The sequence below is a fragment of the Streptomyces sp. NPDC020362 genome (assembly GCF_040642095.1).
Lineage (GTDB): Bacteria > Actinomycetota > Actinomycetes > Streptomycetales > Streptomycetaceae > Streptomyces.
Genome location: NZ_JBFAET010000006.1, coordinates 57,672 through 114,907, shown reverse-complemented (window position 1 = coordinate 114,907; position 57,236 = coordinate 57,672). Strand labels below are relative to the sequence as shown.

General features: G+C 71.8%; 48 protein-coding genes (2 of these 48 cut by a window edge). 19 read left to right on the top strand and 29 right to left on the bottom strand.

Annotated features, from left to right (window positions below; genetic code table 11):
* Positions 1–354, top strand: partial view of a hypothetical protein gene (locus tag AB0H32_RS04835; RefSeq protein WP_361114248.1) — the 3' portion only. 807 nt of this gene lie to the left of the window's left edge; 354 of the gene's 1,161 nt are visible here — the last part of the coding sequence; the start codon falls outside the window, past its left edge; it ends in the stop codon at positions 352–354.
* Positions 355–404: 50 nt separating this feature from the next.
* Here AB0H32_RS04835 and AB0H32_RS04830 read toward each other — a convergent pair whose 3' ends face one another.
* Positions 405–3,731 carry a S8 family serine peptidase gene (locus AB0H32_RS04830; RefSeq protein WP_361114245.1) on the bottom strand — a complete coding sequence of 1,109 codons (3,327 nt, stop codon included), beginning with the start codon at positions 3,729–3,731 and terminating at the stop codon, positions 405–407.
* A gap of 165 nt (positions 3,732–3,896) precedes the next feature.
* Positions 3,897–4,439 (bottom strand): CGNR zinc finger domain-containing protein, encoded by a 543-nt coding sequence (locus AB0H32_RS04825; protein WP_361114242.1) that lies wholly within the window; start codon positions 4,437–4,439, stop codon positions 3,897–3,899.
* 122 nt (positions 4,440–4,561) lie between these two features.
* Between AB0H32_RS04825 and AB0H32_RS04820 the strand changes: the two genes are divergently transcribed.
* The 7 genes from AB0H32_RS04820 to AB0H32_RS04790 all read left to right on the top strand — a co-directional run bounded on the left by AB0H32_RS04820 (position 4,562) and on the right by AB0H32_RS04790 (position 11,900).
* Positions 4,562–5,014, top strand: a complete 453-nt coding sequence (locus tag AB0H32_RS04820; RefSeq protein ID WP_361114239.1) for a VOC family protein — start codon at positions 4,562–4,564, stop codon at positions 5,012–5,014.
* A gap of 2 nt (positions 5,015–5,016) precedes the next feature.
* Entirely contained in the window at positions 5,017–5,901 is an 885-nt protein-coding gene (locus tag AB0H32_RS04815; RefSeq protein WP_361114236.1) for a pyridoxamine 5'-phosphate oxidase family protein, read from the top strand.
* 9 nt (positions 5,902–5,910) lie between these two features.
* Positions 5,911–6,399 (top strand): NUDIX hydrolase, encoded by a 489-nt coding sequence (locus AB0H32_RS04810; RefSeq protein WP_361114233.1) that lies wholly within the window; start codon positions 5,911–5,913, stop codon positions 6,397–6,399.
* Between the two features lie 200 nt (positions 6,400–6,599).
* Positions 6,600–8,351 carry a TIGR03767 family metallophosphoesterase gene (locus AB0H32_RS04805; RefSeq protein WP_361114230.1) on the top strand — a complete coding sequence of 584 codons (1,752 nt, stop codon included), beginning with the start codon at positions 6,600–6,602 and terminating at the stop codon, positions 8,349–8,351.
* A 94-nt stretch (positions 8,352–8,445) separates the two neighbouring features.
* Positions 8,446–9,591 (top strand): serine hydrolase domain-containing protein, encoded by a 1,146-nt coding sequence (locus tag AB0H32_RS04800; protein WP_361114227.1) that lies wholly within the window; start codon positions 8,446–8,448, stop codon positions 9,589–9,591.
* Positions 9,592–9,742: 151 nt separating this feature from the next.
* Positions 9,743–10,936 (top strand): glycosyltransferase, encoded by a 1,194-nt coding sequence (locus tag AB0H32_RS04795; RefSeq protein ID WP_361114319.1) that lies wholly within the window; start codon positions 9,743–9,745, stop codon positions 10,934–10,936.
* A gap of 103 nt (positions 10,937–11,039) precedes the next feature.
* Positions 11,040–11,900, top strand: a complete 861-nt coding sequence (locus AB0H32_RS04790) for a hypothetical protein (RefSeq protein ID WP_361114316.1) — start codon at positions 11,040–11,042, stop codon at positions 11,898–11,900.
* Positions 11,901–11,914: 14 nt separating this feature from the next.
* Here the strand turns inward: AB0H32_RS04790 and AB0H32_RS04785 are convergent, their stop codons facing one another.
* The 3 genes from AB0H32_RS04785 to pepN form a co-directional block, all read right to left on the bottom strand.
* Entirely contained in the window at positions 11,915–12,724 is an 810-nt protein-coding gene (locus tag AB0H32_RS04785) for an SGNH/GDSL hydrolase family protein (RefSeq protein WP_361114224.1), read from the bottom strand.
* Between the two features lie 176 nt (positions 12,725–12,900).
* Complete coding sequence (locus tag AB0H32_RS04780) at positions 12,901–13,938, bottom strand: hypothetical protein (RefSeq protein WP_361114221.1); 1,038 nt, start codon at positions 13,936–13,938, stop codon at positions 12,901–12,903.
* 207 nt (positions 13,939–14,145) lie between these two features.
* Positions 14,146–16,725 (bottom strand): aminopeptidase N, encoded by a 2,580-nt coding sequence (gene pepN, locus AB0H32_RS04775; protein ID WP_361114218.1) that lies wholly within the window; start codon positions 16,723–16,725, stop codon positions 14,146–14,148.
* A 138-nt stretch (positions 16,726–16,863) separates the two neighbouring features.
* Here pepN and AB0H32_RS04770 point away from each other — a divergent pair, with 138 nt between their 5' ends.
* Positions 16,864–17,529, top strand: a complete 666-nt coding sequence (locus tag AB0H32_RS04770; protein ID WP_361114215.1) for a DsbA family protein — start codon at positions 16,864–16,866, stop codon at positions 17,527–17,529.
* Positions 17,530–17,567: 38 nt separating this feature from the next.
* On the opposite strand, the gene AB0H32_RS04765 is transcribed toward AB0H32_RS04770, so the two are convergent.
* The 8 genes from AB0H32_RS04765 to AB0H32_RS04730 form a co-directional block, all read right to left on the bottom strand.
* Entirely contained in the window at positions 17,568–18,995 is a 1,428-nt protein-coding gene (locus AB0H32_RS04765; protein ID WP_361114212.1) for an FGGY-family carbohydrate kinase, read from the bottom strand.
* Between the two features lie 178 nt (positions 18,996–19,173).
* The gene (locus AB0H32_RS04760) at positions 19,174–20,208 is read right to left on the bottom strand and encodes a 2-hydroxyacid dehydrogenase (RefSeq protein WP_361114209.1); all 1,035 of its coding nucleotides are present in this window, start codon (positions 20,206–20,208) and stop codon (positions 19,174–19,176) included.
* Positions 20,205–21,278, bottom strand: coding sequence for an ABC transporter ATP-binding protein (locus tag AB0H32_RS04755; protein WP_361114206.1), 1,074 nt, complete (start codon positions 21,276–21,278; stop codon positions 20,205–20,207). The genes AB0H32_RS04760 and AB0H32_RS04755 overlap by 4 nt, the downstream gene beginning before the upstream one ends.
* Positions 21,256–22,086, bottom strand: a complete 831-nt coding sequence (locus tag AB0H32_RS04750; RefSeq protein ID WP_361114203.1) for a DeoR/GlpR family DNA-binding transcription regulator — start codon at positions 22,084–22,086, stop codon at positions 21,256–21,258. The genes AB0H32_RS04755 and AB0H32_RS04750 overlap by 23 nt, the downstream gene beginning before the upstream one ends.
* The gene (locus tag AB0H32_RS04745) at positions 22,083–23,171 is read right to left on the bottom strand and encodes an ABC transporter ATP-binding protein (RefSeq protein ID WP_361114200.1); all 1,089 of its coding nucleotides are present in this window, start codon (positions 23,169–23,171) and stop codon (positions 22,083–22,085) included. Before AB0H32_RS04745 ends, AB0H32_RS04750 begins: the two co-directional genes overlap by 4 nt.
* Positions 23,168–23,977: a carbohydrate ABC transporter permease gene (locus AB0H32_RS04740; protein WP_361114197.1), complete on the bottom strand. Its 810-nt coding sequence runs from the start codon at positions 23,975–23,977 to the stop codon at positions 23,168–23,170. Before AB0H32_RS04740 ends, AB0H32_RS04745 begins: the two co-directional genes overlap by 4 nt.
* A gap of 17 nt (positions 23,978–23,994) precedes the next feature.
* The gene (locus AB0H32_RS04735; RefSeq protein ID WP_361114194.1) at positions 23,995–24,879 is read right to left on the bottom strand and encodes a sugar ABC transporter permease; all 885 of its coding nucleotides are present in this window, start codon (positions 24,877–24,879) and stop codon (positions 23,995–23,997) included.
* A 2-nt stretch (positions 24,880–24,881) separates the two neighbouring features.
* Positions 24,882–26,327, bottom strand: coding sequence for an extracellular solute-binding protein (locus tag AB0H32_RS04730; protein ID WP_361114191.1), 1,446 nt, complete (start codon positions 26,325–26,327; stop codon positions 24,882–24,884).
* A gap of 177 nt (positions 26,328–26,504) precedes the next feature.
* On the opposite strand from AB0H32_RS04730, the gene AB0H32_RS04725 reads away from it, so the two are divergent.
* Both AB0H32_RS04725 and AB0H32_RS04720 read left to right on the top strand, forming a co-directional pair.
* The gene (locus AB0H32_RS04725) at positions 26,505–27,935 is read left to right on the top strand and encodes an FGGY-family carbohydrate kinase (RefSeq protein WP_361114188.1); all 1,431 of its coding nucleotides are present in this window, start codon (positions 26,505–26,507) and stop codon (positions 27,933–27,935) included.
* A gap of 265 nt (positions 27,936–28,200) precedes the next feature.
* The gene (locus tag AB0H32_RS04720) at positions 28,201–28,815 is read left to right on the top strand and encodes a histidine phosphatase family protein (protein ID WP_361114185.1); all 615 of its coding nucleotides are present in this window, start codon (positions 28,201–28,203) and stop codon (positions 28,813–28,815) included.
* Positions 28,816–28,819: 4 nt separating this feature from the next.
* Here AB0H32_RS04720 and AB0H32_RS04715 read toward each other — a convergent pair whose 3' ends face one another.
* The 11 genes from AB0H32_RS04715 to AB0H32_RS04665 form a co-directional block, all read right to left on the bottom strand.
* On the bottom strand, positions 28,820–29,458 hold the full coding sequence (locus tag AB0H32_RS04715) for a response regulator transcription factor (protein WP_361114182.1): 639 nt from the start codon (positions 29,456–29,458) through the stop codon (positions 28,820–28,822).
* Positions 29,455–30,639 carry a sensor histidine kinase gene (locus AB0H32_RS04710; protein ID WP_361114179.1) on the bottom strand — a complete coding sequence of 395 codons (1,185 nt, stop codon included), beginning with the start codon at positions 30,637–30,639 and terminating at the stop codon, positions 29,455–29,457. Before AB0H32_RS04710 ends, AB0H32_RS04715 begins: the two co-directional genes overlap by 4 nt.
* A 5-nt stretch (positions 30,640–30,644) precedes the next feature.
* Complete coding sequence (locus tag AB0H32_RS04705) at positions 30,645–32,828, bottom strand: MMPL family transporter (protein ID WP_361114175.1); 2,184 nt, start codon at positions 32,826–32,828, stop codon at positions 30,645–30,647.
* Positions 32,829–33,020: 192 nt separating this feature from the next.
* Positions 33,021–33,668, bottom strand: coding sequence for a superoxide dismutase (locus tag AB0H32_RS04700; protein ID WP_361114172.1), 648 nt, complete (start codon positions 33,666–33,668; stop codon positions 33,021–33,023).
* A gap of 117 nt (positions 33,669–33,785) precedes the next feature.
* On the bottom strand, positions 33,786–35,174 hold the full coding sequence (locus AB0H32_RS04695; protein ID WP_361114170.1) for an amino acid permease: 1,389 nt from the start codon (positions 35,172–35,174) through the stop codon (positions 33,786–33,788).
* 121 nt (positions 35,175–35,295) lie between these two features.
* Positions 35,296–36,186, bottom strand: coding sequence for a TauD/TfdA family dioxygenase (locus tag AB0H32_RS04690; RefSeq protein WP_361114167.1), 891 nt, complete (start codon positions 36,184–36,186; stop codon positions 35,296–35,298).
* An 11-nt stretch (positions 36,187–36,197) separates the two neighbouring features.
* Positions 36,198–37,538, bottom strand: coding sequence for an LLM class flavin-dependent oxidoreductase (locus AB0H32_RS04685; protein WP_361114164.1), 1,341 nt, complete (start codon positions 37,536–37,538; stop codon positions 36,198–36,200).
* The gene (locus AB0H32_RS04680) at positions 37,535–38,269 is read right to left on the bottom strand and encodes an ABC transporter ATP-binding protein (RefSeq protein ID WP_361114161.1); all 735 of its coding nucleotides are present in this window, start codon (positions 38,267–38,269) and stop codon (positions 37,535–37,537) included. The genes AB0H32_RS04685 and AB0H32_RS04680 overlap by 4 nt, the downstream gene beginning before the upstream one ends.
* A complete protein-coding gene (locus AB0H32_RS04675) occupies positions 38,245–39,084 on the bottom strand; it encodes an ABC transporter permease (RefSeq protein ID WP_361114158.1) in 840 nt (279 codons plus the stop codon). The genes AB0H32_RS04680 and AB0H32_RS04675 overlap by 25 nt, the downstream gene beginning before the upstream one ends.
* 5 nt (positions 39,085–39,089) lie before the next feature.
* Complete coding sequence (locus AB0H32_RS04670) at positions 39,090–40,133, bottom strand: ABC transporter substrate-binding protein (protein WP_361114155.1); 1,044 nt, start codon at positions 40,131–40,133, stop codon at positions 39,090–39,092.
* Positions 40,134–40,337: 204 nt separating this feature from the next.
* Entirely contained in the window at positions 40,338–41,537 is a 1,200-nt protein-coding gene (locus AB0H32_RS04665; RefSeq protein WP_361114152.1) for an ROK family transcriptional regulator, read from the bottom strand.
* A gap of 488 nt (positions 41,538–42,025) precedes the next feature.
* Between AB0H32_RS04665 and AB0H32_RS04660 the strand changes: the two genes are divergently transcribed.
* A complete protein-coding gene (locus AB0H32_RS04660) occupies positions 42,026–42,607 on the top strand; it encodes a biotin transporter BioY (RefSeq protein ID WP_361114149.1) in 582 nt (193 codons plus the stop codon).
* Here AB0H32_RS04660 and AB0H32_RS04655 read toward each other — a convergent pair.
* Entirely contained in the window at positions 42,594–43,931 is a 1,338-nt protein-coding gene (locus tag AB0H32_RS04655; protein ID WP_361114146.1) for an FAD-binding oxidoreductase, read from the bottom strand. The two genes, AB0H32_RS04660 and AB0H32_RS04655, sit on opposite strands and share 14 nt — an antisense overlap.
* 83 nt (positions 43,932–44,014) lie before the next feature.
* Positions 44,015–44,734, bottom strand: coding sequence for an LPXTG cell wall anchor domain-containing protein (locus AB0H32_RS04650; RefSeq protein ID WP_361114143.1), 720 nt, complete (start codon positions 44,732–44,734; stop codon positions 44,015–44,017).
* Positions 44,735–44,940: 206 nt separating this feature from the next.
* On the opposite strand from AB0H32_RS04650, the gene AB0H32_RS04645 reads away from it, so the two are divergent.
* Positions 44,941–46,749, top strand: a complete 1,809-nt coding sequence (locus AB0H32_RS04645; RefSeq protein WP_361114140.1) for a serine/threonine-protein kinase — start codon at positions 44,941–44,943, stop codon at positions 46,747–46,749.
* A gap of 27 nt (positions 46,750–46,776) precedes the next feature.
* On the opposite strand, the gene AB0H32_RS04640 is transcribed toward AB0H32_RS04645, so the two are convergent.
* Positions 46,777–48,204 (bottom strand): amino acid permease, encoded by a 1,428-nt coding sequence (locus AB0H32_RS04640; protein ID WP_361114137.1) that lies wholly within the window; start codon positions 48,202–48,204, stop codon positions 46,777–46,779.
* A gap of 247 nt (positions 48,205–48,451) precedes the next feature.
* Here AB0H32_RS04640 and AB0H32_RS04635 point away from each other — a divergent pair, with 247 nt between their 5' ends.
* Positions 48,452–48,937, top strand: coding sequence for a ribose-5-phosphate isomerase (locus tag AB0H32_RS04635; RefSeq protein WP_361114134.1), 486 nt, complete (start codon positions 48,452–48,454; stop codon positions 48,935–48,937).
* Between the two features lie 620 nt (positions 48,938–49,557).
* Positions 49,558–50,367, top strand: a complete 810-nt coding sequence (locus AB0H32_RS04630; protein ID WP_361114131.1) for a DNA-formamidopyrimidine glycosylase family protein — start codon at positions 49,558–49,560, stop codon at positions 50,365–50,367.
* A gap of 7 nt (positions 50,368–50,374) precedes the next feature.
* On the opposite strand, the gene AB0H32_RS04625 is transcribed toward AB0H32_RS04630, so the two are convergent.
* Positions 50,375–51,631, bottom strand: coding sequence for a GNAT family N-acetyltransferase (locus AB0H32_RS04625; RefSeq protein ID WP_361114128.1), 1,257 nt, complete (start codon positions 51,629–51,631; stop codon positions 50,375–50,377).
* Between the two features lie 175 nt (positions 51,632–51,806).
* Between AB0H32_RS04625 and AB0H32_RS04620 the strand changes: the two genes are divergently transcribed.
* Positions 51,807–52,979: a PP2C family protein-serine/threonine phosphatase gene (locus tag AB0H32_RS04620; protein WP_361114125.1), complete on the top strand. Its 1,173-nt coding sequence runs from the start codon at positions 51,807–51,809 to the stop codon at positions 52,977–52,979.
* Positions 52,980–53,215: 236 nt separating this feature from the next.
* Positions 53,216–53,689, top strand: a complete 474-nt coding sequence (locus AB0H32_RS04615; protein ID WP_361114122.1) for an HD domain-containing protein — start codon at positions 53,216–53,218, stop codon at positions 53,687–53,689.
* A gap of 88 nt (positions 53,690–53,777) precedes the next feature.
* Here the strand turns inward: AB0H32_RS04615 and AB0H32_RS04610 are convergent, their stop codons facing one another.
* Positions 53,778–54,893 (bottom strand): acyltransferase family protein, encoded by a 1,116-nt coding sequence (locus tag AB0H32_RS04610; protein ID WP_361114313.1) that lies wholly within the window; start codon positions 54,891–54,893, stop codon positions 53,778–53,780.
* 514 nt (positions 54,894–55,407) lie between these two features.
* Between AB0H32_RS04610 and AB0H32_RS04605 the strand changes: the two genes are divergently transcribed.
* Together AB0H32_RS04605 and AB0H32_RS04600 are read left to right on the top strand one after the other, a co-directional pair.
* Entirely contained in the window at positions 55,408–55,602 is a 195-nt protein-coding gene (locus AB0H32_RS04605) for a hypothetical protein (RefSeq protein WP_361114119.1), read from the top strand.
* A gap of 57 nt (positions 55,603–55,659) precedes the next feature.
* On the top strand, positions 55,660–57,236 hold the 5' portion of the coding sequence (locus tag AB0H32_RS04600; protein ID WP_361114116.1) for a serine/threonine-protein kinase. 574 nt of this gene lie beyond the right edge of the window; only the first 1,577 of its 2,151 coding nucleotides appear in the window; its start codon is at positions 55,660–55,662; its stop codon lies beyond the right edge, outside the window.

Here is a 57,236-nt window from a genome sequence, read left to right as displayed (position 1 = left end):
GCCGACCCCGCCCTGGTCCTCGCCTGCTACCGGACGGTCGTGGAGGGCACCGTGGCCGAGGCGCAGCCACAGCCCGACAGCCCCTGGATCCGGATCGTGCTGAGCGTGAACCGCTCCTACAAGCCCGCCCGCACACCGGCCGAGGTCACCTTCGTCCTCGACGAGGGAGCCGAACCCGCCCCGCGCAAGGGACAGCACGTGCTCGTCGGGATCGGCCAGGGCCAGGACAACGCCGGCCTGTGGGCCGTCGGCGATGCCCGCGTGGCCGTCAACCGGGCCTGGATCACCGAGACGCTGCCCGAGGCCCGGCGCACCACGTGCCCGTCCGGCGAGGCGCCGACCGACAAGCCGTGAGGGGCGGAGATCCCCCCGGACCTCCGCCCCCCCCGCCTCGGTTCACCGCGTCACGGCGTGACCTTCTCGATCTTGACGCTGCCGATGCCCGCGACCGTGCCGCGCGCGTTCACCAGCTGGACCTGCCCGAAGAACTCACGGCCCGCCGGAGCCTCGGCGGCGGCCGTGACCTGGCCGGTCACCGTGGCCGAGTCGCCCGTGCCGAGCTTGACCGGGGCCGAGTCGTCGACCGTGACGGTGCCGAGCGTGGGGGAGAAGAACACGTCCCGGTAGTCGTACGCGGTCGAGCCGGACGGGACCGAGTAGCCCACGACCTTGATCGTGTAGGTGCCGGCGGCCGGGGACGGGACGGAGACCGCCTCCTCCGAGTCGCCGTCCGCGGACTGCGCGACCTGCTTGCCGGTCGCGTCGTACACGGTCAGGTCGAGGTCGGCGGCCGCGTCGGAGACGCCCCCGATGGCCACGTCCAGGGACTTGGCGCCGGCCGGGACGTCCACCGTGGTGGTCTGCGTCTCGCCCTCCTTGAGCGACGGGCGGGCCGTCCTGGCGGAGCCCAGCGGGCCGCCGGTCAGCCTGCCGTCGAGGGCCGCGTAGTGGTTGGTCACCTTCCAGGAGGCGGCGGCCGGGGTGCCCACCTTGGCCTCGGGCACGGTCACGGTCTCGGGGTCGAAAGCCGCGCCGAGGACGGAGACGTCCAGCGTGTAGGGGTTGTCGAGCAGCGGCGAGGTGCGGCGCGCCTCGACCTCGACCTCCCAGACGCCGGGCTGCGGGTCGGCGTAGGACCGCACGTCGGGCTTGCAGCCGTTGCCGTCCAGGTAGTTGACGTAGCAGTACGGGGTGCCGGTGTTGTCGACCGGAGTGCCGTACGGGTGGATCGCGATGAACCGGGTCTGGCTCTTGTCCTTCAGCCCGCCGAGCGCGACCTCCAGGGACTTGGCGCCCTCGGGCACGGTCAGGAAGTACGACCGCGTGCTGTTGCGCTGCACCGAACCCGACGCCGCGTAGGTGTGGTGGACCGGAGCGGAGACCACGACCGTGGTGAGGATCTGCTTGTCGACGCCCTCGGTCCGCGGGTCGTCGACCTCCAGGATCGCGCTCTTGATGCCGGCCGACCGCGGGGCCGCCTGGACCTTGACGGTCACGGGCTGGTTCAGCGGCAGCCTGACGACGTCGTCACCGAGGACGCGGAAGGTTCCGCCGGCGTTGTTCTCGAAGTGCAGCTCGTGCCGGACCGCCTTGTCCGGGCCGGACGTACGGGTGAGGGTGACGTCGTACGTCTTCTTCTCGCCCGCCTTCAGGCCGCCCTCGCGGTCGTACAGGCCGGTGCCGGAGCCCGGGGTCTTGAGCGCCTGGTCGAGTGCGGTGTCGACCGGGGCCTTGACGGTGTACTCGTGCGAGGCCGCGTCGTCGCGGATCGCGTCCCACGCGTCCACGACGTTGATGCGGCCCGCGCCCTCCTCGTAGGCCTGCACGCCCTTGATGTGGTCGGCCGTCGAGGTCAGAGCCGTGCGCAGCGTCGCGGGCGTCAGGTCGATGCCCTTCTGCTTCGCGGCGCTCAGCAGCAGCGCGCTCGCGCCCGTGGCCTGTGGGGAGGCCATCGAGGTGCCCTGGAGCATCGAGTAGCCGGCCGGCAGCGAGTAGCCCGCCTCGGCGACCGGGGAGCCGGGCAGCCAGGTCTGGGTGGTGTTGATCGCGGCGCCGGGCGCGACCAGGGTCGGTGTGAAGCCACCGTCCTCCCGCGGGCCGCGCGAGGAGAAGGGCATCATCTGGTACTGCTTGTCCACCTGCGAGCCGTAGTTGGCGGCCCACGTCTGCCGGGAGATGCCCGCGCCGACCGAGATCACCTTGTCCGCGAGGCCGGGGTCGCCGATGGTGTTGGCGCCGGGGCCGGAGTTGCCCGCGGAGATGACCAGCTGGACGCCGTAGGTGTCGATGAGCCGGGTGTACAGCTCGGCGCGCGCGTTGTTGCCGTCGTTCAGTGCGGGCAGGCCGCCGATCGACATGTTGACGATGTCGACGCCCCGGTTGGCGACCAGGTCGATCATGCCCTCGGTGAGCGCGACGTTGGTGCAGCCGCCGGTCCAGGTGCAGGCACGGGAGGAGACGATCTTCGCGCCGGGGGCGGCGCCGTTCATCTTCCCGCCGAACAGGCCGTTGGCGGAGGTGATGCCGGCCACGTGGGTGCCGTGCTCGGACTCGATGACGCCGATGTTGACGAAGTCGGCCTTCTTGCCGGTCCAGTCCCCGCCGTACGGGTCCATCGGCACGTCCTTGCGGATCTGCACGACGAACGGCACGCGCTCCACGACGTCGGTCTTCGGGTCGTCGGTGCCGAAGTAGCCGACCTGGTAACCGTCCTTGTACGGCTTCATCGGGGTGTCGTCGGTGAAGTCGTGGTTGTTGTTCAGGTCGAGGGTGACCGTGCCGGCCGCCGGGTCGTACAGGACGCCCCAGCTGTCGGTGGTGTCGCCGTCCCGGTTGAGGTCGCCCTTCTCGTCGCCGCCGGTGGTGGCGGACTCCTTGAAGGTGCTGATCTGGTACGAGCCGGCCGGCGCCGTCCAGGTCTGGCCGCCGTAGCCGAAGCTCGGGCCGGAGACCGCGGTGACCATGGGGCGCCAGGTGGCGTCGCCGTCCACGATCGGGTCGGTCGCGGTCACCCAGTCGACGATCTTGCGCTCGCCGGTGGTGGTCTTCTGCAGCGCCGGGTGGCCGAGGTCGACGCCGGAGTCGAGGATGCCGATGGTGACGCCCCGGCCGTCCGCCTTCGGGTGCTCCTCGACGAAGTCGACGGCACCGGTCTCGAAGGACGGGTTGTACGGGTTCTCGGCGGGGGTGTTCTTGTCCGGCCCGCCGGAGGCGGCCCTGCCCGACGGGGACTTCGTGCCGTTCGGCGTCGGGTCGTCCAGCTGGATCTCCTGGCGCAGGTCGATCGCGTGCACCGAGGAGAGCTTGGCGGCGGCGGCGATGGCCGAGTCCGCCCTGCCGGTGGGGACGGTGGCCCGGACATAGCCGAGCCTGTCGTAGGTCCGGCCCACCGAGCCGCCCCTGACCGCGTCCAGTTCCCTGGCGACCTGTTCGGTCTGCCCCGGCGCGGTCGCGATCATCATCGTGACGTTCTTGTCGCCGTCCGCCTTGGCCTCGGCGAGCAGGTCGGCGTCGTCCGAACCCAGCTTGTTCCGGGCGGACTTGACGCCGGGGTCGGTGGCCGTGGCCGGTGGGGGCACCTCCCGCGCGTTGAGCAGTGGGGGAGTGTCCGCGGCGAGGGCCAGGGGTATCGGCCCGGCCGCGGAGAGAGCGGCCACCACGCCCACGGCCACGGCTATGCGGGCCAGGCGTCTCGGACCGGGTATCGGATCACGCTCGGGGGTGAGGGTCATCGGCATCCCTTGTAGGTGAAATGTGCTGTGCCGGACGAGGGCACAGCTTCACCCAAGGGATGGGATTTTGGGGACCGTTGACCGAAACGATATCGATGTATGGGGAAAACCCGCGATGGGTTTTGACCGGCTAACGCCTGAATGGTTGCGGATTCGCCGGTTCGCTCAGCTCTCCTTGGAGCGGGCGTAATGCCGGGACGCCTTGGCGCGGTTGCCGCACGCGGCCATGGAGCACCAGCGGCGGGTGCCGTTCCTGGACGTGTCGTAGAAGTGCAGGACGCATGTCTCGTGGGCGCAGGAACGGATCCGGTCCGGGGCCTCGGTGAGCAGCTCGAGGTAGTTGCGGGCGGCCAGCCAGGCCGGCTCCCAGGACGGGTCGGCGAACTCGGGCTCCTCGGCCGCGCCCTCGGCGGTCAGCCGGGCCCGGATGCGCCCGTGCGCGAGGACGGCGTCGACGAGCGGCGCCGCTTCGGCCGGTGATCCGTCCACCGCGGTCTTGAGCGCCTCGCGCGCCTCCCGCAGATGGCGCAGCGTGCCCTCGTCGCCCGCGTGGGCGACGTCCAGTCCGTTGGTGGCCAGCCACACGGCCAGCCCCTCGGTGTCGGCGAGCAGGTCCTGGGTGGCGCCCTCGCGGTTCCACCGGGTGTTGAGCAGGTCGAGGGCGAGGGGCTCGCCGGTGAGCGGGCGGGGGTCGCGGACGGCGGACATGGGCACTCCTTCTCGGCTAACCGTTCAAGAGTACGTGACCGGTTGACGCTCTCGCCCCTAACCTTCTAATGTGGCTTACGTCGGTTAGAGAGCCCGTGAAGGGCAGCCCGAAGGGGAGAGTCATGACCTTGCGCACCGGCCACACCGGCCTGAACGTCACCGATCTGGACCGCTCGCTCGCCTTCTACCGGGACGTCCTGGGCTTCGCGCTGCTCGCCGAGGGCAAGGAGGACGGCCGCCGGTACGCCTTCCTGGGCGAGCGGGACGGTGAGGGCGGGCCCGTCCTCACCCTCTGGCAGCAGGCGCAGGAGTCGTACGACGGCGGCCGGGCCGGACTGCACCACCTGGCCTTCGCGGCCGGCTCGATGGACCGGGTCCGGGAGTACGAGACGGTGCTGCGCGGTGCCGGGGTGGAGTTCCACCACGACGGCGTGGTCGCCCACGGGGAGGGCGCCGGTTCGGGCGGGATCTTCTTCCACGACCCCGACGGCACCCGCCTGGAGATCTCCGCACCCCTGGGCTCCGAGCAGGCCCCGGCCCCGCACGCCTCCGCTCCGACCTGCGGCTTCTTCTAGTCATGGGTGGGTATCACGCGGGCTCGCGCGCTCTGCAGGACCTGGTCGGGGTGCGCGAGCGCGCCGACCACGTCGGCCGCTCCCTCGGCCAGGACATCAAACCGGTCGCGGCGGCCTTCCTCGGCATCCAGCCCCTGCTGGTCGTGGGCGCGGCAGATCCCGGCACCGGCCGGGTGTGGGCCTCGCCGCTCGCGGGCCCACCCGGCTTCGTGCGGGCCACCGGGCCCCGGCAGATGTCCGTCGCGGGAGGGTCGCCCCCGGCCGACCCGCTCACGGCGGCCCTGGCCACCCCGGGCACCCCCGTCGGCACCATCGCCCTCGACCCGCGCACCCGCCGTCGCATGCGCCTCAACGGCCGGCTGCGGCCGACGGCAAGGGGCTTCGCCGTCACGGCGGACCAGGTGTTCTCCAACTGCCCGAAGTACATCCAGCGCCGGGAGGGCTACGAGACCGTGGACCGGACGCCGGGCAAGCCCCGTCGGGGCGGCGAACTGACCGCGCAGCAGCGGGAGTTCATCGCGGCGGCCGACACCTTCTTCCTGGCCACGGTCCACGGCCACGGCGCCGACGTCAGCCACCGCGGCGGCAACCCCGGCTTCGTCCGGGCCGTCTCGGCCCGCACACTGACCTGGCCCGACTACCCGGGCAACGCCATGTTCCTCACCCTGGGCAATCTGCGCACCGACCCCCGCGCCGGAGTGCTCTTCCTGGACTGGACGAGCGGCACCGCCCTCCAACTCACCGGAGAGGCGCACACCGCGTTCGGACCCGACGGCGAACGGACGGTCCGCTTCGCCGTCACCGAGGTGCTGGAGACGCCGGCCGCCGTTCCCCTGCGCTGGTCGGCACTGGAATATTCGCCCGCCAACCCGGAGCCCGCGCGCTAACGTCCGTCCATGCGACGGAAGCTGAGGGTGGCGGCCTACGCCGTGTGCGTCCGCGACGGACAGATCCTGCTCGCCCGGTCCCCGGCCCCCGACGGCACCCCCGAGTGGGTCCTGCCGGGCGGCGGCATGGAGCACGGCGAGGACCCGTACGACACCGTCCGCCGCGAGGTGACCGAGGAGACCGGCTACCGCATCCGGGTGACCAATCTGCTCGGCGTGGACACCAGCAGCCGGGTCTTCCGCGGCGGACGCCTGCGCCGCCTCGGTGACCACCAGGGCCTGCGGATCCTCTACGAGGGCGAGATCGCCGGCGGCGAACTCCGCAACGAGGTCGGCGGCTCCACCGACCTCGCCGCCTGGCAGGCGCTGGACGCCCTGTCCGGCCTGAACCGGGTGCGGCTGGTCGACGTGGCGCTGCGGCTGTGGCGCGAGCGCCCGGCGGACGGACATCTGGCCCCGGAAACCCGTCCCCTACCCCAGGAGATGAACGAGGAGTAACCGGCCTCCGGCCACTCGCAATCCACTCCATGACCGCAACCCCTACCCCGAGATCCACGTACGGTGATCGGCGCTGCGCGTTGCCGCCGCGTTCACGCGCAGGTCATCCCCGGTGCCAACCATCCAGAGCGAGCGGGGCGTTCGCGCCTGCGACGGCCCGCGACCACAGCCGACGCGTTCGCACTCGGGGAGATCGCGCCATGTCGCGCATACGCTCTGTCGCCACCTCCGCTCTGGGGGTCCACCGCCGTACCGTCCTCGCCGCCGCCGGAGCGGTCTCGCTCTCCGCGGGCGTCGGCTACGTCCTGCGCCCGACCGACAGCGAGGCCACCACCACCGCCGAGGCGCCCGTCGCCCAGTCCCGGCGGGCCGCGGCGGCGAGCCCGCTCGCCCCCTACACCAAGGGCACCACCCTCGCCTCCGTCGCGGCCCCCCGCAACAGCTCCGGCTACCGCCGCCTCGGCGACGGCCCGGGCTGGAAGCGGGTCGTGCGCAGCGAGCTGGCCGCCCCCAAGTCGGGCCGCGCGGGCCGCCGTACGACGCTCGCCGCGTTCGTGCAGTTCACCGACCTGCACCTGATGGACGTTCAGCACCCGCTGCGCCTGGAGTTCCTGCGCTCCGCCGACCCGCACGCCTGGCGCCCGCACGAGGCGCTGACCGTGCCGGGCGCCATCTCGCTCGTCGAGCGGGTCAACGCGCTGCACGGCGCCCCCGTCACCGGCGCCCCGCTGCACTTCGTCATGACCACCGGCGACAACACCGACAACAACGCCCACTCCGAACTGGAGTGGTTCATGAAGGTGATGAGCGGCGGCCGGATCACACCCAACAGCGGGGACCCGCGGCACTACGAGGGCGTGCAGAACAGCGGCCTCAAGCTGTACTGGCAGCCCGACTCCACCGCCCGCGACGGCGACAAGGCGCTCGGCTTCCCGCACCTGAAGGGCTTCCTGGCCGCCGCGATCCGGGAGGTGCAGAGCCCCGGCCTCAACCTGCCCTGGTACTCCACCGTCGGCAACCACGACGCCCTCCCGCTCGGCTGCTACGGCTCCCACGGCGACCGCTACCTCGCCGAGGCGGCCATCGGCGGCAAGAAGCTGATGAACGTCACCGCCGCCGAGGCCAAGAAGCTCCAGGACGCCATCAAGAACGCCACGGACCCCAAGGGCGTCGGCTACCGCGACTTCCTCAAGGCGCACGCCCGCTCGACGCACTCGGTCACCCCGGACGAGAAGCGGGCCCCGTACACCTGCGCGGACTATCTGAAGGCCCACCTGGACCCCGCCCACCAGGGCCACGGCCCGGTCGGCCACGGCTACTCCTCGGCGAACCTGGATGCGGGCACCCAGTACTACGCCTTCCGCATCTCCGACGACGTCATCGGCATCAGCCTCGACACCACCGACGCCGGCGGCCACTACGAGGGCTCCATCGGCACCGCCCAGCTGGCGTGGCTGGAGAAGACGCTCAAGGACAACAAGGACTCCTACGCCGTCGTCTTCAGCCACCACACCAGCAAGACGATGACCAACACCCGCCCCGACCCGGCCCGCCCCGGCGAGCGCCGCCACGACGGCGCCGAGGTGATCTCGGTCCTCGCCTCCCACGGCAACGTGCTGGCCTGGGTGAACGGGCACATCCACAAGAACGTCATCACCCCGCACAAGGCCTCCGGCGGCCGCTCCTTCTGGGAGATCTCCACCGCCTCGCACGTCGACTACCCCCAGCTCGCCCGGGTCATCGAGCTGGTGGACAACAAGGACGGCACGCTCTCCGTCTTCACCACCCTGATCGAGTCGGCGGCCCCGCACCGCACCGACTTCGCCGACCTCTCCCAGACCGGCCTCGCCGCTCTCTACCGCGAGCTGTCCTACAACGCCCCCGGCGCCAGCAAGACCCTCGCGGGCAACGCGGACGACCGGAACACGGAGCTGGTGCTGAAGAAGGGCTGATAGTCACTCAACCGGGCTACAAGCTCGCAACCTTCGCACACCGCCACCAGTCCCTCATCCCGACCGAACCGAACGGCACAGTTGGGGGAAAGGCATGCGTGTACGGACGACCCTGGTGGGCGCGACCGTCCTGCTCCTCACGGCCGCCGTGGCGGGCCCGGCCTTCGCGGCCGGCCCCGCCCCGGGCGACCGCGAAGGCAACGGCCACCCGGCCACCCGCCGCGCGATCGAGGCGGCGGTCCGGGCCGGCGTGCCCGGGGTGACCGCCACCGTGAAGGACGCCCACGGCACCTGGTCCGCGACCGCCGGCGTGGGCGACCTGCACACGGGCAGGCAGCGCTCCACGGCCGACCGCTACCGGGTCGGCAGCATCACCAAGACCTTCGTCTCCACCGTCCTGCTCCAGCTGGAGGCGGAGGGCCGGCTGTCCCTGGACGACACGGTGGACCACTGGCTGCCCGGAGTGGTGCGGGGCCATGGTCACGACGGCCGGAGGATCACCGTCCGGCAGCTCCTCAACCACACCAGCGGCATCTACAACTACACGGCCGACGACGACTTCGCCCGCACCTACTTCACCAAGGACGGCTTCTTCGCGCACCGCTACGACACGCGTGCCCCGCTCGACCTGGTGGCGATCGCGACGAAGCACGAGCCGGACTTCGCGCCCGGCACGTCCTGGAAGTACTCCAACACCAACTACGTCGTGGCCGGCATGGTGATCCAGAAGGTGACGGGGCATTCGTACGCCACGGAGATCACCCGCCGCATCATCGACCCCCTGCACCTCACGGCCACCTCCCTCCCCGGTACCCGGGTCACGGTCCCGCGGCCCAGCAGCCGCGCCTACTCGAAATTCACGGACCCGACGGGCCCGACGTACGACGCCACGAACCTCAATCCGTCCATCGCCTCCGCGGCCGGGGAATTGATCTCGGATTCCGCGGACCTCGATCGTTTCTACAGCTCCCTGCTGCGCGGGAAACTCCTTCCGCCCGAGCAGCTGAAGGAAATGAAGACCACCGTGAAGACCGGCGGTACCCCGAACACGGGCTACGGTCTCGGGCTCATCGACACCGCGCTGACCTGTGGTGTTCATGTCTGGGGCCACGACGGCGGCATCCATGGCTCCCAGTCCGCGGCGGTGGCGACGGCAGACGGCCGCCATGCGCTGGCGCTGAATTTCAACGGGGACTGGACCGGGGACGCACTCGCCGTGATCGAAAAGGAATTCTGTTAGGCAACGTTTCATGCGCGTAGTTCTGCGTTAACTCGTACGTAATGTCCGTACCGCCTCATATCGGCTAACCCGCTGTTGACGGGGATGGCTCGATCTTCTCGATCATTTATGCAAGGCGGGTGGTCGTGTGCGTATGAGGCACGGACTGCGAGTGCTGTCGGTCTACGAGGGTTTCTTCTCCGGAGGGGCCCGGATCGTGCACAGCGACGTCGTACTGGGACTGGCCGAGGGCGGCCAGTCCCACCAGGTGCTCAGCATCCACGGAGAGGTCCACCGCGAGGCCACCCGGCAGCGGATGGAGGACGACCCCTGCTACCGGTCGCTCACGGGCGGCGGCGTGGGGGTCGCGTCACTGGGGCGCACCGCGGGCCTGGTGGACGGATCGGTCGCGGCGTCCGTTTTCAGCGGACCGGAGCTGGCCGAAACGGCACGGGCCATGGCCGCGGCCGATGTGATCCTCTCCCTCAAGGAACAGCCGCTCGCCCTCCTGAACCAGGGCGGCCTGCCGCGCCGCCCGGTCGTGGTCGGCCTGCACCGCTCCGACCCCGAGAACCAGGGACCCGCCCTGGACGAGCTGAAGGCCGCGATCTCCGACGGCACGGTGGTCGCGTGCGTGTGCTGCGCCGAGTCGACCCGGGCGGCGTACCGGGCGGCGGGCATTCCGGACGAGGTGCTGCACGTCATTCCCAACGGCGTGGACCTGCTCCGCTTCCGTCCGGACGCGGCGGCACGGCTGGCGTTCCGCGCCCGTCTGGGCATCCCGGCCCCTGCGCCGGTGATCGTCTTCGCGGCCCGCTACGCCACGATGAAGAACGTCCCGCTCTTCCTCCGTGCCGCCCGTGCCTACCTCGCCCGCGAGCCCGAGGGCCACGTCCTGATGTGCGGCGCGGGCATGAACGACACGAACCCGGCCCTGTGGGCCGACATCGAGGTCGCGTTCGGCGCGGACCGGCACCTTGCGGAAAGGATCCGCCTCCTCGGCGTGCGCCGCGACATGGAGACCGTCTACGCCGGCGCCGACGTCGTCGCCCTGACCTCGGCCTCCGGGGAGGCGGCGCCGCTGTGCCTGATCGAGGGGATGATGTGCGGCGCCGTCCCCGTGACCACGGACGTGGGCGACAGCGCGGAGATCGTCCGGGGTCACGGCTTCGTGACCCCGCAGGACCCGCAGGCCATCGCCCTGGCCTGGACGGCTGCGGTCGCCGGCCGCGCCGAGTTCGCCCCGGCGCTGGCGGCGAGCCGCGAACGCTTCAGCCGTACGCGCATGATCGCGGCCTACGCCGCGCTGCTCGACGGCGTCCACATGGAGGCCGCGCGCCTGCCGACGCTGCCCGAGCCGCTGTAGCGGGGGCGGGCGGGAGGCCCGGGCGGCGTCCTTCGCTACGGTGACCCCCGCGCCCTGAACCGGTCCCGGGCGACGTCGATGCTGTGGGGGAGATCGAGTGCTCGTGCGACCAGGCGGAAGACGGGGCGCGGTCGCCGTGCTCTGGGCCGTTGCCGTGCTGCTTCTCGGGGCGTGCGGGAAACAGGTGGCCGGCGCGACGGACGGGGCCTCGCCGCTGCCCTGGACGACGGAAGAGCCCTCCGGCGTCACGGGAGCACGCCTCGGCGCCGACGGCCGCACGCTGAGCCTCGGCACCCGGGTGCCCGGCGGGGCACACGCCTGTGTGAAGGACCTCAAGGCCGTGGTCACGGACCGTGTGAACGGCGCCGTGCGGGTGCAGATCACCTTCGTCTCGCCCGACGGGGACAGACGCTCCGGGTGCACCCGGGAGAAGCCGGCCACGGCGCGGGTGCGGCTGCCCGGGCCGCTCGGCGAGCAGGACCTGATCGTCGACCACGACACGCACTTCACCCTCGACGGCGCGAGGCCGCCCGCGCTGCGGCTGTGCGGGCCGCTCGGCTGCCACCCGCCGGCCACCGGCTGTACCGCCGGCTCCTACGACCAGGCGTTGACGGCGGTCGACGCGCCCCGGCACACGTACCGGGACGCGCAGCGGTGCGACGGGAAATGGCTGGTGCTGGACTTCTCCTGGCGCACGGGACCGGCCTGTGACGACACCTCGGATCCCGCCTGCTCGTCGGCGCTGGGCGACCGCTGGTTCTTCCGGGCCGGGAAGTCCGGGTGGGAGCCGGTCCTCGAGAGCGTGCGGGGAGGCTGCCGGGACGTGCAGCGCAAGGAGCCCGGGTTCCCGGCCGCGCTGTGCGGGACGCTGGCCCCGCTGCCCGCCAGGCTGCACCCCAGCTACCCCCCGCCGTCCGCCTCGCCCCCCGCCCCGCCGTCGGTGTCACCCTCTGCCGCGCCGTAGGCGCGCGGCGGGCTTCAGGACGCGCGGGTGAGAGCCGGGAGGTAGCCGAGGGACTGCCCGGGCGCGTTGGGGTGGTACGACTCGGTGATCGCCAGCACGTCGACGCTGTGCAGCCAGGGACTGGCGGAACAGATCTCATGGCCGGCGAAGGCGGCGGTGACATCGGCGAAGGTGAATCCGTGGGCGGCGGCGCGCCGGGCGATCACCTCGTTGAGGTGGTCCACGGCGTCGTTGACGGCGGCCCGCTCGGAGTCCGCGAGGCCCAGCGCACAGCTGCCCCTGAGCCGGTACAGATGCGGATAGCCGAGCACCACGACGTGTGCGGCGGGCGCCCTGTCCCTGACGGCCGAGTAGAGACGGTCGAGGTTGTCCCGCAGGGGCCCGTCCATGGCGGCGCGGGTGCCGGAGACCGCGGACAGGCACCGGGTGGTGCCGCCCAGCGCGCAGGTCGTCATGGCGCCGGAGAAGCCGGCGTCGGCGCCGCCCGCGGTGAGGGTGACCAGGCCGGTGGTCGGGCCGAGCGGACCGAGCTGGTCGTCCAGGACGTCGGTCGCGCGGGCGCCGTTGCAGGCGACGAAGCTGAAGGACGACGGCGCATGGGCCTCGGCCCACAGGACGGGGTAGGCGTGGCTGCTGCGCTTGCAGCCCTTGTCCGGGGGCAGGTAGTCGCCGGCTCCGGCACCGGAGGAGTAGGAGTCACCGAGGGCCACATACCCGGCGGCCTCGGTCCGGGGCGCCGTCTGTGCCGTCGCGGGGTCGGCGAAGGCGCAGGCGGCCGCGAGGAGGAGGGAGGCCGCGCCCGTCGCTGTTCGGGACTGTCTCATGAGTCTCCTGTACCGCGGCCCCGACCGGCCCCGCCCGCCGTGCTGGTCCGCCCGGGTGACCCCTCACCCGGGCGGCGCAGCAGAAGTTGCCCGACGGCGCCACGCATGAGGAGGGGCCACCGGTGTCCGGCCCGGTGGCCCCTCCTCTCCCCTCCTGGTGCTCCCTCGGTCCGTCACTACCGGGGCAGCACCACGACGTAAGCGGCCGGATCGCGGTCCCCCGACGCCATCAGCGCCGTACGGATCACCGCCGCCTGCTGCGCCAGGGACGCCCTGAGCTTGCGGGGGGTGATGTAGACGACCGTGATCCCCAGGCGTTCCAGGTGCTCCCGCTTGCGGGCGTATTCCGACCACAGCGCGTCCTCGTCCTGGCGCGGCGCCCGCGTGTCCAGCTCCACCGCCACGGCCTGGTCCGGCCAGTAGGCGTCCACGCCGCCCAGGTGGGGGCCGCCGGGCAGGCGCAGGTCCACGTTCCAGACCGGGTCGGGCAGGCCGTACTCGCGGACCATCCGGAACAGCCGGTCCTCCGCGATCGCCCGGCCCTCGGCCAGCAGCGAGTCCACCGCGTCCACCACGTGCGGCCGGGTCAGCAGCTTTGCCGCGGTCAACTCCCGTACCACCGCGGCGGGTTCGCAGTGCCCGGCGCGCACCGCCTCCGTCAGCAGACGCCGTACCGCACCCGCGTCGGTCAGCTCCGCCACCGCGTCCGCCAGCGCGCGCGGCACCGGCGCCACCGGAAGTCCGGTCACCGCCCGGGGAGTCGGCAGGGAGGAGGTGCGCAGGACCCGCACGTACCCGGCCGAGCGCAGCCGGCGCATGCGCGGGACCAGGACGTCGACGTGGTCCAGGGACAGCAGCGGCGGGGTGGACGAGAAGCCGTACAGGGTCAGGGCCGCCAGGCCCGTGATCACCGCCTCCGCGTACACCGGTCGGTGCGGGTCCTCGGCGGTGGGCTGGGACGGCACGCCCGGCGTCGTCTCGCGCGCCGCGTACAGCATCGCGCCGTGGAGCCGCTCCTCGCTGGTCGGCGGGCCGGGGTGGAGCAGGATCACGTTCGGCAGGAGAAGCTGCCAGGGGCCGCCGGGGCGGCAGTGTTCGGCCAGTTCGGCGGAGGTCACGCCGTGCGAGCGGAGCTGAGCCGCCGTCAGGACGCGGCGGTGGACCTCGGAGAGGTGGCGCAGGGGGCGGGGGGAGAGCGGGGTGTTGTGCGTCATGGCCACGAACTTCCCGCGCTTCGTCCCGCCTTTAACCGCTGTTACAGGGCCGTCGATGAATGCGGACAAGGTGGTACTAAAGGACGGGTGTTCGGGTGTCGAGTAGGCAGCGAAAACCCCTGGTCCGATCGGGTGCGGACCAGGGGTTACGGCTCCTATTGCCTGAATTCCGTAACGGTCACGGGAGCGGCGACCTCAGGCCAAGGCTCAGGCGTCGGCCGCCGCCGCGTCGCACACCTGTCCGCGCAGCGACCGCGCCAGGTCGTCCCGCGCCTCCAGCACGAGCCGGCGCAGTGCCGGAGCCGCGTCCGCGTGGGACGTGAGCCACGCGTCCGCCCCGTCCAGCGTCTCCTGCCGGTCCTGGAAGGAGGGGAACAGGCCCCGCACGACATCCATGCCGATCTGGATCGACCGCTCCTGCCACAACCGCGCGATCGCGGCGAAGTACTTCTCGGCGTACGGCGCCGTCAGCTCCCGCTGCGAGGGCTGGCCGAAGCCCGCGATCGTCGCCTCCACCAGCGCGTTCGACAGGCTGTCGGACTCCACCACCTGCGCCCACGCCTGGGCCTTGACCGTCGGCGAGGGGCGCGCGGCCAGGCAGCGGACCTGGTGCCGCTTGCCGGACGCCGTGTCGTCACGGGCCAGTTCGGCCGCGAGGACGGACTCGTCGGCCACTCCGTGGGCCGCCAGCGGCTCCAGGAAGGACCAGCGCAGCTCCTGGTCCACTTCCAGGCCCTCGATCGTCTCCGTGCCGTCCAGCAGGTCCTTCAGCAGCGCGAGGTCCGCCTCGCGGGAGGCGACCGTAGCGAGGAAACGCGCCCAGGCCAGCTGGTGTTCGCTGCCGGCCCGTGCCGCCCGCAGCTCCCGCAGCGCACCCTCGGCGAGCAGTTCCTCGCCCGTCGCCCGCCATGCGGGAGCCGCGTAGTGCATCAGCGCCGAGTTCGCCCACGCGTGCAGCATCTGCAGCACACCGATGTCGGATTCCCGGCCCCCGAACCGCAGCACCAGATCCACGAAGTCCCGCGCCGGCAGCAGCGCGTCCCGGGTCATGTTCCACAGCGCCGACCAGCACAGCGCGCGGGCCAGCGGGTCGGTCAGCGCGCCCAGGTGCGCCCGCAGGGTGGCCAGCGACGTCTCGTCGAAGCGGATCTTGCAGTAGGTCAGGTCGTCGTCGTTGACCAGCACCAGCTCCGGGGCCTCGGCCCCGGCCAGGTCCGCCACGACCGTGCGCGGACCCTCGACGTCGGTCTCCACGCGTGCGTAGCGCTCCAGCGCGCCCTCGGGGGTGCGGCGGTACAGGCCCACCGCGATCCGGTGCGGGCGCTCCTCCGGGTACGCCTCCGGCGCCTCCTGCACCACCGCCAGCTCGGCGACGCGGCCCCCGGCGTCCAGCAGCACCTGCGGGGTCAGCGAGTTCACCCCGGCCGTCTGCAGCCAGGAGTGCGCCCACGCCGTCATGTCCCGGCCGCTGGTCTCCGCCAGCACCGACAGCAGGTCGCCCAGGCGTGTGTTGCCGTACGCGTTGCGCTTGAAGTAGCGGCGGGCGCCCTCCAGGAAGGCCTCCTCGCCCACGTACGCCACCAGCTGCTTCAGCACGGAGGCGCCCTTGGCGTACGTGATGCCGTCGAAGTTGAGCTTCGCGTCCTGCAGGTCGCGGATGTCGGCCGTGACCGGGTGCGTGGAGGGCAGCTGGTCCGCGCGGTAGGCCCAGGCCTTGCGGCGGTTGGCGAAGGTGATCCAGGCGTCGGTGAAGCGGGTCGCGCCGACGTTCGCGAACGTGCCCATGAAGTCCGCGAAGGACTCCTTCAGCCACAGGTCGTCCCACCACTCCATGGTGACCAGGTCGCCGAACCACATGTGCGCCATCTCGTGCAGGACGACGTTGGCCCGCGCCTCGTAGGACGCCTGCGTCACCTTGCCGCGGAAGATGTACTCCTCACGGAAGGTGACCAGACCGGGGTTCTCCATCGCGCCCAGGTTGTACTCGGGCACGAACGCCTGGTCGTACTTCCCGAACGGGTACGGGTAGTCGAAGTGGCCGTGGAAGAAGTCCAGGCCCTGCTTGGTGACCAGGAAGACGTCGTCGGCGTCGAAGTAGGGCGCGAGCCCCTTGCGGCACAGGGCGCCGAGCGGGATCTCCAGCTTCGTCCCGTCCTCGAAGGTCCGCTCGTAGGAGTCCGTCACGTAGTGGTACGGGCCCGCCACGACGCACGTGATGTACGTCGAGATCGGCTTCGTCTCCGCGAACCGCCACACTCCGTCGGCGAGTTCGCCCGCGCCGTTGCTCCACACCGTCCAGCCCTCGGGCGCCTGCACCTCGAAGCGGTAGGGAGCCTTGAGGTCCGGCTGCTCGAAGTTCGCGAAGACGCGGCGGGCGTCGGCCGGCTCGTACTGCGTGTAGAGGTAGACCTCGTCGTCCTCGGGGTCCACGAAGCGGTGCATGCCCTCGCCGGTGCGGGAGTAGGCGCACCGGGCGTCGACCGTCAGCTCGTTCTCCGCGGCCAGGTCCTCCAGGACGATCCGGGAGCCGTCGAAGACCTCGCCGGGGTTCAGGTCCTTCCCGTTGAGCGTGATAGAGGTCACGCTCGGTGCGATCAGGTCGGCGAAGCTCGCGGCGCCCGGCTCGTTGCAGCGGAACCTGATCGTGGTCACCGAGCGGAACGTGCGTGGCTCCCCGCCCCCGTCGCCGACGGCGGAGCGCAGGTCCAGCGCCACCTCGTACCCGTCCACGGACAGCAGAGCGGCCCGCTCCCGGGCCTCGTCGCGGGTCAGATTCTCACCGGGCACCGGCGGCACTCCCTCGTGGTCGCTTGGAACGTGTGAACAGGACCGATCCTGCCATGCGCCCCTGACGCGGGGCAGTAGGGAATGGGGATGCGAGGGGCGATGTTGAGCCTTCAAAAGAACGTCTCGCCGAGGAGAAGCATGTCCGAGACCGTGACCACCCCGTCCGGCAAGACCCCCGTGGACTTCTGGTTCGACCCGCTGTGCCCCTGGGCCTGGATGACCTCCCGCTGGGTGCTGGAGGTCGAGAAGGTCCGGGACATCGAGGTCCGCTGGCACATCATGAGCCTTGCCGTCCTCAACGAGAACAAGCTGGACGAGCTGCCCGAGGAGTACCGGGAGATGCTCGCCACCAAGGCCTGGCAGCCGGTGCGCGTGGTGACCGCCGCCTGGCAGAAGCACGGCGAGGACGTCCTGGGCCCGCTGTACACCGCGCTCGGCACCCGCATCCACAACAACGGCGAGGGCGCGACCCTGGAGGCCGTCGCCGGCGCGCTCGCGGACGTCGGCCTGCCCGCCGAGCTGATCGACTACGCCGAGCAGAAGGACTTCGAGTTCGACGCCGAACTGCGCGCCTCCCACAAGGAGGGCATCGACAAGGTCGGCCAGGACGTCGGCACCCCGGTCATCGCGGTGCCGGGCGACGACGGCGAGCAGATCGCCTTCTTCGGCCCCGTCGTCACCCCCGCCCCGAAGGGCGAGGAGGCGGCCCGCCTGTGGGACGGCACCCTCGCGGTCGCCTCCGTCCCGGGCTTCTACGAGATCAAGCGGACCCGCACCAAGGGCCCCGACTTCAGCAACCTGTAAGCCGTCCGGCACGTCTGCAGGTCCCCGGACGGGCCCGGTCAGCGCCGGGCCCGTTCCCGTGCCCCGGCCAGCCGCTCCAGGTGCTCCTCGTACCCCTTCGCGTAGTACGCCGCCCGTGCCGCGTCCGGCTCCACCACCAGCGTCGGCTCGGTCCAGGCCGCCGCATCCAGGGTGACGCCGCAGCGCTCGGCCGCCGCCAGCACCGCGCCCCGCGCGCCCACCTCGCCCCCGGCCACCCGCAGCGGACGGCCCAGGACATCGGCCAGCAACCGCATCCAGGCGGGGCTGCGGGTGCCGCCGCCGCACACCGCGAGCGAACCGGTCAGACCCGCCGCCGCCAGGCAGTGCCGGGCCGCGTACCCGATGCCCTCGCAGGTGGCGCGGATCAGATCGGCGGGCGTCGACTCAAGGCAGACACCGGTGAGTTCGGCGCGCAGCCCGGGCTCCACGAAGGGGGCCCGCTCACCGGAGGGCGCGAAGTACGGCAGCACCCGCACCCCGTGTGCGCCGGGCGGCGTGGCGGCCAGCAGGGCATCGACCTCCGGATACCGCACGCCCGTGGTGCGCAGCACCCAGTCCAGGGCCGCCGTGCCGACCATCGCGGGCATCGCGCGCAGCCAGTGGCCGGGCCGGTCGGTGGAGATGTACAGACCGGCCGGTTCACCGCCGAGGTCCAGCTCCGTCGTCGCGACCAGGCCGGCCAGACAGGTGCCGACGATCAGCAGGCCGTCCCCGGGTGCGGTGACGCCCGCGCCGAGCGCACAGGCGGGCAGGTCGTACGGGCCGTTCGCGACCCGGGTGCCGGGCGGCAGGCCCGCGCCGCACGCCTCGGCCGTCGCCACCGGGTCGGCCACCGGGGCGAGCAGCCTGCGGCGGTGGGCCAGCCCGAGCAGCTCCACGGCCCCGTTGTCGTACGACCGGGTGCGCGGGTCCAGGAACGGCATCGACGCGTCCGACACGTCCGTCACCGCGCGGGCCCCGCCGGTCAGCCGCTGGAAGACCATGTCCTTGCAGTAGACGGCCGCGGCGGCCGCGTCCAGCGACGCCGGCTCGTGCCGGTCCAGCCAGGCCAGCAGCGGGCCCGGACAGCCGGGGAACATGGCGCTGCCGGTGCGCCGGAAGACGGTCTCGAAGGTGCCGTCCGCCAGCCACCGGTCCACCAGGTCGTGGGCCCGGCCGTCCATCCAGGACAGCGCGGGCCGTACCGGGCGGCCCGCCGCGTCCACCAGCCACACCCCGTCGCCCTGCCCGGTCAGCCCGGCCAGCTCCACCGGCTGGGGCACCCGCGCGGTCACCGCCTCCAGCACGGCGAGGACGGCCGCGTACACCTCCTCCATGTCCTGCTCCACGGCTCCCTCGCGCAGATCGAGCCCCACCGGCCGCGCCTCGACGGCCAGTTCACGGCCGGCGGCGTCGAAGGCGGCGGCCTTCACCATGGACGTGCCCGCATCGATCCCGACGTACATCACACCTCCCCTTTTGATCGGCTCGTTCACCTTTGGTGCGCTCCCGCCGGTGGCGGGAGCCCGACCGTGCTCAGCCCTTCGGGCCTCCGCGCTCCCCCACGCTCGAATGCGCTCGCGCGGGAGGGACCCCCATGACCTCTCGCCACCGACGCGCCCCTGCGGCTCACTCGCGTGGTGTTCACGTCAGACAGTGCGCGAGCGGCTCCCCGCGCACCCAGCGCCCCACCTCGGCGGCGGCGATCCGCGCGGCCTTCTCGGCCACCGCGCGGGACGCCCCGCCCAGGTGCGGGGTCAGTACGAGGCGGTCGGCGAGGGCGTGCAGGCGTGAGTCCGGGGGCAACGGCTCCTGTACATAGGTGTCCAGGGCCGCCGCCGACAGCCGCCCGGACTCCAGCGCGTCGCACAGCGCGTCCTCGTCCAGCAGCGGGCCCCGGGCCGCGTTGACCACCACCGCGCCGGGCGGCAGCAGGGCCAGCTCGCGGGCGCCGATCAGACCCCGCGTCCCGTCGGTCAGCCGGGCGTGCAGGGTGATCACCCGTGCACGGCGCAGAAGGTCGTCGAGGGAGGTCAGACGCAGCCCGTGGATCTCGCCGTGCACATAGGGGTCGTACACCATCACCCGGGCCCCGAACGCGCACAGCACCCGCGCGACCCTGCTGCCCACCGCCCCGTACCCGACCAGCCCGACCGGCAGGTCCTCCAGTTCGAGACCGCTGTGCTCGTACGTGTAGTACGCCGACCCGGCCCAGCTCCCCTGCCGGGCCAGCAGTTCGTGGGCCTGCGGGATGCGGCGCAGGGCGGCCAGCAGCAGACCGACGGTGAACTCGGCGGTGGAGGCCGCGTTGCGCCCCGGCGCGAAGCACACCCGCACGCCGTGCCGCCGCGCCGCCTCCAGGTTGACGTTGACCGGCCCGCCCCGGCACACGACGACCAGCCGCAGCCCCGGGCAGGCGCCGAGGACGCGTTCGGTGACCGGGCCCATCTGGGTGACCAGGACCTGTGCGTCCGCGAGCGCGGCGATCAGCTCGTCCTCGGCGTCGCTGGCCTCGCTCACCTCGGCGACCGGCCCGAAGGGTTCCAGCGGCCAGCCGAGGGTCAGCTCCTTCACGTCACAGGCGCCGCGCAGCTCACGGCCCACCGCCTCGCCGATCAGCGACGGCAGGACGAAGTGGTCGCCGGCCGCCACGACACGCGGCCCGTCCTTGGAGGTCATCGCAGGCAGTCTCCCGTCTCGGCGTCGAAGACATGGGTGAGTCCGGCCGCCACCCGGACGTGCGTGTCGTGCGCGAGGCGCACCTCGGGCCCGGTGAGGACCACCAGGTGCCGCTCCACCCCGTCGAGGGCGAGGGTGGCGATGCCGGACTCCAGCAGGGGCTCATGGGCCACGACCCGGGCCGGGATGCCGTCGGCGCCGGTGAGGCCCAGGTCCTCGGGGCGGATGCCGACCACGACCGGGCGGCCCTCGGCCACCTGCAGCGGCAGCGCGATCCGCACTCCGGCGGACAGGCGTGCGTGGCCGTCGGCGGTGGCGATGCCGGGCAGCAGGTTGATCGCGGGCTCGCCGACGAAGTCCGCCACGAAGGTGGTGGCGGGGCTGTCGTAGATCTCGTAGGGCGTGCCGAGCTGCTGGATCAGGCCGTCCCGCATCACGGCGATCCGGTCGGCCAGGGACAGGGCCTCCTCCTGGTCGTGCGTGACCAGGATCGTGGTGTGGCCCAGGTCCCGCTGGATGCGCTTGAGTTCGCGGCGGGTGGTGTCACGCTGGGCGGCATCCAGGTGGGAGAGCGGTTCGTCGAGGAGGAGGACGTCCGGTTCCCGGATCAGGGCGCGGGCCAGGGACACGCGCTGCTTCTGCCCGCTGGACAGGCCGGCCGGGCGGGCGTGCAGGACGTCGGTGAGGCCGACCCGCTCGGCGATCTCGGCGACCTTGCGGGAGACGTCCCCCCTGCGGGCTCTGCGGCGCGCCTTCAGCCCGAACGCCAGGTTCTCCGCGACCGTCAGCGGCGGATAGAGCGCGTAGTTCTCGAACGCCACCCCGATGTTGCGCTCCTGCGCCGGGCGGCCGGTCACCGAGGCGCCGCCGACCAGGATGTCCCCGCCGGTCACCGTCTCCAGGCCCGCGATCATCCGCAGCGTCGTGGACTTGCCGCAGCCCGACGGGCCGAGGAGCCCGAGGAGTTCGCCCGGCCGCAGGCTCAGGTCCAGGCCCCGGACCGCCTCCACCGCCGGCCGGCCCCGCGACCGGTAGGTCTTGCGCAGCTCACGCAACTCCAGTGCGGTCATCGCCCTCCCTCGGATCCGTGGCGCACACCTCGTAGCGCACCTGGTGCTCGTCCAGGTCGCGCAGTGCCTCGGGGGACGCCCCGTCGTCCACGAGCAGCAGGTCGAACCGGGACAGCGGGGCCACCCGGTGCAGCGCGACCCGGCCCAGCTTGGTGTGGTCGGCCAGCAGCACGTTGCGCCCGGCCGCGTCCAGCATCGCCCGCTTCACCGAGACGATGTGCTGCTCCTGGTGGTAGGCGTAGCCGCCGTGCACGCCCGACGTGGAGGCGAAGCACACGTCCACCCTCAGCTGTTCGACCGCCTCCACGCAGGACACCCCCAGGAAGGAGGAGTGCAGCCGGTCGTAGTCGCCGCCGAGCGCCATCAGGTGGATGCCCCGTTGGCCCGCGAGGAGGTTGATCGCCTCCAGGAAGTTGGTGACCACCGTGAGCGGGGTGATCTCGCCGAGGCGGAGCCGGCGGGCTATCTCCAGGGTGGAGGTGGAGTCGTCGAGCAGGATCGCCATGCCGGGCTCTATGGACTTCAGCGCCCGGGCGGCGAGCGCGGCCTTGTGCGGGCGCATGGTCTTCAGCCGGTACTGCACGTTCGACTCGAACACCCCGGACGGCTGGGCGGTCACCCCACCGCGGAACTTCCGCACGATGCCCTGCCGTTCGAGCTCGTCCAGGTCCCGGTGGATGGTCATCAGGCTCACCCCGAACCGCTCGGCCAGCTCGGCCGCGGTGGCCGAGCCCTCGGCCAGGACGAGTTCGGCCATGGCCGCCTGCCGGGCCACGGGCCCCTGCTGGACGTGTGCGCTGCTGCTCATCGTGTCCCGATCCGTCGTCCTGGGCGCCCGGGCCGGTCGGCCTCGAACACCAGCAGGCTCTCAGGCCGCACGGCCGGGCGGACCGGATCGTCGGGACGCAGCCCGCCCGCCTCGCCGCGGGACGCGACGAGCGACAGACGCTGCGCGCCGATCTGCACCGTGACCTCGACGGACCGGCCGAGCACCTCGGTGACGTACACGCTCCCGGCGAGCCGGTGGCCGTCCCCGGCCAGGGACACGTCCCGGGGGCGCACCCCGACCAGGACCTCGCTGCCGGCCGGGACCCCGACGGGCAGCGGCAGTTCGACCGCGCCGTCCGCCGACCGGAAGGCCCCCCGCTCGGTCACCGCCCCCGGCAGCAGATTGATCCGGGGCCGCCCGAAGGCCCGTGCGACCTCGGTGTCGTGGGGCCGGTACCAGATGTCCTCCCGGGTGCCGGTCTGCACGATCCGCCCGCCCCGGACGACCCCTGTCCGGTCCCCGAGGGCCAGCGCCTCGACGGAGTCGTGGGTGACGTAGAGCGTGGTCGTGCGCCGCACGGCCCCGATCGCCTTCAGCTCGGCCCGCATCTGCTGGCGCAGCTTGGCGTCCAGATGGGAGAGGGGCTCGTCGAGGAGGAAGGCGCGGGCCGGGCGGACCAGCACCCGGCCGAGGGCGACCCGCTGCCGCTGCCCGTTGGACAGCTGCCCCACCGATCGGTCCAGCAGGGCACCGATGCCGAGCAGTTCGGCGACGGCACCGACCCGGTCGCGGGCCTCGGCGGCGGGCAGCCGGTGCCTCGGGGAGCGCAGCGGCGAGACGAGGTTGTCGTACACCGAGCGGTGCGGGTAGAGGGCGTAGCTCTCGAAGCACATGGCCACGCCCCGGTCGTACGGCTCCACGTCCCGCACGTCCCTGCCGCCGATCTCGACGGTCCCGCGGTCGGGCTGCTCCAGACCGGCGACGGTCTTCAGCGTCGTCGTCTTGCCCGCTCCGGACGGCCCGAGCAGGCAGAAGAACTCGCCCTCCTCCACCTGGAGTTCGATCCCGTCGAGGGCCTTCGTCCGGCCGTACGCCTTGTGCACGCCCCGCAGCGCGATGCTCACGACTTCACCGCCCCGAACGACAGCCCGCGCACCAGATACCGCTGGATGGTCAGGGCCAGCAGCAGCGGCGGTACGACGGAGACCAGCGCGGCCGCGGCCGTCAGGTTGTACCTGGGCCGGTCGCCGCCGAGGAAGGACAGCGCGCCCACGGTCACGGTCTGCGCCGAGCCGGAGGTGAGGATGAGCGGGAAGACGAAGTTGTTCCAGGCGAAGATGAACGCCAGCAGCGACACGGCCGCGATGCCCGGCTTCACCAGCGGCAGGGCCACCTTGAAGAAGGCCTGCCTGCGCGAGTAGCCGTCGAGCAGCGCCGCCTGCTCCAGCTCGGGGGTGAGATCGGCGAAGTACGACCGCATGATCCACACCACCAGCGGCAGCGTGACCAGCTGCAGCACCCACACCATGCCGACGTAGGTGTCGAACAGCCCCAGCTTCTGGTAGAGCACGAACAGCGGGATGATCACGGTGAGTTCGGGCGCGAACCGGAACGACAGCAGCGTGAACATCAGGTTCTCCGAGCCGCGGAAGCGCCAGCGCGCCGAGGCGTACGCCGCCGGCAGCCCGACCACCAGCGAGAGCGCGACCGCGCCCACCGACACCACCAGGCTGTTGACGAAGAACCGCACGAAGGGGATGCCCTCGCTGTCGCCCAGCACGGTCCGGTAGGAGCCCAGGGTCGGGGTGAAGGAGAAGTAGGTGCTGAAGAGCTGGTCGGGGGGCTTGAGGGAGAGGACCACCATCCAGGCGACCGGGAAGAGCGAGAAGGCGAAGTAGAGGACGAGGGCGGCATCGGCGAGCCACCCCACCACACGTTTCCTGTACGTCACTTGACCTCGGCCGCCTTCCGCTGGATCCGCCCCAGATGCCGGACGAGCACCGTCGCGGCCAGATACACCACGGCCCACAGCACGATCGTGTAGCTGATCCCGAAGGAGTACCGCTGGAAGCGGATCGCCTCCAGATAGGCCCGGATCTGCAGCACGACCGTGGAGTCGCCGGGACCGCCCTCCGTCAGGGCGTAGATGATGTCGAAGACCTTCAGCGAGTCCATGAACCGGAAGATCACCGCGACCAGCACGTACGGCCACAGCATCGGCAGGGTCAGCCGCCGGAAGGTGTACCACCGGCCGGCGCCGTCCACGGCCGCCGCCTCGAAGGGGGAGGTGGGCAGCGACCGCAGACCGGCCAGCGCCAGTATCGCCACGAACGGGGTGTAGACCCAGACGTCGACGGCGATCGACGACAACAGGGCGCCCGTCGGTGTGTCCGTCCACTGGACCCCGCCGAGACCGAAGGGCTTCAGCAGATGGTTGACCACGCCGACCGACGGCTGGAGCATCAGCTTCCACATGATCGCCGCGATCACCGGGGCGATCATCAGAGGCAGGATCAGGATCTTCTCCAGGATCCGGCCGAGCAGGGACGACCGGTGCAGCAGCAGGGCGACGGCGACCCCGAGCACGGTCTCCACGGCGGCCGCGCCGACGGCGTACAGCACGGTCACCCAGGCCGAGTTCCAGAAGGCGTCCTCGGTGAAGACCGTCTCGTAGTTGTGGAACCACACCACGTCCGGCTGCGGTCTGCTCGCCGAGAAGTCGAACAGCGTGTAGTACAGGCCGAGCCCGAAGGGATAGAGGATCCCGCAGGTCAGCAGCAGTGCCGGGACGACGAGAAGGTACGGCCTGAGGGCGGTCCGCCGGCTCGTCACCGTCAGCTCACCCTGGACCTGAGGTCGTCCGCCAGCCCGTTCAGCACGGATCTCGCGTTGCTGCCGCCGTAGATCTCCTGGAGGGCGGCGGCCCAGCTGGTGGTGGCGTCGAAGAACTGGGCCTGCGGGGTGAACTGGATCTTCGTCTGCCCGACGACGGTCTCGAAAGTCTCCAGGAAGCCCGGCAGGTGCCGCATCTTGTCCTTGTAGGCGCCGTCCTGGCTGACCGACCTGCGCACCGGGTCGATGTGGTTGTGGGTGACCGCACCCTTGCGCAGGTGCTCCTTGCCGGTGGCCCACTGCAGGAACAGCCAGGCGGCGCTCTTGCGTCCGCTCCTGGCGTTCATGCCGAGCGACCAGATCCACATGTTCGTCGCCAGGGACCCGTCCGGCCCCTTCGGCCCCGGATGGAAGGCGATCCTCCCGGAGGCCGGGCTCGCCCCCTTCACCGCCTGGAAGTAGGCGGCCGTGTCCGCGTCGAAGAGCATCCCGGCCTTCTTCGCGCCGAGGTCGCCGGAGCACTGGTACCAGGTGTACGACGTCCAGGACGGCGGGCCGCCCTGTCTGACCATGCGGGCCCAGTCCTCGGTGAAGGCGATCGCCTTCGGGGTGTTCATGGCCGGGGTGAGCTTCCCGTTCTCGACGGTGAAGTCGTGGAGCCCGTTGCGGGCGTACATGGTCATGAAGCCGGGGTGGATGGTGGCCCAGCTCCGGGACCCCCGTACGGCGATCCCGTACATGCCGTCGAACCCGGCGCCGGGAGCCCTCTTCCTGATCGCACCCGCCAGCTCGCGCAGCTCGTCGAAGGACTCGGCCGGCTTCAGCCCCAGCCTGCCGAACACCTCGGTGTTGTAGGCGACCACGTTGGTCTCCCAGCCCCACGGCAACGCGTACTGCCCGCCCCGGCCGAGCGGGGCGCCCGCCTTCAGCGACCACTGGTCGGCCCCGAGGAGGTTCGGGTAGAAGTCGTCCCGGTCCCATTCGGCGCCCGTGGCCGAGGAGTTGCGCATCCAGGGCCCGAGGTCCTCCAGCCAGCCCGGCGGCCCGTACTGCCACACCATGTAGGCGCCGAGCATGAAGACGTCGTAGGAGGCGCGCCCGCTGGACAGGTCGACGGTGAGCTTGTCGAAGTAGTTGTCCTCGGGGAAGACGTCGTACTCCACCTTGATGCCGGTCTTCTCGGTGAAGGACTTCAGGTCGGCGATCAGGGCGTCCGTGTAGGGGTGCTTGTTGAGCAGCGCCTTGACCGTCGTGCCCTTCTCCCGCTTCCAGTCGAAGGCGCCGGTGACGTCGTTCGCGGCCGAACCGCCCCGCTCGGGGCCGCCGGGGTTGCCGTTGTCGCCGAAGCCGGTGTCGCAGGCGGACAGCAGCGGGGCCGCGGCGGTGGCGGCGGTGAGGGCTCCGGCGAGAGCGAGAAAGCGACGGCGGTCGTGCACGTGCCTGTCCATCCGTGACCTCCGGTGGGGCGGTGGGGCCGGGCGGGTTAACACGGTGAGTCGACTCGACAACAGAGGGTGTAACGGCTGCGGATGCTCGTCAATCCCTTGTGCACGGGGAAAACAGCGGGAAATCTCAGAAGGGTGTGGGAACTTCACACGACCGGTCGCGATGTTCGGGAGGTCTGCATGGGGTCGGCATGGCTCGGGATCGATCTCGGCACGCAGGGCGTGCGCGCACTGCTCGTGACGGCCGAGGGCGGCGTGCTCGGCAGCGGCTCGGCACCGCTTCGGCGCGGGCGGCGGGAGGGGGTGCGGCACGAGCAGGACCCGCAGGAGTGGTGGGAGGCGGTGTGCACGGCCTGCCGGGACGCGCTCGACGGGCCACGCGTCCCGGTGGGCGGGGTCGCGGTGTGCGGGACCTCGGGGACGGTGCTGCTCACGGACCGCGCCGGGCGCCCGGCCGGCCCCGCGCTGATGTACGACGACGGGCGGGCGGCGGCCGATGCGGGCCGGCTGCGGTCGGCAGGGCTCGCGGTGCAGGACACCTGGGCGCTGCCGAAGGTGCGGTGGCTCGTCGACCGGTACGGCCCCGGCCGGGCGGCGCACCAGCCCGACCTGATCAACGCGCGCCTCGTCGGCGCGCCCGTCCCCGCCGACTCCAGCCACGCCCTGAAGACGGCGTACGACGTGGAGCGCGACCGCTGGCCGGACCTCACCGGGCTCCCCGCGGGCACCCTCCCGGACGTCGTGCGCCCCGGCACCCGGCTGGGCGAGGTCTGCCCGGCGGCCGCCGGGGCCACCGGCATCCCGGCCGGCACCCCGGTGCTCGCGGGCATGACGGACGGCTGCGCGGCGCAGATCGCCGCCGGGGCCCTGCGGGAGGGCGCCTGGAACTCGGTGCTGGGCACGACCCTCGTCCTGAAGGGAGCCGCCGCCGAACCGGTGCGCGACCCGGCCGGCGTGGTCTACAACCACCGCGCACCCGACGGCACCTGGCTGCCCGGCGGCGCCTCCAGCGTGGGCGCCGGGGTCCTCACCGCCCGCTTCGCCGGCGCCGACCCCGCCGCACTGGACGCCCGCGCCGCCGCCTTCGAGCCCTCCCACGCGATCGCCTACCCCCTCGTCTCGCCGGGCGAGCGCTTCCCCTTCCACGCCCCGCGCGCCACCGCCCTCCTCCTCGGCGAGCCGGCCTCGGACGCCGACCTGTGGGCGGCCCTCCTGCAGGGCGTGGCCTTCACCGAACGCCTCTGCCTGGACTACCTGCACCACCTCGGCGCGCCCCTGGAGGGCCCCCTCGCCTTCACCGGCGGCGCGGCCCGCAGCACGTACTGGAACCAGCTGCGCGCGGACGTCCTCGGCCGCCCGGCCCGGGTGCCGCAGGAGACCGAACCCGCGCTGGGCATGGCCGCACTGGCCGCCTACGGCACCGGCGCCGCACCCACGCTCGCGGACGCGGCCGCGAGCATGTCCCGCCCCGGCACGACCATCGACCCCCGCCCCGCCCGCACGGCCCGTTTCGCGGAGCCGTACGCCCGCCTCGTGGGGGAACTGGAGTCGAGGGGCTGGCTGCCGGCGAAGGTCGCCGCACACGCGCGGGCGCGGCTCGACGAGGCGTAGGCGGACCGCCGGGTCCCGTGCGGGAGACGGCAGGGCGACGAGCGGGAGACGGCAGCGTCCCGTGCGGGAGACGGCAGGGCTCCGGGCGGGAGACGAAGGTCGGTGCACGTGCCCGGGGGCGGCTCGACGAGGGACAGGCGGACCGCGCGGAGCGGGAGGATGCCGCCGGGCGCCGCGGGACGGCACCGGCGCGGTCGCCCGCCGTCCCGGCGCAATCATCGGCGGCCCGCCCGCCGAGGCACCGGAACACGGGATACTGCTCCCCATGACCCCGTCGGCCAGTCTTCTCCTCGCCCGCCATGGTCAGACCGTGTGGCACGCCGAGAACCGGTACGCCGGGGTGAGCGACGTCGCCCTCACCGACGTCGGGCTCGCCCAGGCCGAGGCGCTCGGCCGCTGGGCCGCCGCGCACCCGGTCGACGCCGTGTGGACCTCGCCCCTGTCCCGTGCCGTGACCACCGCCGAGCCCGCCTGCCGTGCCCTCGGCCTCACCCCCCACCGCGAAGTCGACCTGCGCGAATGCGACTTCGGGGTGGTGGAGGGCCGTACCCTCGCCGAGTTCGGGGCACAGCACCCGGGGGCGGCGGAGGCCTTCCGCGCCGACCCGGTGGCGCATCCCTTCCCCGGCGCCGAGGATCCCCGGTCCGCCGCCGCACGGGGCGCGGCCGCCCTGCACCGCATCGCCGCCGCCCACCCCGGCGAACGCGTCCTCGTAGTCGCCCACAACACCCTGCTCCGCCTGGTGCTGTGCTCGCTGCTGCACATCCCGCTCGCCGACTACCGACGGGTCTTCCCCCGGCTGTGCAACGCGGCCGTGAGCGAGATCCGCATCACGCAGGGGCACGTCGCGCTGCTGTCGCTCAACCTGCCCTGCGCGTGACCGGTCACGGCCGGGGCAGCAGTCCCCGCTCCATGGCCACGACCACCGCCCGCGTCCGGTCGTTGACGTCCAGCTTGGCGAACAGACGCAGCAGATGCGTCTTCACGGTGGCCTCGGTGATGACGAGGCGGCGGCCGATCTCGGCGTTGGTGAGCCCGTCGGCCACCGCGTTCAGCACATCGGTCTCGCGCGCGGTGAGCGGATCGTGGACGGGGCGCCGCATCCGGGCGACCAGCTTCTCCGCCACCCGGGGCGCGAGCACGGTCTCGCCACGTGCGGCCGAGCGGATCGCGTCGGCCAGCTGCTCCCGGGTGGTGTCCTTGAGCAGGTAGCCGATGGCACCGGCCTCGACCCCGCGCTCGATGTCGGCGTCGGTGTCGTAGGTGGTGAGGATCAGCACGCGGGTGCGCGGGTGACGGGCGACGATCTCGGTGGTCGTCGCGACCCCGTCCAGCACCGGCATGCGCAGGTCCACCAGGGCCACGTCGGGGTCGTGCCGGGCGACCAGGGCGAGGGCGGCGCGGCCGTCGCTCGCCTCGCCGACGACCTCGATGTCCGCCTCCCCGTCCAGCAGGGCGATCACCCCGGCCCGCATCACGGTGTGGTCGTCCACCACGACGATCCGGAGCCTTCCGGCGGTCATGCGCCTGCCTCCACCGGGATCACCGCGAGGATCCGGGTCCCGTCACCGACCGAGCTGGTCACCGTGAGCCGCCCGCCGAGTTCGGCGAGCCGTTTGCGCATCCCGTCGAGGCCGAAGCCCGAGCGGTCCCCGACCACGAATCCGGTGCCGTCGTCCGTGACCTCCAGCTCCACGCCGTACGGACGGCGGGCCAGCACCACTCCGACCGTCGAGGCACGGGCGTGCTTGCGCACATTGGCCAGGGACTCCTGGGTGCAGCGCAGCAGCGCGATCCGGGTCTGCTGGTCGCAGTCCAGGTCGGCCAGCTCGGCGGTCACGCTCAGCCCGGTGTCCTCGGCGAACCGGTCCACGATCCGCTGCAGGGTCTGCGCCACCGAGCCGGCGTGCGCGCCGCCCGGCCGCCGGCCCGAGCCGACCAGTTCCCTGGCCTCCGCCAGGTTCTCCCGGGCGGTCGACTCGATCGACATCAGCTGCCGGGCGGCGCGCCCGGTGTCGGTGGCGAGCCCGGCCCGGGCGGCCTCGGCCAGGACGACGATCGACGCGAAGCCCTGCGCGAGCGTGTCGTGGATCTCCCGTGCCATACGCTCCCGTTCCTCCGAGGCGCCCTGCCGCAGATGTGCCTCGGTCAGCTCCGCCTGGGTACGCTCCAACTCCACGATCAGCCGGGCGCGTTCGCTGCTCTGCTCGACCACCGCGCGCACCCACAGCCCGATCAGCACGCCCACCGCGACCACGATCAGCGTGCCCACGACCGTCTCGCCGAAGAACTTGCCGGACCAGCCCTGCCGGACCCAGCTGCCCAGCAGTGTCCCGGCGGTGGCAAGCCCCAGGAAGGCGAGGGAGATCCTGGGGGAGCGGCCGAACATCCAGTAGTGCGGCAGCGTCACCATGAACAGGGCCGCGTAACTGGTCCCCAGATAGGCAAGACCGGCGAGGGCGAACACCAGCACCGCGAGGTACCCGTGCGGCCGCACGACCGGATTGGCGGGGCGCCGGTCCAGCACGGCGAAGCACCCGGCCACGCTGCCCAGCAGGGCGAGGGCCGCATACCGTTCGGCACCGTGGCTCAGGGCCGTGATCCCGACCGCCATCGCGGCGAACAGGACCCAGCACACCGCGTTCCAGCGGCGCAGCGAGGTCGCCCACAGAGCGTCGGCGGTCGGGGCGGCGGTTGCGGTCATACCCGTCAACCTACGTCCACCAGGGCGGGATTCGGGCCGTCGGCCGCGGTCCGGGCCGGCCGCACGGGCCACCAGGTGCGCTCGCCGAGCAGCAGCAGGGCGGCCGGCAGGATCAGCACGCGCACCACGAAGGCGTCCAGCAGGACGGCCGCGGCGAGCACGAAACCGATCTGCTTCATCTCGATGATGTGCAGGAAGACGAAGCTGACGAAGACGGTCGTCATGACCACGGCCGCGCTGGTGACCACGCTCGCCGAGCGCCGGATGCCGTCGACGACGGCCTGCCGGGTGGGTGTGCCGGCGAGCACCGCCTCACGGATCCGGCTGACCACGAACACCTGGTAGTCCATCGACAGGCCGAAGAGGATCACGAAGAGGAACAGCGGTACGCGGGAACCGATCGACCCCGTGGAGCGGAAGTCCAGCAGCCCCTCGGCCCAGGTGTGCTGGAAGACCAGCACGAGCAGTCCGAGCGCGGCCGCCGCCGACAGCAGGTTCAGGGCGACACCGAGCACGCCCAGCACGACCGAGCGGAACGCGTAGAGCGTCATCAGGAAGGTCACCAGCAGCAACGCGCCGAGGACCAGGGGCAGTTTGGCGTCCTGGTGCGCCGGATAGTCGGTGTAGCGGGCCACGTCACCGGTCACGCCGTACTGGGCGCCCGCGACCTTCCCGACGGTGGCGGGCAGGTAGTCGTGCCGCAGATGGTCCAAAGAGGCGTACGCCTGCGGGGAGTTGCCGAGGTACGGCACCCGCAGCTCCAGTGCGCTGGTCCGCCGGTCGGCGGAGGTGCGGATGCGGGAGGCACCGGTGAACAGCGGGTCGGCGGCGGCCCGGCGGGCGAGGGAGCGCAGCTGACCGGTGACCTCGGCGGAGCGCGAGGCATCGGCTCGCACGACGACCTGGTGGGTGACCCGCCGCTCGGGGAACTCGGCGTTGAGGCGGTCGTACACCCGCATCGAGGGGATCGCACGGGAGTGGGTGTCCCGGCTCATCTCCGTGATCTTCAGCCCGGACAGCGGCAGCGCGAGCCCGGCCAGGGCGAGCAGCGACAGGACGAGCGTGGCCGCCGGGCGCCGGGTCGCGGGCCGCAGCAGCGCCGGCCAGAACCGGCCGCCGTTCCCGTCGCGGATCCGGCGGGCGGGCCTGCCGCGCCGGGCCCGTCGCAGCGCGCGCCGCTCGGCCCGCCGGCCCAGCAGGGTCAGCAGGGCGGGCAGCGCGGTCAGGGAGCTGATCACCGCGGTCAGGACGACCACGATGGTGCCGGTGGCGAGCGAGGAGAAGATGACGTCCGAGGCCAGGTACAGGGTGGCCGTGGAGGCGACGACCGCGAGCCCGGAGACCACGACCGCCCGCCCGGAGGTGGCCGCCGCCAGCTCGACCAGCGCCTCGCTGCTCAGCCGGCCGCCGCTGCGGGCCCGTTCCTCCCGCTCCCGCTTGAGGTGGAAGAGGGTGTAGTCGACGCCGACGGCGAGGCCGATCATCAGGATCACGTTGGTGCCGACCCCGGTGTCCGGGCTGAGATGGGAGGCGACCGCGGCAAGGCCGACGGCGGACACGATCGAGGACAGCGCGAGCAGCAGCGGTACGGCGGCCATGGTGAGCGAGCCGAAGGCGACCAGCAGGGTGACCAGGGTGACCGGCAGGGTGATCTTCTCGGACAGGGCCAGGTCGTCGTCGCGCTGCTGGTCGACTCCCTTGCTGGTGGAGGGACTTCCGGTCTCCTGCACGAGCAGCGCGGGATGCTGCCGCTGCACGGCCTCGGTCTGTGCGACGAGCGCCCCGACCTTCTTCGTGGCGTCCAGCTCCTCGCCCCTGAGGGCCACCTCCACCAGCAGGACGCGGTGGTCCGCCGACCGGACCGGCGCGGCGACCCGGTCGACCTCGGGCAGCCGCCTCATCCGCGCGGTGAGGTCCTTGACGGCCGAGTCGGCGGCCCTGGTGTCCAGGGGGCCGGACCGGGCGGAGACCAGGATCTGTTCGGTGGGCCTGCGCTCCAGACGGCCGTCGGCGGCGAGTGCCTCGGCCCGGCCCGCCTCGCCGACCCGGTAGTCGGCGGTCGTGGCCCTGTGGGTGCCGACGGCACTGCCCACGGCGAGGCACAGCGCCGTGAACAGCAGCCAGCCGATCAGCGCCCGCCAGGGGTGCCGGGCGCTCAGGCGCGCGATGCGCACGGTAGGTGAGTTCATGCCCAAAAGCCTTGCTGAGCAGGGCGGTTGAGGGACACGGGTGCTCGGTGGAACCTGCCGTCGACCGATCGGTGGACCCCGGTACGGGGGAAAACCCCCGCGAGTCACGTCCTCGCGGGGGTCTTCTTTCATCCGCCTGCCGACGTGAAGGGTGAGAAGACGATCACGAGGCAGGACGATCGGCGGGTGCCGTCAGGGGGCGAGCAGGAGCACGTCGGCGCGGGACTTCGCCGCCGCGTACCGGCGGGCCACGTCCTGCCAGTCGACGACCTGCCACATCGCCTCGACGAAGTCCACCTTCTGGTTGCGGTACTGCAGGTAGAAGGCGTGCTCCCAGGCGTCGAAGACCAGGATCGGCGTCGCCCCCTGGCCGACGTTGCCCTGGTGGTCGTAGACCTGCTCCACGATCAGCCGGCCGCTCAGCGGCTCGTGGGCGAGGACGCCCCAGCCCGAACCCTGGGTGGTGGCCGCCGCCTTGGACAGCTGCGTCCTGAAGGCGGCGAAGGACCCGAAGGACTCGGTGATCGCATCGGCCAGCTCGCCCACGCCGTCCTGGGCGAGGGGCTCGCCGCCGCCGTCCTCCGGGCCGGTCATGTTCTGCCAGTAGATGCTGTGCAGGATGTGTCCGGAGAGGTGGAAGGCCAGGTTCTTCTCCAGCCCGTTGATCGAGCCCCACGACTCCTTGTCCCGCGCCTCGGCGAGCTGCTCCAGGGTGTCGTTGGCGCCCTTCACATAGGCCGCGTGGTGCTTGTCGTGGTGCAGCTCGATGATCTCGGGGCTGATCACGGGGGCGAGCGCGGAGTAGTCGTAGGGCAGGTCGGGCAACGTGTAGACGGGCATGGGGGTCCCTTCGAACCGCTTATTGCAAAGAGCTTGCAACTACACGCTAGCAACAAAAAGACCCCCGCGGGTTCACCGCGGGGGTCTTTCGAGGGGGGCTCGACGCCGAGGGCGAGGTCAGGACCTGGCGCGGACCCGCTGCCAGGCGTAACCAACGGCCGCCAGGAACAGGGTCATCCCGCCGGTCGAGTAGAGCTGGATCCGGGTGTCCGGCTCCCGGGCCATGAGGACGAAGATCGCCGTCATGCCGGCCAGCGCGACCCAGGTGAGGAACGGGAACGCCCACATCCGCACGACCAGCTTCCCGGGCGCCTCCCGCTCGATGCGGCGGCGCAGCAGCAGCTGGGAGACCGCAATGAAGATCCAGACGACCAGGATCACCGCGCCGATCATGTTCAGCAGCCACTTGAAGATGTCGTCGGGCCGCCAGTAGCTGAGCATCACGCAGACGAAGCCCAGCACACAGGAGGTGAGGACGGCGACGCGCGGGACACCGCCGGAGACCTTCGCCAGCACCTTCGGACCCTGGCCGCGCTCCATCAGCGAGTAGGCGATGCGCGAGGAGCCGTAGATGTTGGCGTTCATCGCGGACAGCAGGGCGACCAGGATGACCACGTTCATCAGCTGGTCGGCACCCGGAATGCCGACATGCTTCAGGGCGGCGACGTACGGGCCGTCCGTCACCACCGCCTTGTCGTCCCACGGGACCAGCGTCACGATGACCGCCATCGAGCCGATGTAGAACAGGGCGATCCGCCACATCGCGGTGCGCACCGCGGTCGCCACACCCTTGACCGGGTTCTCCGACTCCGCCGCCGCGATGGTGACCGTCTCCAGGCCGCCGTAGGCGAACACCGAGGCCAGCAGGCCGATGACCAGTCCCTCGCTGCCGTTCGGGAGGAAGCCCCCCTGGCCGGTGAGGTTCGAGGCGCCCGGGGAGTCGGTGCCGGGCAGGACGCCGGCGATGGCCAGCCCGCCCAGGATCAGGAACAGCGAGATCGCGCCGACCTTCAGCGCGGCGAACCAGAACTCGAACTCGCCGAAGTTCTTCACGGCGGCGAGGTTCGCGCCGCAGAAGACCACCATGAACAGCGCGACCCACATCCACTGCGGGGTGCCCGGCAGCCAGCCCTGCACGATGTTCGCCGCGCCCATGCCCTCCAGGCCGACGGCCGTGCACAGCAGGACCCAGAAGGACCAGCCCGCCGTGAAGCCCGCCCAGGGGCCCATCGCCCGCTCGGCGTGCGCGGAGAAGGAGCCCGAGGAGGGGTAGGCGGCCGACATCTCGCCGAGCATCCGCATCACCAGCATCACCAGGAGGCCGGAAACGGCGTAGGCGATGACGATGGACGGACCGGCCGCGGCGATTCCCGCGCCGGAGCCGACGAACAGGCCCGCGCCGATCACACCGCCGAGGGCGATCATCGACAGGTGGCGCTGCTTGAGACCGTGGGAGAGGGAGGCGCTGTCCTGCTGGGGAGGCGTCTCGACTGTGGTGCAGGGCATGGGCGCGACTCGTCCAGTGCAATAGGCGGGCAAAATCGCCCACAGTCTGGGCGGCCCGTCCGCTCACGCGAAGGAGCCGCCCAGTATCCGGACACCTACTGTACGCAGGGTGAAGCCGCGGTCACGCCGCCACGGGCGTGTAGTGCGAGGCGTCGCCCTCGATCACGTAGCTCTCCTTGCCCTCGATGCCGGCCGGGACGTCACCGGCGACGGTCACCCGGTGCAGACGGCGCGGCTGTCCGTCGTAGTTGTCGATCGCGTAGTGCTGCGTGATGCGGTTGTCGAAGAGGACCAGCTGCCGCTCCGACCAGCGCCAGCGCAGGATGTTCTCCGGGCGGGTGACATAGGCCTGGAGCAGGTCGAGGATCCTGCGGGACTCGCCCGCCGACAGGCCGACGATCCGCTGCGCGAACCCGCCGATGAACAGCCCGCGCTCACCGGTCAGCGGGTGCACCCGGACCACCGGGTGGGCGGTGCGGTACTTGATGGAGGTGAACTGCGTGCGCTGGGCGGCCTGCTCCTCGTCGATCTCCTCGTCCGGCACCGCGTAGTCGTAGTCGTTGGTGTGCTCCGCCCACAGGGTGTCGGCGAGGCGGCGCAGCGGCTCGGGCAGGTCGCGGTAGGCGGCCGCCGCGTTGGCGATCAGGGTCTCGCCGCCGTACGGCGGGATCGTGATCGAGCGCAGGGTGCTGGCCTGCGGCGGGTTGAGGACGAAGGTGACGTCGGTGTGCCAGTGGTTGGCGCGGCCGCGCTCGCTGTCCACGGGCAGCACGTTCGGGGCGCCCTCGACGGCGCCGACCGTCGGATGGGCGGTGGTCAGGTCGCCGAAGTGGCGGGCGAAGGCCTGCTGGCCCGCGTCGTCGAGGTCATGGGCCTCGAAGACCAGCGCCTTGTGGACGTTGAGGGCCTCGCGGATGGCGGCGACCTCCTCCGGGGCGAGCGGCCGGGTGATGTCGACGCCGGAGACCCGGGCGCCGATGCGTGCGGTGACCTTGGTGATCTCGAGGGACATGAGGGTTCCTTTCAGACGAGGGCGGGGGTGGAGCCGAGGTACTGGTTGGCGGGGCGGGGCAGGCCGTAGCGCTCCCGGAGGGTCTGGCGGGGGCCGTACGTGGTGCGGACCAGGCCGCGGGTGCGCAGGAGCGGTACGACGTGCTCGACGAAGGCCGCGAGGCCGGAGGGCAGCACGGCCGGCATGATGTTGAAGCCGTCGGCGGCGCCCTCGGTGAACCAGCTCCCGATCCGGTCGGCGACCTGCTCGGGCGTCCCGGCGAAGGTGAGGTGCCCGCGTCCGCCGCCGAGCCGTCCGATCAGCCGCCGCACGGTCAGCCGCTCGCGCCGGGCCAGCTCCACGACGAGCGTGTAGCGGCTCTTGGCGCCCTCGATGGCGGACTCCGGCGGCAGGTCGTCGGGGAGCCGCCGGTCCAGGTCGAGGGTGCCGGGCGGCAGGTGCAGCAGGCTCTCCAGCCGGGCCCTGCCGTGCTCGGGCACGATGTGGTCCTCCAGCACCTGCTCGGCGGCCCGTGCCTCGGCCTCGGTCGAGCCGAGCACGGGGACGATCCCGGGCAGCACCTTGAGGTGCTCGGGGTCGCGTCCGGCCTGCCGGGTACGGGACTTGAGGTCGGCGTAGAAGGCCTGCGCACCGGCGAGGGTCTGCTGTGCGGTGAACACCGCCTCCGCGTACCGGGCCGCGAACGCCCTGCCGTCGTCCGAGGAGCCCGCCTGCACGAGGAGGGGATAGCCCTGTGGGGAGCGGGGCACGTTGAGCGCACCCTCGACACGGAAGTACGGCCCGCGGTGCCGGGGCGGATGGATCTTGGTGTCGTCGCCCCAGACCCCGGCCGCCTTGTCGGCGACGATCGCGTCGTCCTCCCAGCTGTCCCACAGCTTCAGGGCCACGTCGAGGAACTCGGCGGCGCGGGCGTACCGCTCGGCGTGCGCGGGTTCGGCGTCCAGGCCGAAGTTGCGGGCGGCCTCGGCACCGGCGGTGGTCACGATGTTCCAGCCCGCCCGGCCGCCGCTGACGATGTCCAGCGAGGCGAACCTGCGGGCCAGGTTGTAGGGGGAGTTGTAGGAGGTGGAGGCGGTGGCGATCAGGCCGATGTGCTCGGTGGCCGTCGCCAGCGCGGTCAGCAGGGTGAGCGGTTCCAGGGAGCCGCCCGGCCGCTGCGCGAGGTTGCTCCACAGCTGGGGGCCGTCGGCGAGGAAGAGCGAGTCGAAGGTGCCGCGCTCGGCGGTCCGCGCCAGGCCGACGTAGTGGGCGAGATCGACGTGCGCGTACGGGTCGCTCTCCGGCAGCCGCCACGAGGCCTCGTGGTGGCCGGTGTTCATCAGGAACGTGTTCAGGTGGAGCCGGCGGGTCATGCGTGGTCCTCCGTGACACCGAGGGCTGCCAGCAGCCGCTCGCGGTACTCGCCCAGCAGCGGCTCGCGGTAGGAGCGCGGGTGGGGCCGGTCGATGGTCAGGTCGAGGCCGATACGGCCCCGGTCCAGGACGAGGACCCGGTCGGCAAGCACGATCGCCTCGTCCACGTCGTGGGTGACGAGCAGCACGGAGGGCCGGTGGCGCTCCCACAGCTCGCGCAGCAGGGTGTGCATCCGGATCCGGGTGAGCGCGTCCAGTGCCCCGAACGGCTCGTCGGCCAGCAGGAGTTCGGGCTCACGGACCAGGGAGCGGGCGAGCGCGGCGCGCTGTGCCTCGCCGCCGGACAGCTCGCCCGGCCAGGCCCGCTCGCGGCCCTCCAGGCCGACCTCCGCCAGCGCGGCCCGGCCGCGCTCCTCGGCGTCCTTGCCGGCGAGACCCAGCAGGACGTTGTCCAGCACCCGTCGCCAGGGCAGCAGCCGGGAGTCCTGGAAGACCACCGACACCCGCTCGGGCGCGGTCAGGTGCCCGCTGCCGGCCACCCCGTGGTCGAGCCCGGCGACCGCCCGCAGCAGGGTCGACTTGCCGGAGCCGCTGTGCCCGAGCAGGGCCGTGAACTGCCCGGCCGGCAGGTCGAGGTCGACGCCGTCGAGGACCGTACGGCCCGCGAACGACCGGGTCAGGGCACGCAGTTGCACGGCCGACCGGGTCAGCTGCTCAGTGTGCGGCGCCACGACAGCACCCTCCGTTCGATCAGACGGACCACGCTGTCGGAGGCCAGGCCGAAGATGCCGTAGATCAGCAGGCCGACCAGGATGACGTCGCTCTGGCCGTAGTTCTGCGCCTGGAACATCAGGTAGCCGAGGCCGCTGGTGGCGTTGATCTGCTCCAGGACCACCAGGCCCAGCCAGGAGCCGGTGACGGCGAGCCGGAGTCCCACGAAGAATCCGGGCAGCGCCCCGGGGATCACGATCTGCCGGATGAACGCGAGCCTGGACAGGCCCTGCACCTCGGCGAGTTCGACGTACCGGCTGTCGATGCCGGACAGCGCGGCGTGCATGTTCAGATAGAGCGGGATGTAGACGACGATCGCGATGATGGCGATCTTGAAGGTCTCCCCGATGCCCAGCCAGAGGATGAACAGCGGGATCAGACCGAGGGTCGGGATCGCCCGGTTCAGCTGCACGGTCCCGTCGATCAGCGCCTCCCCGGTCCGGCTGAGCCCGGAGACGAGCGCGAGGACGACCCCGGCGGCCAGCCCGATCGCGAAGCCGTACCCGGCCCGCTCCAGCGAGGTGAGGATGTCGGTGGGCAGTGTGCCGGAGGTCCACAGGTGGACGCCGGTGCGCACCACGGTCCAGGGCGCCGGAATCGCCCCTGTGTCGAGCCGTCCGGCGGCCGAGGCGGCGGCCCACAGGGCGAGGAGCAGCAGCGGTCCGGCCAGCCGGGTGGCCGGCAGGCGGCGGCCGGGGGAGAGGCGGCGTCGCCGGCGCACCGGGGGAAGCTCCGTGGCGGCCGCCGGCGCCACGGCGGTCGTCGTCGTGGTCACGGCGCTCACCTCCGGTACTCCGCCGGTACTGCCTTCGCGGCGAGGGGCTCGAAGCGGTGGTCGAAGAGGGAGGAGACGTCGAACTTCTTCACGAAGCCGCCCTCGGCGAGCAGATCGGCGGTCTCCTGCTCCCACTTGATCGCCTCGTCCCAGCTGGGCGGGAAGAGGGGCTTGTTGGCAAGCCTGCTGATGCTCCGGGCCTGGTCGAGGGTCAGGTTCTGCGTCTTGACGTAGAACTCCTCGTTCCACACGTCCGGGTGCTCGTACTGCCACACCTGCCCCCTGGCCCACTGCGGGACGTAGGCGGCGATCGCGGCGGCCTTCGCGGGATCGTTGAGCACGGACTGCGGCGCCCACAGCAGGTTGAGCAGGTCGACGACGCCGGTGGTGATCGTCCGGGCGCCCTTGCCCGCGTACTGCTTGAGGTAGGCGGGTGCCTGGCTGTTGGCGAGCGGCGCGATGTCCACCTGCCCGGACTGCAGGGCGGTCAGGAACTGGTTGCTGGTCAGCGGGACCAGCGTCACGTCGTCGTACTTCAGCCCCGCCTGCTTCAGCGCCCGCAGCAGGACGACGCCCTGGGCCTGGCCCTGCGAGAAGGCGAGCTTCCTGCCCTTGAAGTCCTCGACCGTACGGATGCCGCTGCCGGGTTTGGTGGCGAACAGGTAATTGGGCTTGCGGGTGACGTCGATCGCCACGATCTTCGCGGCGAAGCCCTGGTAGTGCGCCTGGATCGGCGGGATGCCCGCGTTGTTGGCGAGGTCCAGGGACTTCGCGCGGAACGCGTTGATGACGTCCGGGCCGGCCCCGATGTTCAGCCAGCTCGACACCGTGAACGGGAGCGCGGGCAGCTTCGCCAGTTCGAACTGGAGCTGCTGAACGTTCTGGTACGAGGCGATCTTCAGGCTGGTGCCGGCCGGGACCTTGCCGGCGAGCGGCTTGGTGGAGACGCCCTCGGTGTCGGCAGCGGCGCTGCCGCCCGCGCAGCCGCTGAGGCCCGCCACGGCGGCGGACGCGCCCAGCAAGGAGGTGAGAAAGACACGACGGTGCATGGGAGAACTCCCGGGAGAAAAAGATGGGAAAGACAGGAAGAATTCCGGGAAGACGAGCCGGAGCAAGAGAACTCACGCAGAAGAAACACGCGCTTCATGCGCGGCAATGTGTCAGCAACAGAAGGTGCGACAGCTCGTGAGAGGGCTCATGACCAGCATGTTCCCGGCCATGAGTAACCCCTGTCAATATTCGGAGTTTCTGAATTAAAGAACATCGGACGGCACACTCAAAGGGTCCCGGAACAGCGCGTCAAGCACCACCGATCCGCCCGCCACCGCCAGCACGGAATCCGGGAAGCTCGTCGGCAGCACGGCGGTGGACCGGCGTTTTCCGGCCGCTTCGCACAGCGCGGCCAGGCAGTCCTCGAAGTGGATGACACCGACCTCGGTGACGACCACCGTCTCGGGGTTGAGGACATCGAGCAGCAGCGCGGCCGCCCGCCCGGTCGTCCGGGCCCGCTCCACCAGCAACTCCCGGGCCGCCGCGTCCCCCGCCCCCGCCGCGGCCACCACGTGCATCGGATCGGCCGAGTCGGTCACCCCGGCCGCCCGGGCCCGCCGGCACAGCGTCCGCTCGCTCAGCTCGGCCTGCAGGCAGCCCGTACGGCCGCAGGCGCACGGCTCGGTGCCGCCCGGCACCGGAAGATGGGCGATCGCGCCGGCCTGCGAACGGGGTCCGTGATGCACCTCGTCGTTGGTGGCGAAGGCCGCGTCGACCACGTTGCCGACGAACAGGTGCAGCACGCTGCGGCTTCCCCGGGCCCGCCCGAACAGCCGCTCGCCGGCCACCAACGCCCGTGCGTGCCCGTCCACATGGACCGGCAGCCCGGTCCGGGCGCGCAGCAGCTCCCGCACCGGCACCTCGCGCCAGCCCAGCAGCTCGTGCTCGACCACGGTGCCCGTCTCCCGGTCCACCCAGCCGCCGACGGCGACCCCGACCCCCAGCGGCCGCCGGCCCGGATGCTGCGCGAGCAGCGCCGCGAAGCCCTCGGCCGCCCGGGCGAGCACCCGGCCCGGATCGGTCCCCTCGTGCTCCAGCCGCCGCTCGGCCACCACCCGGCCGCGCAGATCGAGCAGTGCGACCGTGGTGTACGGCACGGCCACGTGCACCCCGCCGACCAGGAACCGCTCGCCGTCGAGGTCCACCGGGACGTGCGGCCGGCCGGCCCCGTTCGAACGGCGGGGCGCCGATTCCTCGCGGATCAGCCCGAGTCCGGCCAGCCGGGCACAGTGCTCGGTCACCGACGCGGGCGACAGCCCGGTCAGCCGGGCGATGGTGCTGCGCGCCACCGGCCCGTGCTCCAGCACGGACCGCAGCACGACGCTGGCGCTGGTACGCCGCCGGTCGCTGTCGGCGGCACGGGGAACGGGGGAGACAAGCGTGGATGCCGCGGTACGGGGCATGGAGAACCGTCCTCGGGAACGGGGCCGACACGTCTCGGAAGGGAGAGGTACCCCGAAGGCCGCCCCTACCCGGGTCGGCGACAGGTGGCCGTGCCCTGGCGTCGCAGGTCGACATAGCGACGCGACGTGAAGTACCGGGCCTGGGCAACCATGCGCCCGAAGCTAGCAAAACGTCCCCGCGCCGCCCAGACGGCGACCGGCGGGCGAGACGGCCGGCGGGCGGCCTGCCGGCGTCCGGCGGGCGGGCGACGGGCGTTTGGCGGACGTTTGGCGGAACCCTACAGACGAGCCCACCCGCCCCCCCCGTACGACGGACCACCCCACCTCAGTGACCGGCATCACGCCGTACCGGGTGTAACCCGCATCCTTTGTGCGGAGCCCACCAAGAGCCTGTTCCCGCCTTTGTCGAGCGCTGACGGTGATCACCGCACGGGCGCCGGTATAGCGTCGAGGTGTTCCCCCGTGCCCACACCATTCGCGGAGTCCCCATGAGCACCGCCACCGTCGCCGCTCGCCCCGGCGTAGTCCTCGCCGACCTGCTTCCCGCGTCCCGCGTGCGCGACGCCGCCCTCGTGCTCGGCGGTGCCGTGCTCACCGGTCTCGCGGCCCAGCTGTCGGTCCCGGTGCCCGGCACACCCGTTCCGGTGACCGGCCAGACCTTCGCCGCGCTGCTCGTCGGCACCGCACTCGGCGCCCGCCGCGGCTTCCTCTCGCTCGCCCTGTACGCGCTCGCCGGTGTGGCCGGCCTGCCGTGGTTCGCGGGCGGCACCTCCGGCGCGGGCGCCGTCTCCTTCGGCTACGTCCTCGGCATGCTGCTCGCCTCCGCGGCCGTGGGCGCGCTGGCCCGCCGCGGCGCCGACCGCTCCCCGCTGCGCATGGCGGGCACGATGCTCGTCGGCGAGGCCATCATCTACGCCGTGGGCGTCCCCTACCTGGCCCTGGCCGCCCACATGTCCGCGTCCCAGGCGATCGCGAACGGCCTCACCCCGTTCCTCGTCGGCGACGCCCTGAAGGCCGCCCTGGCGATGGGCGTGCTGCCCACCGCCTGGAAGTTCGTCAGCAAGCGCTGACGCCGTAGTTCCTGCAGAAGAGGTTCGCCGGGTCGTACTGCTCCTTCAGCCCGGCGAGCCTCTTTCGCGTCTGCGGGTCGTACAGCCCCTCGCTCCGGTCCGCGGCCCCGAAGGCGAAGTTCAGCGCCCGGCCGAGGGTGTCGTCCGCCAGCAGTGCGAACGCCGGGTCGAGCACCGCTCGCGCCTGCTCCCGCTCGCAGACGGTCAGCAGCCGCACCAGGAACCGCCCTTCCCGATGGGGCACCGCGTTCGGCGCGGGCCGGCCGAGCGCCCCGCCCAGGTGGTTGACCTGGACGACACACATCGCGGGCGCCTCGGGCCCGGTCAGCCGCAGCAGCTCCCCGGCCCGCTCCACGTCCAGCTCCCGCAGCACCGCGCTGTCGCCGTAGTAGGCGTGCGGGAAGTCCGGGTCGCTGTGGATGGTGTGGCTCTCGGCGTACGGCATCTCGCGCAGCGAGTCGGCGAGCACCGGCCCGATCTCCCTGAGCGGGGCGACGAGTTCCCCGCCGTCGGCACCGGTGTGGGCGACCCTGACGGAGACGACGTACCGCCCGCGCAGCTGCGGCGGCAGCGCGGGCAGGTCCGGGTACGACACGGCGGCGAAGGACGAGGTCAGGTCCTCCGGCACGGTCCGCGTCCACGCCTCGTACGCGCGCAGCACCGCCGCCGGGTCCACCACGCCCCCGTCGAAGGCGAGCGAGCCGCCGTACAGCGTCCTGACCGGTACGAGAGCGATCTCCAGCTCGGTGACGATGCCGAAGTTCTGCCCGGCCCCGAGCAGCGCCCAGTACAGGTCGGGATCGGACTCCCGGGTGACCTGCCGCAGTTCGCCGTCGGCGGTGACGACCTCCAGCCGGTGCACATGGTCCGCCGTGTACCCGAACTCCCGGGCCATGATGCCGAGTCCGCCGCCGAGGGTGTACGACACCGCGCCCACACCCGGCGCGGACCCGTTCAACGGCGCCAGTCCGTACGGCTCCGCCGCCGCGACCACCTGCCCCCAGCGCACTCCGGCCTGCACCCGGACGGTACGGGCCGCGGGGTCGACGGTGATCCCGTCCATCCGCCGGGTCGTCACCAGCATTCCGCCCTCGCTGGATCCGGGCATCCCGTGCCCGGTCGCCTGGACGCCGACCGGCAGGTTCCGCGCGGCCGCGTACCGCACGGCGGCGGCCACCTCGGCGGCGGAGCGGGCGGCCACGACCACGGCGGGCCGCTGGGCGAACCCGAGCTGGAAACCGGAGAGTTCGTCCTCGTACCCCGCGTCGTCCGGGCGGAGGAGGAGCAGGTCTGCGCTGTTGTCCACGTTGTCCACGAAGGTCATGACGCACAGGGTGCCCGTATAACCTGACAGTGCCCGTCAGGTTATACGGCGGGCCCCTGCGACCCTGTTCCCGGCCCCTGCGTTCAGGCCTCCTGCCGCCGCCTGCGCTGCGACCACCACACTCCGGCGGTGCCGACCGCGATCAGTGCGGCGCCGGCGACGCCCAGGGGCAGCACCTCACGCCCCACACCGGTCTTCGGCAACTCGTCGCCGCCCGGCGCGACCGGCTTGTTGTCGGTGCCGAGCAGCAGCGGGGTGGCCGGGGCGCTCGGGGACGGGTTGGTCGTGCCGAAGGGCACCGGGCCCTGTTGCCAGAAGGTCTCCTTCCCGTCCTTGCTCTTCACGGGAAGACAGATCTTCCCGGCCTTGCTCAGGTCGTAGGTGGCCTGCACCGCATACGACTTGGACTGCCCGGCGGCAAGCGGACCGACCGGGCAACTGAAACCGCTGTTCGATCCTTTCGGCAGGTCCTTTTCGGCAATCGGTGAGCAGCCCTGAACGCCGGTGACCCGCAGTGCGTCGAATCCGGTCACCCAGAGCTTGATGTCGCCGCTTTCCTTGGTTCCCTCGTTCTTCACGGTGGCGGTGAGCGACGTTTTGTTCGAACTGTTGTCGACCGAGATCTTCTCCGGCAGCAGGGTGCGCAACCGCACACCCGCCGGCGCCGGATCGAGCGCCTTTCCCCCCTTGTCACTGCCCGGCCCCTGGCCATCGGCGACGGCCGGGCATGAAAGGATCAGCACGGCCGAGAAAGATGCCGTGACCAGCGATCCAGTGATGCCCACCCTGTGACGAGAACTCATGTTCGCCCCCCTTGCAACCCCCTGGACTGCGCCTGAATTCGCAGTACTTGAAGAGGTACCACAAGATTTCCCCGCACTATGCTGGTACGGCCTGAAGTGTGACGCCGTGGTTCAGCAGAGACGGTCGTTGAGGGGGGTGCGGCGCATTGCCGGGAAATGTGGGGGAAGCGGGAGAGGCGGGAGCCGGCGGGATTCCGGGACTGCTGGTGAACGCGCGCTATCGGCTGGTCGAAAGCATCGGGCAGGGGGGAATGGGACGGGTGTGGCGGGCGGTCGACGAAATACTCGACCGGCTGGTCGCGGTGAAGGAAATACGCATCGACGGATCGGACGCGGAGGACATCCGCACCCGCCGGGAACGCACCCTCCGCGAGGGCCGGGCGACCGCCCGGATCGACCACCCCAACGTCGTGCGCGTCTACGACGTGGTGGACGAGGGCGAACGCCTCTGGATCGTCATGGAGCTGGTGCCCGGGCGCTCACTGGAGCGGATGACGGCGGAGGAGGGACCGCTGAGTCCGCGGGAGACCGCGCGCGTCGGACTGGGCCTGGTGGCGGCCCTCGGCCAGGTCCACGCCGGGGGCGTACTGCACCGGGACATCAAACCGGGCAACGTCCTGGTCGAGGACGGGCCGGGCGGGGCCGGCCGCGCGGGCGGCGGGGCCGGGGCGGGCGGCTGGGGCGGCGCGGGCCGGGTGGTGCTCACGGACTTCGGTATCGCCGCGATCCAGGACGCCAAGGCCCTCACCATGGTCGGCATGCTCGTCGGCTCCCCCGACTACATGGCGCCCGAGCGCATCTCGGGCCGCCCGCAGGGCCCTCCGTCCGACCTGTGGTCCCTGGGCGCGACGCTCTGCGCGGCCCTGGCGGGCCACTCCCCGTTCTCCCGCGACTCCACCCTGGCGACCCTGCACGCCGTCCTCTACGAGGAACCCCGACTCCCGTCGGCGGCAGGCCCGTTGCACCCTCTCCTGACCGCTCTGCTGACGAAGGACCCGGCGTCCCGGCCCGCCCTCGCGGAGGTGGAAAGGGCCTTGCGGCAGGTGGCGTGTCCGGCAGGCCCCGACGGGCCCGCTCTCGCTCCGACGGCCGGCGGCCCCACGACCGCCACGTCACATCCGTCCGTCCCGGTCAGTCCGTCCGTCCCGGTCAGTCCGCCCGTTCCGGTCAGTCCGCCCGTTCCGGTCACTCCGGCCCTTCCCGTCAGTCCCGTCAGTCCCGTCAGTCCGGTCAGTCCGGCAGGTCCGGCCGATGTCTCCGTCGCGCGGGCCGGGGCGGTGACCGAGCGGCGCCGCGACACCTCGGTCGGAACGGTGGTTCCCGTGGCCTCCGGCGGCTCCCGCCGCACCGCGCTGACGGCCGCGCTCGGAGTCGTCGCCGTCGCCGTCGTGGTCGCCGTGCTGCTCGCCCTCCCGGGCGGGGGCAGCCGGGCGAAGGGCAACCGCGCCGGGGCAGCCCCTGCCGCCTCTGCCAGCACCGCCCCCTCCGCCGGCGCCGCGACCACCGGCTCCTCTCCCACCGAATCGCCTCCCACCAGCTCCTCTCCCGCGGGTGCCTCTCCGTCCGTCGAGGGCACCTCCCGGGCGCGGACCCTGCCGGCGGGTGCCCGGACGGAGGCGGGCGGGTTCGCATGGGTGCCGCCGCAGGGGTGGCGGCGGGACGTGAAGACGGCCGCCGAGGTGCACTACACCTCGCCCGACGGCCGCCAGGAACTCGTGGGCAAGTCCTCGCTGGCCCGGGGCGATCTCATGGACACTTGGCGACGCTCGGAGCAGAACGCCCGTGAGGGCCGGGACTACGTCAAGATCCGGCTGGGGGAGAGCACCTTCCAGGGGCACCCCGCGGTGGTCTGGGAGTACACCTTCACCCTCAAGGGCATCCCCTGGCACGCCCGCCTGCTCGGCTTCGACGCGGACGGGAAGTCGTACCAGATCAACACCTGGTACCAGCCGGACATCGAACCGCAGGCCCTGAAGACGTACAGCACGGTGAAGGAGACCTTCACCGTGCTGTGAGTCGAAGAGAGGGAACAGGAGGACGGATCAGGCCGTGGGGACCTTGTCGTTCACCTCGACCGCGGGCGCCTCGCTCGCGCGTCCCGCCGTCACCTTCTCCTTCACGACGGCGATCACCAGCACGATCGCCGCGACCATCAGGGACAGCAGCACGGTCGTACGGCCGCTGCTCTCGCCCTTGGTGTCGGTCAGCATGTAGCCGAGGACGAACACGATCAGGAAGATCGTCGCCCAGGTCAGGTACGGGTACAGCCACATCTTCACGACGAGCTTCTCCGGCGCCTCACGCTGGATGATCTTCCGCATGCGCAGCTGCGAGACGCAGATGGCCAGCCACACGAACAGGGCGACCGCACCGGAGGAGTTGACGAGGAAGAGGAAGATCGTCTTCGGGTACTCGTAGTTGAAGAAGACGGCCACGAAGCCGAAGACGACGGACGCGAGGATGGCCGCCATCGGGACGCCCCGGGAGGTGGTGCGGGCGAACGCCTTGGGGGCGTCACCGCGCTGGCCCAGCGAGAAGGCCATGCGGGAGGCCGTGTACAGACCCGAGTTGAGGCAGGACAGCACCGAGGTGAGAACGATGAAGTTCATGATCTCGCCGGCGTGCGCGATGCCGAGGGAGTCCAGGGCGGCGACGTACGAGCCGTTCTTCGCGATCGAGGGGTCGTTCCACGGCAGCAGGGAGACGACGACCAGGATCGAGCCCAGGTAGAAGACGCCGATACGCCAGATGATGCTGTTGGTCGACTTGGTGACCGCGCGCTGCGGGTCCTCGGACTCGCCGGCCGCCAGGGTCGCGATCTCGCTGCCCATGAAGGAGAAGACGACCAGCAGCACACCGGTGAGGATCGCGCCGGGCCCGTTCGGCAGGAAGCCGCCGTGGGAGGTCAGGTTGGAGAAGGTGGCCTTGTCGGCGTGGACGCCGGGCAGGACGCCGAAGATGGCGAGCAGGCCGACGACGATGAACGCGCCGATCGCGACGACCTTGATGCCGGCGAACCAGAACTCGAACTCGCCGTAGGAGCCGACCGAGACCAGGTTGGTCGCGGTCAGGACGGCCATCACGATGAGGGCCCAGCCCCACTGCGGGACGGCCGGTATCCAGCCCTCCAGGATCTTGGCGCCGGCGGTCGCCTCGACGGCGAGCACGACGACCCAGAAGAACCAGTAGAGCCAGCCGATGGAGAACCCGGCCCAGCGGCCGAGGGCGCGGTCGGCGTGCGCGGAGAAGGAGCCGGAGGTCGGGTTGGCGGCGGACATCTCGCCGAGCATGCGCATCACGAGGACGACGAGGGTGCCGACGAGGGCATAGGACAGCAGGATGCCGGGGCCCGCCGTGGCGATGCCCGAGCTGGAGCCGACAAAGAGCCCGGCACCGATCACGCCGCCGATGGCGATCATCGAGAGGTGACGGTTCTTGAGGCCTGCTTGAAGTCCGGAACCAGGGGTCATGGGACGGAATTCCTTTGCGCCGGTGGAGCGATTCCCGCACGAGAGGGGGTGCCGTTGTGGGGCGAAGTACGGGACCTCGCACGAGCGGTGTACGAGCCGGTCCAGTGAATCGGAGGCGAACGGATTCGGGAACCTCCGAATCCGGATTGTTACTTGAGGTTTCCTTGAGCTTCAATGGTCTGGCTCACATTTTTCCGCGCCGAGACCCGGGGCTGCTGCCCTGAATCGGGCGTGTCACACTCGTCCCATGCGCGTGTATCTCGGCTCCGACCATGCGGGCTACGAACTCAAGAACCACCTCGTCGAATGGCTCAAGGCGGCGGGGCACGAGCCCGTCGACTGCGGGCCCCACATCTACGACGCCCAGGACGACTACCCGCCCTTCTGTCTGCGTGCCGCGGAGAAGACGGCGGCGGACCCCGACGCCCTCGGCATCGTGATCGGCGGGTCCGGCAATGGGGAGCAGATCGCCGCGAACAAGGTGAAGGGGGTGCGGGCGGCGCTGGCCTGGAGCGAGGAGACGGCCTCGCTGGGCCGTCAGCACAACAACGCCAACGTGGTCGCGGTGGGTGCGCGGATGCACAGTCAGGAGGAGGCGACCAAGTTCGTCGAGGTCTTCCTGGGCACGCCGTTCACGGGTGATGAGCGTCACATCCGCCGCATCGACATGCTGTCGGACTACGAGACCAGCGGCGAGCTTCCGCCGATCCCGGCGCACCACCCGCAGCAGTAGCACCCCTGGGACCCCGTCGCCCACCCGCCCGACTCGGTCGGCCGGCAAGGGCAGGTGCGCGTGGATCCCGACCGGCGTACACAAGGGGCCTGAGGTCTGGGCGGACCTCAGCCCCTCCACCCACCCACCCGACAAGGGCAGGTACGGGTGAACCCCGGACGGGCTGCAGTCCCTCCCGCCATCCATCCGGCAAGGACAGGTACGGGTGAATCCCGGACGAACCTCCGCCCCCCGTCCATTCGCCCGCCCGCTTGCCTGACTCGGTCGGCCGGTGAGGGGTGGGTGCGGGGGGATCCCGGACGGGCCTTCGCTCCGCCCATTCATTCGTCGGCCCGTCCGCCTGGGACGGTCGCCGGTGAGGGTGGGTGCCGTTGGATCCCGGACGGGCCTTCGCCCCTCCCGTCCGTTCGCCCGCCCGTCCTTCCGACTCGGTCGGCCGGTGAAGGCGGGCGTGGTGGATCCTGGATGGTGTGCGCGGTGGGGGATCGGGGCTGGGCGGGTCTTCGGCTTTCCCGGTCGTTCGTTCGTGCCTGTGTCGGTCTCGCGCTCATTCGCCCGCCCCGCTGCCGACCGAGTCGGGTGGCGGGTGGGGCATATCGGTAGGAAAGGAAGCCTCAGCCTTGCCAGAAGGGCACACCATTCACCGGCTGGCCCAGGACTACGCCCGCTGCTTCCAGGGGACCGCCCCACGGGTGACCAGCCCCCAGGGCAAGTTCTCCGACGCCGCCGACCTGCTGAACGGCGCCCTCCTCACCCGTACCGAGGCCCACGGCAAACACCTCTTCCTGCGGTTCCGGGACGCCGACTGGATCCACATCCACCTCGGCCTCTTCGGCAAGGTCGGCTTCGGCGAAACCCCCGCACCCCCGCCGACCGACACCGTCCGCCTCCGCCTCGCGAACGACACCTCCTACGTCGACCTGCGCGGCCCCACCACCTGCGCCCTCATCACGGACGACGAGAAGCGCGCGATACACGACCGCCTCGGCCCCGACCCCCTGCGCGAGGACTCCGACCCGGCAGCCGCCTACGTCCGCATCCGCCGCAGCCGTACGACGATCGCCGCCCTCCTCATGGACCAGAAGGTCATCGCGGGCGTCGGCAACGTCTATCGCGCCGAGGTCCTCTTCCGGCACGGCATCGACCCGTACCGGGCGGGCAAGGACCTCACCCCGGCCGAGTGGGACGCCCTCTGGGCCGACCTCGTCGCGCTCATGCACGAGGGCGTGCGCAACAACCGCATCGACACCGTCCGCCCCGAGCACACCCCCGAGGCGATGGGACGCCCGCCCCGCGTGGACGACCACGGTGGCGAGGTGTACGTCTACCGCCGGGCAACCCTGCCCTGCCACATCTGCGGCACCGGGATCCGCACCGCCGACCTCGCCGCCCGCAACCTCTTCTGGTGCCCGGCCTGCCAGAGACCCTGACCGGACGCTAGAAGCCGTGCGGCAGCCACGGCACCACCGGTGAGCCGAACGCGATCGACGCCTCCGCCAGCGCTCCCTGCCGCAGCTCCCGCACCCGCCCGGCCGCCGCCAGCGACAGCAGGGTCACGCCACCGAGGTAGGCCGCCCCCAACTCCCGTACGGACAGGGACAGGTCGGCCTCGTCGGTGGTGCGCTCGCAGGACGCCCCCTTCGGGTCGCCGGTCAGCCGCCAACGCCCCGCGTTCCAGGGGCAGAAGGCGTCCTCGACCTCGAACACGACGTCCACCGGCGTCTGGTAGGTGCGCGCCGCCAGCGCCGGACCGACGTCGACGAGACGGACGTAGCAGGAGTCCCGCAGGTGCGGCCGGCAGCGCCGGATGTCGGAGACCAGGTACTGCCAGGCGTCGTCGAGCGGGCGTCCCCGCACGGTCAGGGTCGTCATCAGGTCGATGTCGAACAGGAAGCGCCACAGCGCCGCGTCGGTCGCGGGATCCAGCGCGGCGAGATCCTCCAGCGTCACGGTGCCGTCGTGCCCGCCCGGTCCCCAGCCGAGCTTGGTGCGGAAACGGGCGTACCCGGTGATCTCGCCGTCCCGCTCGGCGACCACGCACTGCAGCGCCGACGCCCCGTCCCGGTCGCTCTCCGGGTCGAGCAGCCCCGCCCTCTCCCAGCCGGGCTGCCGGGCCAGCATGCCGGGCCGCAGCGGCACCAGCGCCGCGTACACCGCCTCGCACGCGGCGAGGACGTCGGCCGGCTTCGCGTACCGCAGTCGTATCTCGTCGGTGCCGGCGGGCAGGGCCAGCGTCACCCGGGCCGTGTCGATCTCGGCGTTCAGATGGAAGGTCGCGGCTCCGTACCCGAAGCGGCCGTATATGGCGGGCTCGGAGGCGGTCAGCACCGCCAGCGGCTCGCCCAGGGCGCGCACGTCGTCCAGCTGGCGCCGCATCATCGAGGTCAGCACCCCGCGCCGCCGGTGCGTGGCCGCAACGCTGACCATGGTGACGCCGGCGGCGGGCACCAGGCCCCCGCCGGGCACGGTCATGCGGAAGCTGAAGGCCCCCGCCGTCCCGACGACGGCGTCCCCGTTCCGGACGACCAGCGAGCGGTCGAACTCGGTGAGCGATCTGTCCAGTTCACGCTCTTCGGCCGATGCAGGACCGGCACCGAAGGCGCGGACCAGATGGTCCCACCAGCCGTCCCATTCGTCCGGTCGCAGCACCTTCGTCTCGGCCGTCCGCAACTCGCTCGCACGTTCAGTCCCCATGAGTCATGCCTATCAGGGCATTGCGGGACGAGCCAGTGAATTTCTCCCGGTCGGCGGCGCGACGGCCCGCCGTGCCGTTCACTGTGAGGCCGAACCGCGAAGTTGGGTCTCTCACGGGGGACAAGTGGGACCTCCCGTGCCAAGCGGCGGGTCCGATGGATAGGGTCCCGAACTAATGACAGCAGGACGAGGGCGGTGCGCGAAGGCCGAGAAGTTCACGGCCCGGTGGAGGATGCAGTGGCACCGGGTCCGCGTAGGCCTGCGCAGGAGCGCCGTGGACTACTTCCGCGGCGACGGCTCCGACTGGATCGCCTTCGCCGGTCTGCTGCTCACCATCCCCGTCCTCGCCTCCGTCACGCTCGCCAACTCGGTGTGGTGCTCCCCGGCCACCCTGGTGCTCCCGATCGTCGCGGGCGGCCTGCTGCTGCGCCCGGCTAGCCTGCTCGGCCTGTACGCGGCGGCGGCCACCGCGCTGATCGTGGAGTCGGTGCGGCTCGGCCCGTACACGGAGGGGCCTTCGCGGGTCACCCCGGGCGTGGTCCTGGTGGTCGCCGCGTGCGGCTTCTTCGGGCTGCTGACCGCGCAGTTCCGCAGCCGGGTCGGCGTGCCCTGGCGGCGCGGCGGCACCATGCTCTTCGACCTGCGCGAGCGCATCCGGGTACAGAGCAAGCTGCCGAAGCTGCCGCAGGGCTGGCACCACGAGATGGCGCTGCGTCCGGCGGGTGGCCAGTCCTTCTCCGGCGACTTCGTCGTCGCGGCCCGGACGAACGGCGGCCGCACCCTGGAGGTCGTCCTCACGGACGTGTCCGGCAAGGGCATGGACGCGGGGTCGCGTGCGCTGCTGCTGTCGGGGGCGTTCGGGGGCCTGCTGGGCTCCCTTCCCCCGCACGCCTTCCTCCCGGCCGCGAACGGCTATCTGCTCCGCCAGGACTGGGACGAGGGCTTCGCCACCTCAATCCACCTGGTCCTCGACCTGGACTCCGGCGACTACGAGCTGTACTCCGCGGGCCATCCGCCGGGCCTGCAGCTGAGCGCGGGCAGCGGCCGCTGGGAGGAGAAGGCCGCCGACGGTCCACTGCTGGGCGTGTACGACCTCGCCCAGTTCGACTCCGTGAAGGGCTCGCTGCGGCCCGGGGACGTGCTGATGCTGTTCACGGACGGCCTGGTGGAGACCTCCGACCGGGACATCGTCGAGGGCATCGACCGGCTCACCGGCGAGGCCGACCGCTATGTCGCCGGCGGCTTCCACGGGGCCGCCTGGCACCTCATCGAGGCGGTCGCGAAGGACGTCAACGACGACCGCGCACTGCTGCTGATCTGCCGCGAGGCGTCGGCCTCCGCCCGCTGAACCGCCACGGCAGGCGGTGCCGCCCCGGCCTCACGGAGCCGTCGTGCTCAGCCGCTCCGGCTCCGAGGAAGCGTCGTGCTCAGACGCCCCGGCTTCACGGAGCCGTTGTGCTCAGACGCCCCGGCTTCACGGAGCCGTTGTGCTCAGACGCCCCGGCTTCACGGAGCCGTCGTGTCCGGCCCGGCCGCGGGCACGGTCCCGGACCGGGCGGCGCTGCGCCGGGAGACACTGGAGGGGTGACCGAGACGCACCTCACCCTGACAGAGGTCGAGAACCTCGCCCGCACGGCCCACGCGGGCCAGACCGACAAGGCGGGGCGGCCGTACGCCGAACACCTCGCGGCCGTCGCCGGGGGCGTGCGAGCCCGCGGCGGGGACGCCGAGCAGATCGCGGCGGCCTGGCTGCACGACGCCGTCGAGGACGAGGCGCTGTCGGAGGAGTGGCTGACGTCGGCCGCGCTCTCCGCGCGCACCAAGGCCGTCGTACGTGCCCTCACCAAGAGGCCGGGGGAGGAGCCGGAGGCGTACGCACGCCGGATCCTCGCCACCCCGGGCGCGCTGCTGGTGAAGGAGGCCGACCTGGCCCACAATGCCGACCCGGCCCGCCTCGCCGTCCTCGACGGGCCGACCCGGGAACGACTGACCGAGAAGTACGGGCGGATGCGCGCACTTCTCGGTCTTGAGCGTCCCGAGCGCCTCGAACAGGGCTGAGCCAGGAGCGCGCCCTGCATGAGCCGGGAGCGCGCCCTGCATGAGCCGGGAGCGAGCCGGGAGCGAGCCCGGTCCGGGGCGGCGTGGGCTAGACGCCGACCTTCTCGCGCCCGCGCTCCGGCTTCTGGCGCTCGCGGGCCAGCTCGGCCGCGTCCTGCCTGAAGGCCCATTCCATCTTCGGCTCCATCGCGAAGCGGAACGCCCGCTGCACCGGCCGGGTGCACAGCACCGTGACGACGGCGGCCGCGAGGACGGTCACCAGGATCTCGCCGAGCGGACGGTGCAGCCAGGCGTGGTCGAACCAGCCGCGGTAGTCGGCGAACTTCACCAGGAAGCCGTGCAGCAGATAGCCGTACAGGGTGCCCGCACCCAGCGCCGTGAACCACATCCTGCGGCGCGGCACCCAGGCGAAGAAGCAGGCCGTCAGCAGCAGGGAGCAGCCCATCATCGCGAGGACCATCACCGGGCCGCACCACCACGGGGCGCCCAGCTCCTGCGCGGAGTCGCGGTGGTAGAACCACGCGGTGTTCATGCGGGGCACCGCCCACCAGCCGACCGCGAGGGCGGCGGCGAACACCGGCACCGAGGCGATCCGCACCCAGCGGCGGCGCACCAGCTGGAAGTGCTCGGGCTTCATGGTCAGGCCGAGCACGAAGTAGGGCAGGAACTGCAGGACCCGCTGGAGGTCGAGGTCGTCACCGATGCTGGGGGTGACGGTGGCCAGCATGGCCACGCCGATGGCGACCGGGAGCGGCCAGCGCACCAGTTTCCAGATGGGCGTGGTGAGCCGCCAGACGAGCAGGGCCACCAGGAACCAGGTCAGGTACCAGGGATCGAGGAGGCTGATCTCCTCGTGGGAGCCCACGACGGCGTTCTTGAAGAGCGGGTAGGCCGTCTCGAAGACGACGTACGGCACGGCGACACCGGTGATCAGCCGTTTCAGGCGGTCCGGGCGCATGTCGAAACTGCGGGAGAAGAAGCCGGAAATGATGATGAACGCCGGCATGTGGAAGGTGTACACGACGGTGTACACGCCCTCCAGGATCCGGCTGTCGCCCTTCAGCGGCTCCCAGGCGTGGCCCATCGCGACGAGCACGATCGCCAGGTACTTGGCGTTGTCGAAGAAGGAGTCGCGCTGTTTGCCCGGTCTGTCCGCCGCCGGCCGCCGACTCTGCGTACTCGTCGGGGTGCGCGGACTGGGCACTCCGTCCGCCGGCGGCTGTGCCGGGGGGAGCGGGCTGCGGTTCTGGCCGGGGGACGAGGCGGCGTCAAACATCTCAGGCACCCTAGCGTCGACTGTGGGATTTCGTAAAACCCCCCGTGGTCATTCCTGGTTATCACCTCCGGATACCCGCTGATTTCCATAACTTGCCGCCCCTGTCCACGTGATGGTGGGCACATCGAAGCCCACCGTTCACCCGTGATGTCCCAATTCATCCCGACTAAATAGGGCATACGACGCCTCTGTGTCATCAATTCGAATTACCTGCGCACAAGATGTGTGGACACGGCAATGAAGGCGCGCAATTCCCCCCGGCGCTGCGCATGGGTGCTCTGTCGAATTGCTGTGCGTCCCCTCGCCCGCGCCGCGGATGCTTGTTCAACGTTGCGTCACGAGCCGCATGGTGCGGGCGGGTTGGTGGCACGATGGTTGACGGCGGGGGTGCGCGGGGTACCTCCGGGCCGGGAGAGCGGTCCGACCGAAGGTGTGATCAGTTGTGGCCATTTCACTGTCCGTGGTGCTGCTGTTGGCGATCATCCTTGTGGTAATGATCCGAGGGGGAAACATCAAGACCGGCCCGGCCATCGTCGCCGTGCTCTTCGGGTTCTTCCTCGCCTCGACCGGCATGGCGCCGTCCATCAACCGGTTCCTGAACTCGATAGCGGAGACCATCAACCAGATCAACTTCTGACCCGGTGGGGCGGGCCGGCGGAGTTGAACAACTGAAACAGCGGGGGGACGTACCGGGATGGCGCTGCGCGACTCGGATCCGGTGGACGTGGGCGGTTACCGGATCGAGGACCGCCTCGGCAGCGGCGGCATGGGCGTGGTCTACCTGGCCCGCTCGGCCTCCGGCCGCCGGCTCGCCCTGAAGGTCGTCCACGCCCAGTACGCCGACGACGACGAGTTCCGCGCCCGCTTCAGCCGCGAAGTGGCCGCCGCCCGCCAGGTAAGCGGCGCCTTCACGGCGCCCGTGGTGGACGCGGACGCCGACGCGCCCCGCCCCTGGATGGCCACGCTCTACATCCCCGGCGAGGACCTCGGCACCCATGTCCGCCGTCACGGCCCGCTGCCACCCCACCGGCTGCGCGAACTCGCCGCCGGCCTCGCCGAGGCCCTGCGCGACATCCACGGCGCCGGCGTGGTCCACCGCGACCTGAAACCGGCCAACGTGATGCTCGCGGAGGACGGCCCCCGGGTCATCGACTTCGGCGTCTCCCGCGCCGCCGACTTCGCCCCCGCCGACGCCCTCACCCAGACCGGCCGCGTGATGGGCACCCCGCCCTTCATGTCCCCCGAGCAGTTCACCTCCCCGCACGAGGTCGGCCCCGCGTCCGACATCTTCGCCCTCGGCGCGGTCCTGGTGTACGCGGCCACCCGGCGCGGTCCGTTCGACAGCGCGAACCCCTGGGAGACGGCGACGAAGGTCGTCGAGGGTGAAGCCGAACTCGACGGCCTCCCCGACGATCTTCTCCCCTTCGTCCGCCTCTGCCTGGAAAAGCACCCCAAGTCCCGCCCGACCCCGGACGAACTCCTGACCCTGCTCCGCGAGGGCCGGCTGCCCGGGCCGAGGCCGGAACCGGAGTCGCCGGACGCCACCGAGCCGGTCCGGCCGCGCCGGCGCCGCCGGTGGTGGCTGACGGCCGGGGCCGTCACCGCCGTCCTGGCCGCGGTCGCCGGTACGACGGTCGCCGTCACACGCGGCGGCGACGGCGCCCCCGGCAACCTCCCGGCCGGATGGCACGCCTGGCACCGGCAGTCGAAGGAACCGAGCACCGGTGCCGAGGCATCCGGCGACAGCGCCTTCAGCCGGTGCGCCGCCGCCGGCGCCTCCCTGGTGTGCGCCGGCGACAGCCTCATGGCGACCCGTTTCGCCCTGGCCGACGGCCGCAACACCTGGACCTATCCGCTCGACCCCACGCCCACCGACAACGGCGGCGGCTTCGGTGGCACGGTCATCGGCACCCACGGCGGCGTCGTCTACGTCTGGGGCGCCGACGACCACACGCCCAAGGGCGACACGGACACCACCCTGACCCGTTACTCGGTCCAGGCGGTCAGGGCCGACACCGGCAAGGTGCTGTGGAGGACGGTCACCGGCGACGGCGACACGGCGATCGGCGGCGACGGGGGCTATGCCGCGGCCACGGCCCAGGGAGTCGTCACGGTCCTCGGCGACAAGGGTGAGTCGTACGCCCTGCTGGGCGCCTCCGACGGCAGGATCCGCTGGAAGCACCCCCTGCCGTACTCGGGCGCGGACCAGAGGGGCGCCTGCCAGCTGAGCGGCGCCGCGGGGCACGTGTACCTCCTGTGCGGAGCCTTCGG

Excerpts from the sequence above, each read along its gene's own strand:
- AB0H32_RS04825 (WP_361114242.1), bottom strand. The coding sequence starts at position 4,439 with ATGTCCGCCGTCCGCGACCCCCGCCCGCTCACCGGCGAGCCCCTCGCC.
- AB0H32_RS04830 (WP_361114245.1), bottom strand. The coding sequence starts at position 3,731 with ATGACCCTCACCCCCGAGCGTGATCCGATACCCGGTCCGAGACGCCTG.
- AB0H32_RS04715 (WP_361114182.1), bottom strand. The coding sequence starts at position 29,458 with ATGACCGCCGGAAGGCTCCGGATCGTCGTGGTGGACGACCACACCGTG.
- AB0H32_RS04760 (WP_361114209.1), bottom strand. The coding sequence starts at position 20,208 with ATGACCTCCAAGGACGGGCCGCGTGTCGTGGCGGCCGGCGACCACTTC.
- AB0H32_RS04695 (WP_361114170.1), bottom strand. The coding sequence starts at position 35,174 with ATGCCCTGCACCACAGTCGAGACGCCTCCCCAGCAGGACAGCGCCTCC.
- AB0H32_RS04655 (WP_361114146.1), bottom strand. The coding sequence starts at position 43,931 with ATGACCTTCGTGGACAACGTGGACAACAGCGCAGACCTGCTCCTCCTC.
- AB0H32_RS04780 (WP_361114221.1), bottom strand. The coding sequence starts at position 13,938 with ATGACGCACAACACCCCGCTCTCCCCCCGCCCCCTGCGCCACCTCTCC.
- AB0H32_RS04815 (WP_361114236.1), top strand. The coding sequence starts at position 5,017 with ATGGGTGGGTATCACGCGGGCTCGCGCGCTCTGCAGGACCTGGTCGGG.
- AB0H32_RS04710 (WP_361114179.1), bottom strand. The coding sequence starts at position 30,639 with ATGACCGCAACCGCCGCCCCGACCGCCGACGCTCTGTGGGCGACCTCG.
- AB0H32_RS04635 (WP_361114134.1), top strand. The coding sequence starts at position 48,452 with ATGCGCGTGTATCTCGGCTCCGACCATGCGGGCTACGAACTCAAGAAC.
- AB0H32_RS04660 (WP_361114149.1), top strand. The coding sequence starts at position 42,026 with ATGAGCACCGCCACCGTCGCCGCTCGCCCCGGCGTAGTCCTCGCCGAC.
- AB0H32_RS04725 (WP_361114188.1), top strand. The coding sequence starts at position 26,505 with ATGGGGTCGGCATGGCTCGGGATCGATCTCGGCACGCAGGGCGTGCGC.
- AB0H32_RS04720 (WP_361114185.1), top strand. The coding sequence starts at position 28,201 with ATGACCCCGTCGGCCAGTCTTCTCCTCGCCCGCCATGGTCAGACCGTG.
- AB0H32_RS04755 (WP_361114206.1), bottom strand. The coding sequence starts at position 21,278 with ATGACCGCACTGGAGTTGCGTGAGCTGCGCAAGACCTACCGGTCGCGG.
- AB0H32_RS04810 (WP_361114233.1), top strand. The coding sequence starts at position 5,911 with ATGCGACGGAAGCTGAGGGTGGCGGCCTACGCCGTGTGCGTCCGCGAC.
- AB0H32_RS04730 (WP_361114191.1), bottom strand. The coding sequence starts at position 26,327 with ATGGACAGGCACGTGCACGACCGCCGTCGCTTTCTCGCTCTCGCCGGA.
- AB0H32_RS04770 (WP_361114215.1), top strand. The coding sequence starts at position 16,864 with ATGTCCGAGACCGTGACCACCCCGTCCGGCAAGACCCCCGTGGACTTC.
- AB0H32_RS04650 (WP_361114143.1), bottom strand. The coding sequence starts at position 44,734 with ATGAGTTCTCGTCACAGGGTGGGCATCACTGGATCGCTGGTCACGGCA.
- AB0H32_RS04685 (WP_361114164.1), bottom strand. The coding sequence starts at position 37,538 with ATGACCCGCCGGCTCCACCTGAACACGTTCCTGATGAACACCGGCCAC.
- AB0H32_RS04705 (WP_361114175.1), bottom strand. The coding sequence starts at position 32,828 with ATGAACTCACCTACCGTGCGCATCGCGCGCCTGAGCGCCCGGCACCCC.
- AB0H32_RS04750 (WP_361114203.1), bottom strand. The coding sequence starts at position 22,086 with ATGAGCAGCAGCGCACACGTCCAGCAGGGGCCCGTGGCCCGGCAGGCG.
- AB0H32_RS04620 (WP_361114125.1), top strand. The coding sequence starts at position 51,807 with ATGACAGCAGGACGAGGGCGGTGCGCGAAGGCCGAGAAGTTCACGGCC.
- AB0H32_RS04625 (WP_361114128.1), bottom strand. The coding sequence starts at position 51,631 with ATGGGGACTGAACGTGCGAGCGAGTTGCGGACGGCCGAGACGAAGGTG.
- AB0H32_RS04690 (WP_361114167.1), bottom strand. The coding sequence starts at position 36,186 with ATGTCCCTCGAGATCACCAAGGTCACCGCACGCATCGGCGCCCGGGTC.
- AB0H32_RS04785 (WP_361114224.1), bottom strand. The coding sequence starts at position 12,724 with ATGAGACAGTCCCGAACAGCGACGGGCGCGGCCTCCCTCCTCCTCGCG.
- AB0H32_RS04800 (WP_361114227.1), top strand. The coding sequence starts at position 8,446 with ATGCGTGTACGGACGACCCTGGTGGGCGCGACCGTCCTGCTCCTCACG.
- AB0H32_RS04670 (WP_361114155.1), bottom strand. The coding sequence starts at position 40,133 with ATGCACCGTCGTGTCTTTCTCACCTCCTTGCTGGGCGCGTCCGCCGCC.
- AB0H32_RS04820 (WP_361114239.1), top strand. The coding sequence starts at position 4,562 with ATGACCTTGCGCACCGGCCACACCGGCCTGAACGTCACCGATCTGGAC.
- AB0H32_RS04700 (WP_361114172.1), bottom strand. The coding sequence starts at position 33,668 with ATGCCCGTCTACACGTTGCCCGACCTGCCCTACGACTACTCCGCGCTC.
- AB0H32_RS04765 (WP_361114212.1), bottom strand. The coding sequence starts at position 18,995 with ATGTACGTCGGGATCGATGCGGGCACGTCCATGGTGAAGGCCGCCGCC.
- AB0H32_RS04665 (WP_361114152.1), bottom strand. The coding sequence starts at position 41,537 with ATGCCCCGTACCGCGGCATCCACGCTTGTCTCCCCCGTTCCCCGTGCC.
- AB0H32_RS04640 (WP_361114137.1), bottom strand. The coding sequence starts at position 48,204 with ATGACCCCTGGTTCCGGACTTCAAGCAGGCCTCAAGAACCGTCACCTC.
- AB0H32_RS04805 (WP_361114230.1), top strand. The coding sequence starts at position 6,600 with ATGTCGCGCATACGCTCTGTCGCCACCTCCGCTCTGGGGGTCCACCGC.